Below are 57,155 nucleotides of genomic sequence, written 5' to 3' on the forward strand. Positions count from 1 at the left end.
TCAACAAGGGATGCGCGCTGCCGCGCTGCTCCAGCAGCATCGCCGCACCGGGGGTTTCGCTGACCCAATCGACCCGGCCGCGCCGCAGGTAGCTGGACATCTGGCGCGCATCCGGCGCCATCAGGATCTCGCCCCGGCGGATGCCGACCTCGCGCATGCGCGGCACCACGTAATCCAGCAGGGGCTTGAGCTGTTCGTAATCGGTGGCAGGATCATCGCTGATCCGTCCAAGCACCAGGACCGAGGAAGGCGCTGCCGAAACCGTCGCGGCCAAGCCTGCCCCGGCGATTAGCCAGCAGGCAATCAGACACCATCGTAGACCGCGCAAAACGGACACTCCCCTAGGGCCGCCGACAGCCTAGCCGAATCTTCGAAGATGTGACAGACGTCAGCTTCCTGCCTGCTTGGCAAGCATGGCCATGCGCTGCGCATCAGACAGGATGCCGCGGATCAGCCGCACCTCCTGTTCGGTCATCTCCGCGCGCAGCAGGAGCCGCCGCAACTTGCGCATCGCCGACTCCGGCGCACGCCCCTTGTGGAAGTCGATCTCGTCCAGCGTGTCGCCCAGCTGGCCGAACATACCTTCCAACTGCGCGTGGCTGGCCGGGCCATCGCGCAAGCCGCTGGCCGCTGCCGGTGCTGGTTCTGCCTCGCCTGCTGCCAACTGCGCCAGGCGCACTTCATACGCCAGCACTTGCACTGCAGCGGCGAGATTGAGCGAACTGAACTGCGGGTCCGACGGTATGTGTACCGCGGCGTGGCAAAGCTGCAGCTCGTCGTTGGTCAGCCCGGTGCGTTCGCGGCCGAACACGAAGGCCACCTCGGCCGGCTCGCCCGCCTTGGCCAGGGCGCGTTGCGCACCTTCGTCGGGGAGAAGTTCTTCCAGCACCACCCGGCGCGCGCGTGCGGTGCAGCCGATCACCAGCGTGCAGTCGGCCACCGCTTCGCCCAGCGTCGCAAAGATCGGCGCTTCGCCCAGCACGTCTTCGGCACCCGCCGAACGCCGGTAGGCGTCTTCATCGAGTGCACGCTCAGGTGCCACCAGCACTAGGCGCGAGACACCCATGGTCTTCATCGCACGCGCGGCGGCGCCGATGTTGCCTGGATGCTGGGTACCGACAAGAACAAAACGGATGCGCTGACTGACGGACATGAACGGAGATTGGAGAGCTGTTCGGCCGTAGATGGTAAACTGCGCGACCGGATTTCGCGCCGGACCGCTCTTTTAACTTCGCCATTGTCCGATTCTGCCTTCACGGGAGCTTTAACCATGCAGAAACCCGCCGTCACCGTCATGGTCAAAGCCGCCCGCCTCGCCGGCAATGTGCTGTTGCGCGGTATCAACAAGCTCGATGCGCTCAACGTGGTGCAGAAAGGCCGCATGGACTACGCCAGCGAAGTCGATGCCGATGCCGAGAAGGTCATCATCAAGGAACTCAAGCGCGGCTACCCCGAATACGCCGTGTTCGGCGAAGAAGGCGGCGTGCAGGGCGGCAAGAGCGGTCGCTACACCTGGGTGATCGATCCGCTCGACGGCACCAGCAACTATCTGCGCGGCTTTCCGCACTACTGCGTGTCCATCGCGCTGGTGGAAAACGGCGAACCCACCGATGCGGTGATCTTCGACCCACTGCGCAATGAGCTGTTCACCGCTAGCCGCGGTGCCGGCGCGGTGCTCAACGACCGCCGCATCCGCATTGCCGAGCGCAAGGATCTGGAAGGCGCGATGGTCCACACCGGCTTTCCGCCGCGCGAACGTGCGCGCGCCAGTGCGCAGCTCAAGTGCGTAGATGCGTTGTTGGTGCAGGCCGAAGACGTGCGCCGTACCGGCTCGGCGGCGCTGGATTTGGCCTATGTGGCCTGCGGCCGTGCCGATGCCTACTTCGAAGCCGGCGTCAAAGCCTGGGACATCGCCGCTGGCGTGTTGCTGGTGCGCGAAGCCGGTGGCCGGGTCTGCGACTACAAGGGCGCCACCCCGCCGCGCATGGACAACATGGGCCCGGAGACGCAGCAGATCGTGGCCGGCAACATCAAGATCAGCGACGCGCTGCAGAAGGTCATCGTCAACACCGGCTATGCGCGCGAGTTCGACGCCAAGTTCTGATCGGTGTCCGGCACTCGTAGGAGCGCGCTGGCGCGCGCTGGAGCTTTCCCATCGAATGCCTCATTGCAATCAAGGTCACTCCTACATGCTGGATCGCAGACGCAAGAAGGCCGGGATCTCTCCCGGCCTTCTTGCGTTACCGCATTAGCTCAGAACTCAGGCGATCGCGGCGTGGTAGCGGCGCTCGACTTCTTCCCAGTTGACGGCGTTGTAGAACGCGCCGATGTATTCCGGGCGACGGTTCTGATACTTCAGGTAGTACGCGTGTTCCCACACGTCCAGGCCCAGGATCGGGGTGTTGCCTTCGAACAGCGGGCTGTCCTGGTTGGCGGTGCTTTCCACTACCAGCTTCTTGTCCGGGGTCACGCTCAACCATGCCCAGCCCGAGCCGAAACGGCTCACGGCGGCCTTGGTGAAAGCTTCCTTGAACTTCTCGAAACCGCCGATGTCCTTGTCGATCGCCTTGGCGACCTCGCCCTTGGGCTCGCCGCCGCCGTTGGGCGACAGCACGGTCCAGAACAGCGAATGGTTGGCGTGGCCACCACCGTTGCTGCGCACAGGGCCCTGCAGGTTTTCCGGCAGGCTCTTCAGCTTGGAGACAAGCTCGTCGATCGGCAGATCGGCGTACTCAGTCCCTTCCAGCGCCGCGTTGACGTTGTTGATGTAGGTCTGATGATGCTTGGTGTGATGGATTTCCATCGTCTGCGCATCGATGTTCGGTTCCAGCGCGTCGTAGGCGTAGGGCAACTGCGGAAGGGTGTAAGCCATGCGTATCTCCTGGACTTGCCGCCCGGCGAAGACCGGGCGTTGCGGGGTAGATGGTAAGGACGGCGGCAGCGCTTACCAAGGGTGTTGGCAGGGAAAGTTCATCCCATCGCATGCCGCGCGTCGTTCGCTGCACACCTTGCACCATGCCCCGGTTACTTGGGCGTGAACCGCACCGGCGCTTGGCGGCGTTCAAAGTCGACACAGTCGCGCATCGGCATACTTGCTCTGCCGCACCCAGTTTTCGGACCGTCTTCATGCGTAAGCCCGCTTTGCTGATCGTTGCCATCGTGCTGCTCGTTGCCGGTTTGTGGGGCATGCGCGCGATGCAGACGCCCAAGCCGCAGTTCGCACCACAACTCAATGCACCGATCGCCGCGACCGCACCGACGCGCGAGGTGCCGCGCCTGCCCGCCTTTCTGCCGACCGAGGCGATGGCCACAATCGTGCTGATCCAGCGCGGCGGGCCGTTTCCGCATCCACAGGACGGCAGCGTGTTCGGCAACCGCGAGCATCGCCTGCCCGAGCGCCCGCGCGGTTATTACCGCGTATACACCGTGGATACGCCCGGCAGCCCGGACCGCGGCGCGCGGCGTATCGTCACCGGCGGCAACCCACCCGAAGCGTGGTACTACAGCGACGATCACTACCAGAGCTTCAAAGCCTTCGACGGCCCGACTTCGGACCAGGCACCATGAGCGCGGGCGACTTCGCACTGGATCTGTCCGATCCGCAGCAATCCGGCGTGTATCAGGCCGAAACCGACGATCTGGACACCATGGCGGCGCTGGCACGCGACGCCGGCTTGCGCATCCTGCGCGTGGATCTGGCCACCTGCAGCGACAAACGCATGTTACTGATGCGTCTGGCCACACAACTGGATTTCCCGGCGAGCTTCGGCCGCAATTGGGACGCGCTCAGCGATGCCTTGCGCGACCTGGCGTGGCTACCCTCGCAGCATGGCTATGCACTGCTCATCGACGGCGCCCAGGCGCTGGCCAGCACGGTACCAAACGACCGCGACACCTTGCTGGATATCCTCGACGAAGTCGCTAACGCCTGGGCAGCACGCGGGCTGACTTTTGCGGCGTTTATTGCTCCAGCCAGCGCCTGCGATTAAGAGCAGCTAATCAGGCCGCGCAGCCGCCGGGCAGGTGCTGCCAGCGCTCGGAATCGGGATATTCCACGCGTCCGCTGCGGTCTTCCGCGGCGTCTACACCCAAATGACGAAAAGCTCGCGACGTTCTGTTAGCTGTTCCGAGGCCGCTGACGACACAACTGCCCAGCAGTCTGCAAGACGTGCCCGGTAACGGGGCAACATGCCATGCCGACACGATGGGTTAGGCACGCCTTGCGCACCGACCTGATAAGCGCGGACAAGATTTCGTAGGCACTGTGCGCTTGCATTGCGATCGGCGATGGAATCGACGAAAACGGATCGTGCCGACGGATCGCTGCGCACGCGCGCCCCCGCATGCATCTATCTATCTGCCACGGTTCGCAACCGTCAACTTGATTACAGCGAACAACGCGAGACCAGCACGCATCACGCGTGCCGGCCAATGCTCAGCTATCCAGCTCGCTCCAGCGCGCGTACGCCGCATCCAATTGCTTCTGCGCATCACCTAGCGCTGCGGTATGGGCCGCCATCGCCGTACTGTCGCGCTGATAGAAGGCCGGCTCATTCATCGCTGCGGTGAGCGCGGCAACCTGCTGCTCCAGTGTCTCGATCAAGGCCGGCAGCTGTTCCAGCTCGCGCGCATCCTTATAGCTGAGCTTGCGCTTGGGCGCGGTGTCCGCTGGCGCTGCAGCGGCCACGGGTGCGGTCGCCACTGCAGTGGCCGAGGCCTTGGCGACTGCCATCGCATTGCCCACCGGCGTGCGGCGCTGACGCAACGAATCGCTGTAACCGCCGATGTAATCGCCGATCAGCCCGTCCCCTTCCATCACCAGCGTGGAGGTCACCACATTGTCGAGGAAGTCGCGGTCATGGCTGACCAGCAGCAAGGTGCCGGAGTATTCGCCCAGCAATTCTTCCAGCAGCTCCAGCGTTTCCACATCCAGTTCGTTGGTCGGTTCGTCCATCACCAGCAGGTTGGACGGCTGTGCAAACAGGCGTGCCAGCAACAGGCGATTGCGCTCGCCGCCGGACAGACGCGTGATCGGCGCGCGCGCGCGCTCGGGCGTAAACAGGAAATCCTGCAGATAGGCATGCACATGCTTGCGCTTGCCGTTGATCTCCAGGAAATCGCGGCCCTCGGCCACGTTTTCGATCGCACTCCAGTCTTCGCGCAGGGTGGAACGGTACTGGTCGAAATACGCAATCTGCAGATTGGTGCCGATACGGATTTCGCCCTGCTGCGCCTGTAGATCGCCCAGCAGCAACTTGAGCAAGGTGGTCTTGCCGCTGCCGTTGGGGCCGATCAAACCGATACGGTCACCACGCTGGATGATGGTGGAAAAATCCTTGACCATCGTGCGCGCACCGAAGGCGAAGCCGACTTCCTTGGCTTCGATCACTTTCTTGCCGGACGACTCGCCCTGCGAGACTTCCATGCGCACGTTGCCGGTGAGATCGCGGCGCTGCACGCGTTCGTTGCGCATCGATTCCAGACGCCGCACGCGGCCTTCGTCGCGGGTCCGCCGCGCCTTGATGCCCTGCCGGATCCAGATTTCTTCCTGCGCCAGCATCTTGTCGAAGCGCGCATTTTCCTGCGCCTGTGCATTGAGCCGCTCTTCGCGGCGACGCTCATAATTAGCCCAGTCGCCCGGCCAGCTGGTGACCTGGCCACGATCGATTTCAACAATGCGGGTGGCCAACGCGCGCAGGAAGCGCCGGTCGTGGGTCACGAACAGCACGCTGCCGCTCCAGCCTTTCAGGAAGGTTTCCAGCCAATCGATGGCTTCGATATCCAGATGGTTGGTCGGTTCGTCCAGCAGCAGTACATCCGGCGAGGACACCAGTGAACGCGCCAACAGCACGCGGCGTTTCATACCGCCAGACAGCCGCGCAAACTCCGCATCGCCGTCCAGTTCCAGCTTGGTCAGCGTCTCGGTGACGCGCTGATCCAGCGCCCAACCGTCGGCCGCATCGATCTTGGCCTGCACCTTGCCGAACGCATCGCCGTCGAACACCTCGGCATGGCTGAGCTGATGGAATTCGGCCAGCCAATGGCCCAACTCGCCCAGACCATCGGCCACCACGTCGAACACGCTGCCGCCGGTGCCCTGCGGCACCTCCTGCTCCAGCCGCGCGATGCGCACGCCCTGTTGCACGCGCACTTCGCCATCGTCGGGCTTGAGCTCGCCGGCGATCAGTTTCATCAAGGTCGATTTGCCGGCGCCGTTGCGGCCGATCAGGGCGATACGCTCGCCCGGCTCGATCGTGAGGTCGGTTTTTTCCAGCAACAAGGGGCCGCCGACGCTGTAGTCGACGCTTTGCAGAGTGATTAAAGGCATAGGCCAATTGTACGGGATTGGTGGTTGGGGATTCGGGATTGGCAACAGCGCGCGCTGTGCAGTGACGAATCTCGAATCCCCAATTCCCAATCCGGAGCTAAAATGCGCCATGAACGAATTTTCCGCGCTGCCGCTGTCGCCGGCCCTGGCCCCCGGCATCGACGCCCTTGGCTACACCGTCCTTACTCCCATCCAGGCGCAGAGCCTGCCGCCGATCCTGCAGGGGCTTGATGTCATCGCGCAGGCGCCGACCGGCAGCGGCAAGACCGCCGCATTCGGCCTGGGCCTGTTGCAGAAGCTCGACCCGGCGCTGACCCGCGCGCAGGCGCTGGTGCTCTGCCCCACCCGCGAGCTGGCCGATCAGGTCGGCAAGCAGTTGCGCAAACTTGCCACCGGCATCCCCAACATGAAATTGGTGGTGCTCACCGGCGGCATGCCGCTGGGCCCGCAGCTGGCTTCGCTGGAAGCGCACGACCCGCAAGTAGTGGTCGGCACGCCCGGACGCATCCAGGAACTGGCCCGTAAGCGCGCCCTGCACCTGGGCGGCGTACGCACGCTGGTGCTCGACGAAGCCGACCGCATGCTCGACATGGGCTTCGAAGAACCCATCCGCGAGATTGCCAGCCGCTGCGACAAACACCGCCAGAGCCTGCTGTTTTCGGCCACGTTTCCCGACATCATCCGCACGCTGGCACGCGAAATTTTGAAGGACCCGGTGGAAATCACCGTCGAAGGCGCCGATAACGCTCCGGAAATCGATCAGCAATTCTTCGAAGTCGACCCGACCTATCGGCAGAAGGCCGTCGCCGGGCTATTGCTGCGCTTCAATCCCGAATCCAGCGTGGTGTTTTGCAATACCCGCAAGGAAGTGGATGAAGTGGCCGGCTCGCTGCAGGAGTTCGGCTTCTCCGCACTCGCGCTGCATGGCGACATGGAACAGCGCGACCGCGACGAAGTGCTGGTGCGCTTCGTCAACCGCAGCTGCAACGTGCTGGTGGCCAGCGACGTGGCAGCACGCGGACTGGACGTGGAAGACCTCTCGGCCGTGGTCAATTACGAGCTGCCCACCGATACCGAAACCTACCGTCATCGCATCGGCCGGACCGCGCGTGCCGGCAAGCACGGACTGGCACTCAGCCTGGTCGCCCCACGCGAAACCGCACGCGTGCAAGCGCTGGAAGCCGCACAAGGCCAGCCGTTGAAATGGTCGCGTGCGCCGCTGGCAACCGCGCGTCCGGCGCAGTTGCCGCACGCGGCAATGACCACCTTGCGCATCGACGGCGGCAAGACCGACAAGCTGCGTGCCGGCGACATCCTCGGCGCCTTGACCGGCGAAGCCGGATTGTCGGGCGCGGCGATCGGCAAGATCGCCATCTACCCCACCCGCTCCTACGTCGCCATCGCGCGCGCGCAGGTCGCCAAGGCGCTGGCACATCTGCACGCAGGCAAGATCAAGGGACGCCGGTTCCGGGTCAGCAAACTCTGAATACGACGCTGCCGGCGTGATGCCGGCCGCGTGTTTTCTCAGTAGAAGCACTCGTGGATGTGCGCACTTCCACGCATCTAGGGGCGCCGCAGAATGCGCGAATCAGTAAGAAAGCGTCGCCAGCAGCGGCACGTCACGGCCCATTTCTGGCGCCCCTGCAGCGCCTGCAACTCGACCAGCACGGCCGCGCCGACGATCTCCAGTTCAAGCTGCGCCGCCAATCCCAGCGCGGCACGCAGGGTGCCGCCGGTGGCCAGCACGTCATCGACAATCAGCACACGCGCGCCGCGCGGCAACGCGTCTTCGTGCATTTCGATGCGATCGGTGCCGTATTCCAGCGCATATTCCTGGATCAGCGTACGCCCCGGCAGCTTGCCGGGCTTACGTACCGGCACGAAGCCAGTGCGCAGTTCGCGCGCCAGCGCCGCGCCCAGAATGAAACCACGCGCTTCGATGCCGAGCACGGCGTCCAGCGGCGTGGTCCGCCACGGTTGCGCCATTTCGTCCAGCGCCGAGGCGAAATCCGGGCCATCCGACAGCAACGGTGTAATGTCCTTGAAGACGATGCCCGGCTTGGGGAAATCGACGATGTCGCGGATCCGCTCCGACCAGTGGTTGGGTCCGGAAGCGTTGGTGCCGGCGCAGCGGCTGCAGTCAGTCATGGTGGTAGTGGCGTCGTGGCCGGTGGGGTCGGCCCTATTCTAGGCTGCGCACGCCGTTGACGCCGCCGTTACGGCATACCTGCATCTGAGCGCGTCAGGAACTGCAGGACAGCATCGAGCAGCCGGCGCGGTCGCGCGCCCATTCTGGCCGCCGCGCAGCGAATGCATCACGCCCGGGCTGATCGTCATACGGGCGACGCATGACCTCCAGCAACTCCTGCACCCCGGACGGGTCGCCCTGCTCGGCCTGATCGATCGCCTGCTGCGCCAGATAGTTGCGCAGTACGTAGCGCGGATTGGCCAAGCGCATCCGTGCGCGGCGCTCGTGCGGCGACAACGCGTCCTGCTGCAGGCGTGCGGCGTAGCGCTGCAACCATTCCTGCAACTGCGGCGCACCCGCCACGCGCTTGTCTTCGTCGTAGAAAGCATCGCGCAGTTGTGCGGGATCCGGATGCGCGGGCGACAGGTCGATCAGGCCGCGGAAGGTCAACGTCATGTCCATCTCGGCGTCGCGCATCAGTGCGCGCAGCGCATCGATCAGCTCAAGATCCTCGTCACGGCATTCGGCCAACCCCAGCTTGGCCGCAGTGTCGCGCCGGTCGCACGCCAGGTAGGTCGCGCGGAAGCGGTCAAGGCCCTGTTGCAGCGGCGTTTGGTCGGCAAACAACGGGGCGATCGCCTGGGCAAGTCGGCCCAGGTTCCAGTACGCTACTTGCGGCTGGGTGCCGAAGCGATAACGTCGACCCTGCGCGTCGGTGGTGTTGGGCGTCCAGTCCGGGTCGTAGTCGTCGACCCAGCCATACGGACCATAATCGATGGTCAACCCCAGGATCGACATGTTGTCGGTATTCATCACTCCGTGCACGAATCCGACCCGCATCCAGTGCGCCACCATCACCGCGGTGCGTTCGCACACCTGCGCAAACCAGTCGGCGTAACGTGCCTCGCCGGCGCCGGCCAGTTCGGGAAAATCGCGTGCAATGGTGAAATCCACCCATTGCCGAAGCAATGCGCTATCGCCGCGTGCGCTGGGCAACTCAAAGTTACCGAAGCGAATGAACGAAGGCGCCACCCGGCACACGATCGCGCCCGGCTCGCGTTGCGGGCGACCGTCGTAGAACATATCGCGCACCACCGCATCGCCGGTGCCAACCAGACTCAGCGCGCGCGTAGTTGGCACGCCCAGATGATGCATGGCCTCGCTGCACAAAAATTCGCGAATCGATGAGCGCAACACCGCACGCCCATCAGCGCCGCGCGAATAAGGCGTGGGGCCAGCGCCCTTGAGCTGCAATTCGTAGCGCCTGCCATCGATGCCGATCGCCTCGCCTAGCGAGATCGCCCGTCCGTCGCCCAGCTGACCGGCCCAATGCCCGAACTGATGTCCTCCGTAATTGACCGCCCAGGGCTGCATGCCTGGGTACAGCGCGTTGCCGCCGAATACCTGCACGAACTGCGCACTGGCTATTTCGGACGTATCCAGGCCCAGCACATGCGCCATCTCCGCCGAATGCGCAATCAGATACGGGGCGGCGACCGGTGTCGGCAGTACCGACGACCAGGCGGCACGCACCTCGCGCCGGCGTGAACCCTCTTCCGAATCGCCAGGCAGCTGCTGGCGCAAGCAGTTGTCGAAATGCAGTTGTGTCATGCGGGCAAGCCTAGGCCACCAGCGGTGAACCTGGCATGGGTCACGCCGCATCCGGTGCAGCCTGCGCACCGTATCTTCACCCGGCTCACGTGCGCCGAGCGGACTCGTCCTGCACATGCTTGCGACGTGCGATAGCCGCTAATAGCGGCCGGCTGCGGATCAGATACAGGCGATGTTGCCGGGCCGGCGCCGTCTCGGTCCGCGCTTACCTGGCCTGTTGCGTTCGTGCCTGCTACCAAACGCCTTTCCCGCTCACCTGTCGATATTGCCCATGCCCTCGCGCGCCTCCCGCTGGTTCCGTCCTGCCCTCCTGCTGCTCGGTTCGTTGACCATGACGGCGTGCAGCAGCGTCTTCTTTGGCGGTATCAATGCAGCCTCCAGCCGGACGGACATCGTCGAGCATCGCGACCAGGTGTTCGATCCCGCACAAGGCCTGGCACTGGATGTGTACCAGCCGCGCGGCGCAGTCGATGCGCCGGTGGTGGTGTTCTTCTACGGCGGCACCTGGAAGCACGGCTCGCGCGCCAACTATCGCTGGGTCGGCCGCGCGCTGGCGCGCCAGGGCGTGGTGGCAATGGTGGCCGACTACCGAAAGTATCCGCAGGTAGGACTTCACGGCTTTATGTCCGACGCCGCGGGCGCTACCGCGTGGAGCTACCGGCATGCACACGAGTACGGCGGCAACCCCAAACAGCTGGCAGTGATGGGCCACTCGGCCGGCGCGCACATGGCCGCCCTACTCGGCACCGACGCACGCTGGCTGCAGGCGCAGGGCCTCAAACCCCATCAGCTGTGCGGCGTAGTGGGCTTGGCCGGACCTTACGACTTCATGCCGATGACCGACCCGGAATTGGTCGAGATCTTTGGCGACGCCCCGGCCGCGCAACGGCAATCGCAACCGGTGCGCTACGTCGGCGGCGACGAACCACCCATGCCGTTGCTGCACGGCGATGCAGACCGCGTAGTCGATCTACAAAACAGCATCTCGCTGCAGCAGGCGCTGAAACGCGAGGGCGGCAGCGCCGAAATGAAGGTGTACCCCGGCATGGGCCATCTCGGCATCCTCCTGGCGCTGCGTAAACCGCCCGAGCGCTCGCAGGTGCTGAGTGACACGCTGCAATTCGTGCACCAGTGTCGGGCCCGTTGAATCGCACCCCACCCTGACGTAGCTCTCGGTATTGAAGTGACTGCAGCGAACGACTGGTGGGCAGCGATGCCGACGTTGGTGTCGCTGAGTAGCAATTCGGGATTCGGGACTAGCGAATGCATCGCCATTGGAGATGGTAGGTCGTCGCGGTGGGCGGCGGGTGGAAATACATTCCGCCCGTCTTGACCACACCCAAATCCCCTAAGCCGATCACGTTGCTGGCTTGCTTCCCATCAACTCGAACGGGCCACCTTTCTTCAGCGCAGCCTGATAGGCAGGACGTGCTTCGATGCGTTCCAAAAACCCGCGCAGACGCGGATATTTCTCCAGTCCGCCGCCACGCGCGGCCGCCGCCTGCACGGGGAAACTCATCTGAATGTCGGCGGCAGTAAAGCGTTCACCAGCGAACCAGTTGCCGGACTGCAACGACTGCTCCATCCAGTCCAGATGCAATGAAAGCTGCGGCCCAACGAAGCCAGACATCGCCTTGTCCACGATCGCACGCGCGATAGGCCTGGCGAAGAACGGCATCGGCGCACTGCGGATGCGACCGAGGATCAACGTCATCAGCAACGGCGGCATCGCCGAGCCTTCGGCGTAATGCATCCAATAGCGGAACTGCAGACGCTCGGGCGAATCCAGCGGCCGCGGCGACGGCGACAGCGCGCACTCGGTGTCGTAGCGCTCGGTTAAGTACTCCAGGATCGCACCGGATTCGGCCACCACCAGATCGCCATCGACCAGCAAAGGCGATTTACCCAGCGGATGGATCGCACGCAAAGCCGGGGGTGCCAGCATGGTCTTAGGGTCGCGCTCGTGGCGCACGATCTGATACGGCAGCGCCAGTTCTTCCAGCAGCCACAGCACGCGCTGGGAACGGGAGTTGTTGAGATGGTGAACAGTGATCATGTGAGGGCTGCGCGCGGAAAGCGCACATCCTACCGATCCACGCGTCATCGCTGTGCGTAAGTAGCGCCTGGCGGAGGCTTGACCGTCAACGCGCTCATTCTTTCAGGCAATAAAAAACGCCGATCGCTTGCGCGACCAGCGTTTTCGGCAACCTTACGGTTGCAGACGGATTAGACCGCCTGCACCTGGTCAGCCTGCATGCCCTTCTGGCCCTGCACGGCGACGAAGGTGACCTTCTGGCCTTCCTGCAGCGACTTGAAGCCGGTGCCCTGGATGGCACGGAAGTGCACGAACAGGTCCGGGCCGCTTTCCGGGGTGATGAAGCCGAAGCCCTTGGCATCGTTGAACCACTTCACGATACCGCTCTGACGATCTGACATTTTACTAACTCCTGAAACTATAGATGGATAAATCGCAGCATCCGAAAAGCCGGAGCTGAGACTGAGTTGCAGGCGTTGGTAAAGCGGAACGATGAAGCGAGATCTGTAACGATCCGGCTGCACCAGGCCACGATTCACGGTGACCCTTGCAAACACAGTGCGTGCACAGTACTCGTGTTTTCGACAAAAAACGACACCTCGCGTCAAATCTTTTGCAGTCAGGCCGAACCCGACTGTCTGTCAGGGACCTCCCCATCCACAATTGCCCGATGAAAACGCCTCACACCCCCAAAACTGCGCAGATCTGGGTCGATGCCGACGCCTGCCCGTACGTGATCCGCGACATCCTGTTCCGCGCCGCCGCGCGCACCTGCACCGCCGTGACCCTGGAAGAGTTGCGCGGCGCAGGCATCGCCACCGGCGGACCGCCGGCCCTGCATGCGCGCGATCGCCGGGTGTTCTCTGCACAGCTGGATCGCTGGCTCGCCGCGCAACCACGCCCACCGCTGTGAGACGGACGGCATGACGCACGACAAATGAACCGGGCGCGTATCATAGGTGCCCTTTGCAATCGGCATCCTGATGGCCCTTACCGCCACCGTCCGCAGGGCGGAACTTCAGATCAGCGACATGGACCGCGGCTATTACGCCAACCATTCGCTGACCCTGGCCCAGCATCCTTCCGAAACCGACGAGCGCCTGATGGTGCGGCTGCTGGCGTTTGCGCTGTTCGCCGACGACCGGCTGGAATTCGGCCGCGGCCTCAGCAACGAGGACGAGCCCGACCTCTGGCGCCGCGATTACACCGGCGACCCCGACCTGTGGATCGACCTCGGCCAGCCCGACGAAAGCCGCGTGCGCAAGGCCTGCAATCGGTCGCGCGAGGCGGTGGTGATCGGCTACGGCGGCCAGGCCACCGAAACCTGGTGGAAGAAGCATGCCAACGCCATGGGTCGGCACCGCAATCTGCGCGTGATCGAGCTCGACTCGCAAGCCACCGAAGCGCTCGGCGCACTGATCCAGCGCGGCATGCGCTTTGACGTGATCATTCAGGACGGCGAAGTGCAGATGCTGGCCGACCACGGCAGCGTTACCCTGACCCCGATGGTGCGGCAAGCCCCTGCCGAATGAGCATGCGTTGCGACGTGCTGGTGATCGGTGCCGGCGCCGCCGGACTGATGAGCGCCTTCACTGCCGGCCGGCGCGGCCGCCAGGTGCTGGTGATCGACCATGCCAACAAGGTCGGCAAGAAGATCCTGATGTCCGGCGGCGGGCGCTGCAATTTCACCAATACCGGCACCACTCCCGGCAATTTCATTTCGGCCAATCGGCACTTCTGCAAATCCGCGCTGGCACGCTACAGCCCGGCAGATTTCGTAGAGATGGTCGAACGGCATGCCATTGCCTATCACGAGAAAGAGCTGGGCCAGTTGTTCTGCGATATCTCGTCCAAGCAGATCGTACGCATGCTGCTGGACGAATGCGAAGCGGCCGGTGTGCAGATCCGCACCCAGTGCGAGGTGCTGTCGGTGCAGCGTAGCAGCGATGGATTTGACGTACAGACCAGCCAGGGCCGCGTGCAGGCGCAATCGTTGATTGTGGCAACCGGCGGGCTGTCGATCTCGAGCATGGGCGCCAGCGGTTTTGGCTACAGCCTCGCCAAGCAATTTGGCCATGCGCTGCTGCCCACCCGAGCCGGGCTGGTGCCGCTCACGCTGACCGGCAAGCACCAGGAACGTCTGCAGGAGCTCTCCGGGCTGGCCTTGCCGGCGAAGCGCAGTGCAACGGGGTCAGCTTCCGCAACTTCATGCTACTCACCCACCGCGGCGTCAGCGGCCCGGCGATCCTGCAGATCTCCTCGTATTGGCAGCCGGGCGACGACCTGCGGCTGGATTTACTCCCCGGTCACGATGCAGCGGCATGGCTGCGCGAGCAAAAGCAGCAACGCGGCGCTACCGAACTGCGCAATGTGCTGGCAGATGTGCTGCCGAAGCGATTTGCACAACGCTTGTGCGAGCTGTGGCTGCCCGACAAGCCGGTGCGTCAGCTGGATCCGCCGCAGTTGCAGGCGGCTGCCGAGTTGCTCGGCAACTTCCCGCTGGTCGCCAGCGGTACCGAGGGCTACCGGACGGCTGAAGTCACCCTGGGTGGGGTCGATACCAATCAGGTCTCCAGTGCGAGCATGGAATCACGCTTGATGGCAGGCCTGTACTTCGTCGGCGAGGTGCTGGACGTCACCGGCTGGCTGGGCGGTTACAACTTCCAATGGGCATGGGCGTCCGGCCACGCGGCGGGGAGCGTGGCGTAACGCCGATGGCTGGGCGTTGCTGATCGCTCACCGGTGAAGTTGCGGCAATATGCAGACGCGATAGCGGCCTGAACAGCAAGCATTCGAGCACGCTCGACCTTCTCAGCAAGGCATCTTCCACCCGTAAATCTTGCTCTACGTCTCACACTTGATGCGGCATGCTCCACACACGTGGACGCGCAAAACCCCTTCGTGTATTAAAGCCCCTCTCTAGGGAGCAGCGCATGCAAAAAGGCAAAGATCTCACCCTCCGCCTGATGATCGTCGACGACAGTGTGGAGAGTGCCGAGACCATCGTCACCGCGCTGCGTAACGGCGGCATTGCAGTGCGCCCTTGGCGGCCGCAAAACCAGGAGGAACTGGCCAGCATGCTGTCGGGCCAGATCGATCTAGCCATCCTGGGGCAGGCGCAGCAAATCCCTATGAGCGCCCTGCAGACGCAGATCGCCGGCAGCGGCAAGGACATTCCGATCATCTTGCTGGCCGAGCAGATCGAAGAGAACACACTGGTCGAGGCCGCTTCGCACGGCGTGCGTGCCATCGCCTTGCGCCACCGCCCCGCACACCTGCTTGCACTGGTGCGTTCGGAGTGGGACGACCTGCAGGCCCGTCGTGGGCTGCGCCGTATCGAAGCGCAGATGCGCGAGACCGAGCGCCGCTGCGACGCACTCATCGCGTCCTCGCGCGACCCGATTGCCTACGTGCATGAAGGCATGCATATCCGCGCCAATGACGCCTATCTGGAAATGTTCGGCTTCGAATCGTTCGACGATGTCGAAGGTATTTCATTGCTGGACATGATCGCGGCGCAATACGTCGACGAATTCAAGCAGCTGCTCAAGGCGATGTCCAAGGGCGAGCCGCCGCCGGCGCAGTACAAGCTCGACGCGCGCCGCGTGGAAGGCGACACCTTTCCGGCCACGATGGAATTTGCCACCGCCACCTACGAAGGCGAGCCGTGCATCCAGGTGGTGTTCCGGCGCCGCGAGGAGTTCGACCCGGAATTGGCACGCGAAGTCGAAGGCCTGCGTCAACGCGACCAGGTCACCGGACTGCTCAATCGCCCTACTTTCATGGTGGCGCTGGAACAGGCCGTGGCGCAGGCTGGCCGCAGCGAAGGCCAGTCCGGCTTCCTGTTGATCGAGCCGGATCACTACGCCCGCATCCTGCCGGAATTCGGCCTGGATTCGGCCGATGCGCTGATTGCCGCGCTCGCCGCGCACGTAGCCAGCGTGCTGGACGACAGCGTGGTGGCCGCGCGCTTCGGCGAGCATATTTTTGCCCTGTTGATGGACGGCAATTACGCGCGCACGCATGCATTGGCAGAAATCGTGCGCAACGCCTTCGCGCAGCATGTCTTCAGTGTCGGCTCGCGCTCGGCCACGGTGACGGTCAGCATCGGCGGGGTGCAGATCGGCGAAAAGATCGCCAGCATCGCTCAGGTACTCAATCGTGGCACCGAAGCGGTGCGCACTACCGCCGAGCTCGGTGGCAATGCGATCAGCATCTACGACCCGGCCGCGTCCGATCGTGCGGAAGAAGAACGGATCGAACGCTGGGTCGAGCAACTGCGCGAGGCGCTGGTCGGCGACGGCTTCCTGCTGCATTACCAGCCGGTGCTCAATCTTCAGGGCGAGCCGCTGGAGCTGTACCAGGCCTTCCTACGTCTGGAGCGCAATGGCGAAATGATGTCGCCCAACGCCTTCCTGGCGATTGCCGAAGAGCACGACCTGATCACCGAGATCGACCGCTGGGTGGTGGCGCGCGCAATCCGGCAACTGGGCGAGCGACAACGTGCCGGGCACAAAACGCACCTGCTGGTACGCGTCGGGCCGAACTCGTTTTCCGACCCGCAGATGATCGACACCATCCGCGAGCAACTGGCGGTCTACGGCGTGCCCGGTGAGCGGCTGTGGCTGCAGACGCCGGAGTCGAAGGTGTTTACGCATTTGCGTAATGCGCAGCAGTTCCTGGCCGCGGTGTCGGCGATGGGCTGCAAGGTTGGGCTGGAGCAATTTGGGTCGGGCCTGGATTCGTTCCAGCTGCTGGCGCATTTCCAGCCTGCCTTGCTCAAGCTGGATCGCGGCATCACCGGCGACATCGCCTCGGCCCGGGAAAGCCAGGAGAAGATCCGTGAGATCACCTCGCGCGCGCAGCCGGCCGGCATTTTGACAGTGGCTGAATTCGTCGCCGATGCGCAGTCGATGAGCAGCTTCTTCAGCGCCGGCGTGGACTACGTACAGGGCGACTTCGTGGCACCGACCGGGCCGTTGATGAATTACGAGTTCGGCTGAACGCCGGCACCGCTCCGCTAACTCCAACATCGCGCGACGCCAACTCGACAACTTACATCGCAGTGCCGTTGGAAGCACGCAGCGCAGCGATGCGCTCGGTCAGCGGCGGATGGCTCAGGAAAAGGCGGCGCAAGCCTTCACCAACCCCGCCGGCGATACCGAACGCCTGCACCTGCGCGGGCAAGGTGTTCTGACCATGGTTGAGCGACAGCCGCTCCAGCGCAGCGATCATCTTTCTGCGGCCTGCCAGGTGCGCGCCGCCAGCGTCGGCGCGGAATTCGCGGCGGCGCGAGAACCACATCGCAATCATGGTCGCGAACATGCCGAACACCATCTCCAGCGCGAACACGATGATGTAGTACGCAAAGCCGCGGCCGCTATCGCGATTGCCCGACAAAGCGCTGTCGATGATGCCGCCGACCACGCGTGCCAGCACGATGACGAAGGTATTGAGCACGCCCTGTAACAGCGCCATGGTCACCATATCGCCATTCGCAACGTGGGCAATTTCGTGGCCGAGCACCGCCTCGGCTTCATCCTGGTCCATGTTCTGCAACAGGCCGGTGGACACTGCCACCAGGGCATTGTTGCGGTTGGCGCCGGTGGCGAATGCATTGATCTCCGGGCCGTCGTACACCGCCACTTCCGGCATGCCGATGCCGGCAGCCTGGGCTTGACGGCGCACGGTCTCCAGCAACCAGCGCTCGGTCGGCGTACGCGGTTCGGTGATGACCTGCGCGCCGGTGCTGCGCTTGGCCATGAACTTGGATAGCAGCAGGGAAATAAATGAACCGCCGAAACCGAAGATGGCGGCCATCACCAACAGACCACTCATTTGCGCGGGATTGACGCCCAGCACCGACATGATGATGCCGACGAGCATCAGCACCGCGAAGTTAGTCAGCAGGAACAGGAAAATGCGGTTAAACATGGCGCGATGGCTCCACGGATGCGGGGTGAACTGTCGCGGATCTGCGGGTGTGGCAGCTTGAAATCAAGCAAGCACCTGACCGACGATTCAGCTGCCCATGCCATCGCCTTTCTATCTCGGTCGTTTCGCGCCCTCGCCTACCGGCCCCCTGCACTTCGGCTCCCTGCTCGCTGCGTTCGGCAGCTGGTTGCTGGCTCGGCATGCCGGTGGGCAGTGGTGCGTGCGCATCGAAGACATTGACCCGCCGCGCGCCGAACCCGGCGCCTCCGAACGACAGCTGCGCACGCTGGCTGCGTTCGGGCTGCACTCGGATCTTCCCGTGATCCGGCAGTCCGAGCGTGACGCCGCCTACACCGCCGCCATCCACCAACTACTGGAGAGCGGCCAGGCATTCGAGTGCAGCTGCAGCCGCGCGGACCTGGCCGGCATGGGCGGTATCCACCACGCCTGCGTCGCGCCGCTGGGCGAGCGCCGTGCGGTGCGCCTGCGGGTGCCGCCGCAATCGTTGGTCGGCTTCGACGACGCGCTACAAGGCCCGGTGCTGCAGGATGTCTATGCCGATGTGGGCGATGTGGTGCTGCGCCGCGCCGATGGCTACTGGGCTTACCAACTGGCGGTCGTAGTAGACGATGCGGCGCAGGGCATCAGCGATGTCGTGCGCGGCGCCGACCTGCTCGACTCCACTCCGCGCCAGATGGTGCTGCAGCGCGCACTGGGCTTGCCGCAGCCACGCTACCTGCACCTGCCGCTGATGCTGGATGGCGAAGGCCGCAAGCTGTCCAAGTCGCACGACGCACCCGCGCTGGACGATACTGACCCACTCCCGGCCCTGCATGCCGCCTGGGCCGCGCTGGGCCAGCGGCCGGACGCACTGCCGCGGCATGCGGCAGTCGAGACTATGCTGCAGCGGGCCGTGCAGCATTTTTCGCCACAACTGCTGCCGCGCCGACGCCAGCTGGACCGCGATATCTGCGCATCCGAGCGCCAGCGTGACTAGAATTGCGCCCCACCAGCACCGGCATCCAGGCGCGGCCGCGTCGGCACGCTCCTGGATCGCCCTCAGCCTTACTTGTTGATTGGAGTCGTCATGACATCTCGCGTCGCATTGGTCACCGGCGGCACCGGCGGTATCGGTACTGCCATCTGCAAGCGCCTGGCCGACCAGGGCCACCGGGTCGCCAGCAACTTCCGCAATGAAGAAAAGGCACGCGACTGGCAGCAGCGTATGCAGGCGCAGGGCTATGCGTTTGCGTTGTTTCGCGGCGATGTAGCCTCTTCCGAGCATGCGCGCGCCTTGGTGGAAGAAGTCGAAGCCTCGCTAGGGCCGATCGAGGTGCTGGTCAACAACGCCGGCATCACCCGTGACACCACCTTCCACCGCATGACGGCCGAACAGTGGCACGAGGTCATCAACACCAACCTCAATTCCGTCTTCAACGTGACCCGCCCGGTGATCGAGGGCATGCGCAAGCGTGGTTGGGGAAGGGTGATCCAGATCAGCTCGATTAACGGGCTCAAGGGTCAGTACGGCCAAGCCAACTACGCGGCAGCCAAGGCCGGCATGCACGGCTTCACCATTTCGCTGGCGCGCGAAAATGCGGCATTCGGGGTCACCGTCAACACGGTCTCGCCCGGTTATGTGGCCACCGACATGGTGATGGCGGTGCCGGAGGAAGTGCGCGCCAAGATCGTGGCCGACATCCCCACCGGGCGTCTGGGTCGCCCGGAAGAGATCGCCTACGCAGTGGCTTTCCTGGTTGCCGAAGAGGCTGCCTGGATCACCGGCTCCAATCTGGACATCAACGGCGGCCACCACATGGGCTGGTAACGTTTGCTGCAACTTTGCGGTGCAGCATGGATTTACAACAAAATCCATGCTGCGCAACATTTTTAATGTGTCCGCTTAAGCAAATAAGGCGTTTTGGCTGTTGCAAGCGCTGTTGCGGTGCGCCATCCTGCGCGCACTATCAGTGTGGGTGAACGTTCCATGGCCGGACTTCGCATCATCAAGAAGTATCCCAATCGTCGTCTCTACGACACGGAAATCTCCAGCTATATCACCATCGAAGATGTGCGCCAATTGATCATCGATGGCGAAGAATTCGAAGTACGCGACGCCAAGAGTGGCGAAGATCTGAGCCGTGCAGTGCTGCTGCAAATCATTGCCGATCGCGAGCAGGACGGCGAGCCGATGCTCTCCACCCAGCTACTGAGCCAGATCATCCGGTTCTATGGCGACTCGCTGCAGGGCTTCATGGGCAACTACCTGGAGCGCAGCATGCAGGTGTTCCTGGACCAGCAGCAGCAGTTCCGCCAGCAGATGGGCAACCTGCTTGGGCAGACCCCTTGGGCGATGATGAACCAGCTGACCGAGCGCAACCTGGAGTTGTGGCAAGAGTTCCAGCGCAACTTCGGCGCCGGTTTCGGTCGCCCGGGTGGCCCTGGCACGCCGCCGAACCCGCCCGGCGCAAACGGCCTGGGCAGCGGCCCGATGGGGACAGGCACGCACGGCACGCCCGGCAACAATCACGGCACCACCGGCAAGGCCCGCAGTCGCGGCTAGGCGCAACTCACAAAACGACTGCGCCCACCGCCAGGCGGGCGTGGCCGGTGCTCGAATCGGCATGTACCACTACGTACACTGCGGTTCCTCCGCGCTGTCCGTGCCCGCCTGACGACTGCTCGCTACGTTTTGTAGCTGCTCTAAGTCTGAAGCTGCGCCAGGAGCGTCACGCTCCCGGGCGCAGTCGATCAGCGGCCGGCCTGCTTTGCGCAGGCCGCGCAGATCCGCTCCACGTGGTAGCCGCGTGCACGCAGACGCTCCACTACGCCATCATTGCCCAGCAGATGCAGCGCACCGACAACCACCAGCGTGGTTCCGCTGCCTTTGCCGAGCCGCTGTTCCAGACGCGGCATCCAGCGCGCATTGCGCTCGACATTGATGTCCTGATACAGCGCCGGGTACTGGCGGCGCATGTCCTCGGCCATTTGCATGGATAGCGTATGCACGTCGCCATTACGCCAGGCTGCATGCAGCTGGCGCAGTTGGTCGCTGGCATCGGCCTCGTCCAGCGATTCTTCCAGCAACTGATGCTGCTCGGTCGGCGACATGCCATCGAGCAACGCGATCTGTTCGGCGGCGCGCTCCAGGCCATCGGCCGGTTTGCCGCGTGCCTGCGCCTGTTGCATCAGGTAATGGTCCAGCCCCGCGTTCGGGTCCATGCCTTGCCGGGTCATCTCGGCCAGGCTGATCGTCAGCGCCACGAACCAGGGCTTAAGCCGCTGCAAGCTCTCGAGCGGCATCCCATACTTACGCGCGTAGGCACTCAGCGACTGCCAGGTCTTCGCATCCAGTGTGTCCTGCAGCGTGCGCCCATCGGTGCGCCGCGCGGCCTGCAACATGCGACTGGCCAGTTCGGGCGATTGCGCAGCGTCAGGGGGCAACTCGAATAGCAGCCGGTCGGCCTTGCCGAAAGCCTGCATCACATCCGGCGACAGCGGGTAGTCGCTGGGCTTGAGCACGTGGAACGAGCCCAGCAGATACACGGTGCCGCCCTTGCCATCAACCTTCCACAGCAGCGGCACCGGCGGGCCGACTGGTGTGTCGCTTGCGCCGCGCGCCCACCCCGGCACGAGCGCCCCGCTCCACAAGGTCAGACCGAGCAGCGCGCCGCTGCACCAGGCGGCAACACGTTGGCGCGTCGACGTTGTCGGTTGCGCTGTCATCGTGCTCCTCCGCACATATCAACGTCGCGCATGTCAGTGCGGCACCTTGTAGGCCTTCTCGCCTGCAGACACCGCCAGATCGATGCGGTTTTCCGGCGGCGGCAACGGGCAGGTGGCGAACGGGGTAAATGCGCATGGCGGGCTGTAGGCGCGATTGAAGTCGACCACAACCTTGCCGGAGGCATCGGACACGTCCAGATCCAGAAAACGTCCGGCCGGATAGCTGCCGTGCCCGCTGGTGCGATCGGCGAAAACCACAAACATTGGCCGCCCCGGCTCGCCAATGGTTTCCAATCGATACGTCTTGCCGTCGCGCTCGAACTCGATCGCACCCGCATTTGGCTGCTCACTGCTGATGCCGACGATATCTACGATCGGGATGGTCTTGCCGACAGCATTGGGCACGTAGCGCGCGCTGATGCGCCAGGACGAATCCAGCGGCCAGTAGTCCAGACCAGCGAAGTGCATGCGCGACGCTGCGTCGGCATGCTTGACCCGCAGCGCATAGCGGTCGCCACGATGGATCAGGCTCAACAGACCTTTGCCATCATCGAAATGGATGAGTGTGGGCTGCGGATCACGGTCGGACTGGAAGCGGATCCGGCCGGTCAGTGGCTTGCCGTCGACGGTTAGTGCGGCGCCTCGCTCGGGCACGAACCAGACCGCGTTGTTCTCGGTGGACACCATGCCCATCTTCGGCGGGCCCACCGCCAGTTTGATGCCGCTGTCGGTGCTGCTGCCGATGTAATGCGCCTTCAGCGACAGCCAGTGCAGGCCGACCAGGCTGGTCCAGCCATCGGGCGCGCGTAGTTCCTTGAGGCGCTCTTCGCGCCAGACGGCGGTGTCGGCCAGAAATATCTTGTCGAGTGCGACTGGCGCGGCCGGCGGTGGCGCATCGCGCCCGCACCCTACCAACACTGCCGTCACCAGCATGCCGAGCAGCCAGCCTTTCCCCCTGTGCACTGCCATCAACGCCCCCTGAGAAACCAACGATCAATATCGCTCAGCGTAAACCGCGCCCAGGTCGGTCGGCCATGGTTGCATTGGCCCGAGCGTTCGGTGGCTTCCATATCGCGCAGCAGCGCGTTCATTTCCGGCACGGTGAGGCGGCGGTTGGCGCGCACTGCGCCGTGGCAGGCCATGGTGGAGAGCAGTTCGTCGCGTGCGCTGGCGATGCGCCGGCTTTGACCATGCTCGCGCAGATCGCCCAACACATCGCGCAGCAGCGCCTCCGGTTCCGCACTCGCCAGTAACGCGGGAATGCTGCGCACGTGCAGCGACTGCGGGCCGGCGCGGGTGATCTCAAACCCGAGCGTGGCAAGCGTGTCGGCTTCGCGCTCGGCGGTGTCGGCTTCGCGCTCGCCCACCGCCAGCGTCATCGGCACCAGCAACGGCTGCGCGTGCAGACCAATGCTGTCGTGGGCATTTTTAAGCCGCTCATAGCCGATGCGCTCGTGCGCCGCATGCATGTCGACCACGATCAGGCCCTCGGCGTTTTCGGCCAGGATGTAGATGCCATGCAACTGCGCGATGGCATATCCGAGCGGCGGCACTCCGCTGTCTTCTGCGGTTGCCGGCAAGCCGGTGCCGGCCATGCTCTGCATGCCTGCCGATTGCTGGGCGCTGCTCGGCGGCGGCGGCGCGTACAACGCGCTGTAGGCGGCGCGCGCCTCGTCCACACGCAAGCCCAGCGGCGTCTGCGAAGGCGTCCAGTTCGTGTATTTGTAGCCGCTACCGCTGCTACAGGGTGCGGTCCCATGGCTTGGAAGACCGCCGCTCGCGATATTGCCCGTTCCGCCGGCAGTAGCACCCGTGTAGCCGGCACCATCGCTGCCGATGCTGTTCGGCGTCGCGCCGGCGCGGGTGTGCGCCAGCGCATCCTGCAAAGTGCGATAGACGAAATCGTGGATCAGCCGCGCTTCGCGAAACCGCACTTCGTGCTTGGCCGGATGCACGTTGACGTCCACGCGCGCCGGGTCCAGTTCCAGAAACAGCACATAGGCCGGCTGACGTCCGTGGAACAGCACGTCGCCGTAAGCCATCTTCACCGCATGCGCCACGCTGCGGTCGCGCACCGAACGGCCGTTGACGTAGAGGTATTGCTGGTCGGTACTGGCGCGCGAGTAATGTGGTTGCGCGACCCAACCATGCAGGCGCAGACCGCTGCCACTGTGGTCCACACGCAAGGCCTGGCGCGCAAAATCTTCGCCCAGCGTTTCGCCCAGCCGCGCATCCGAATACAGATCGCCCGGCTTGTAACGACGCGACGGCTTGCCATTGTGCGAGACGCGCAATTCCACATTCGGTCGCGCCAGCGCCAACGAGCGCAGCCACTCTTCAATGTGCCCGAGTTCGGTGCGTTCGGCACGCAGGAACTTGCGCCGTGCCGGCACGTTGAAGAACAACTCGCGGACTTCGACCGTGGTGCCCGGCGCATGTGCACGTGGCACCACTTCGCCCAGGCGGCCGCCGTCGATTTCCAGCGCGAATCCGTGTTCGGCATCGTGCCGGCGCGAGGTCAAAGTGAAGCGGCTGACCGAGGCGATCGACGGCAAGGCTTCGCCGCGGAAGCCGAGCGTGGCAACGGTTTCCAGATCGTCCAGCGAGGCGATCTTGCTGGTGGCATGCCGCGACACCGCTAGCGGCAGTTCGTCCGGGGTGATGCCGCCGCCGTTGTCGCGGATACGGATCAGCCGCACGCCGCCTTCTTCGAGCTCGATATCCACGCGCGTGGCGCCGGCGTCGAGTGCATTTTCGACCAGTTCCTTGACCACCGAGGCGGGCCGCTCGACGACTTCGCCGGCGGCAATCTGGTTGACCAGAATCTCGGGCAACTGACGAATCGCCATCAACGCGCGCCCCCCTGCTGGAAGCGCAAAACGCAGTGCATCGCGGGTGTAACAGAAAAGGCAGACGTCGGCACGGCAATCCTGCGGCGCGCGGGCGCCGTCATCAGGGAATCAGTGCGTAATGATAGCCGAGCGGGTCAGCGGCTGCCGCCGGCCACGGTGCCGACGGCATCGGCTTCGGCCTGCGCACGCGCGGCGAACAAGGTCCCCGGCGGTGGCTGGCGGGTGAAGAAGGTGTCGATGCCATCCAGCACGGCTGCGGCGATCTTGCGCTGGTAAGCTGGGTCGATCAGGCGACGCTCTTCATCCGGATTGGAGATGAAGGCGGTTTCCACCAGCATCGCCGGCATGTCGGAGGTGCGCAGCACCGCAAAATTGGCGCGTTCCAACTGCGGCTTGTGATTGTTGCCGATGCGCTTGAGCCCACCCAGCACATGGCCGGCGGCGTCTTCGGAGGCTTTCATGTGACCGCTCTGAGCCAGGTCGAGCAGTACGTTGGCCAGCGTGCTTTCGGTCTGCTGCAAGCGCACGCCACCGACCAGATCGGCGGCGTTTTCCTTATCCGCCAGCCAGCGCGCGCGTTGCGACGAGGCACCCTTGGTCGACAATACATACACCGAGGAGCCGGTGGCGCTACGGTTTTCAGCAGCGTCGGCATGGATGGAGATAAAGATGTCGGCCTTGGCGGCGCGGGCTTTCTGCGCGCGCATCGGCAACGGGATGAAGACATCGGTATCGCGGGTCAGGTATGCCTTCATGCCGGGCGTGGCGTTGATCTGGCGCGCCAGTTCACGACCCACCGCCAGAGTGACGTCTTTTTCGCGCTTGCCGGTGGGACCCATGGCACCCGGATCCTGGCCGCCGTGGCCGGGATCGATCGCGACGATCAGCGGACGCATGCCCGGTGCCATCTTGATCCGCGAGGCTTCGCTGGGCAGCACTGGACGTGGCGGAAGGTCGTTGTCGTCATTCGCAGCGGCCACGGCGCTTGTTGACCCGCCGCTGGGGGTGCCTGCTGCGCTGCCGCCACCTGACATCGCACCCATCGGTGCGCTGCCGCCGTTCAAGATGGCAGCTGCGGATGCGCTACTGCCGGCCGCCACTGCGCCAGCCGGTGCATTGGCAGTGGTCACGGTGGCACGGTTAGGCGTGCTGCCGGCGACCCGAGTCGGCGCTGCGTTATTGGTAGTGGTGCCGGGCCGCGGCGTCGGCACACCAGAGGCAACGGTGGTCGGCACCGGCGCCTGGGTGACGGTCGGCATCGCCGATGCCGGCACGTACGGTGCAGGCGGCGGAGGTTGTGGTTGGGGCGGCGGCACTGAGGAAGCGCGCTGCGCAGAAGCAGCCAGCGCAGCGGTTGCGCGCGCGGCCTCGGTTTGTGCATTGAGCGAACGCGGCCCCGGGGCGGTAGTTGGCGGTGCCGCAGCAGCGACCACGGAAGCTGCAGGCGGAGTTGGATCGCCCGGCCACTCGATCACCAATGTCGAGCCGCCACCCATGGTCTGCATCTGCGGCTTCAGCGGTGTCACCGGCGTTGCCAGCTCGAAGACCACCCGGAATGTCCCCGGTACCGGCTGGCCAGTACGTACCGAGGTCACCAGCCCGGCGGCAGCCGGCAGCTTGAGGCCACGCGCGCCGGAGGAATCGGGAAAATCGACCACCAAGCGATTCGGGTTCGCCAGCGACAAGGTCTTGAAGCCACCGCTGCCGGCGAGCTGAATTTCGGCGCGGGTTCCGGTGGCGCCGGTACTCACGCCCACACCTTTAATTTCGCCGGCCCACGCAGCAAAAACCGCCAGGCTCAGGCTGGCGGTCAGGGCGGAAACACAGAACTGGCGGATCCCCGGTGTCATGGCGCTGGATTCAATCATCCAACTGTGCGAATTGCAAGGTGATTTCCCTTAATAATCCACAACCTGGCGTTCATTCTTCTCGTGCGGCGGCAAATAGGGCCTGCAACTGGGGTTGCTGCGACAGACGCTCCAGCCAGCCGTGCCCGACCGGGCTGCGACCCAGCAACCGAGCGCTGCGGCCTTCGCCGTCAACGGCCAGTTCCACGTCCAGATCGACCGGCGGCAGCACGCCAGTGCCGCGCTCCGGCCATTCGACCAGCCACAGGCTCGCACTGCCCTCGTCGAGCCCGAGAAAATCCAGTTCTCCTGCATGGCCGATGCGATACAGATCCAGATGCCAGGCTTCATCGCCGGCACTTAGCGGGTAGCGTTCGACCAGGGTGTACGTTGGGCTGCGAATCGGCCCAGTGACGCCGAGTGCGCGCAGCAGCGCGCGTGCGAGGGTGGATTTGCCGGCGCCCAGGTCACCATGCAACTGCACCATGGCGCTGGCGGGCCGCACCGCGGCCAGAGCCTGGCCCAGGGTTTCGGTGGCCTGCGCGTCGTGCAGGTGTCCGTTGAGGTCGATCATGCGATGGCTCCAGCGTTGGCGAGGCGGCGCAGCTCGGGAAGCAGGTCGGTGGGCAATAAGCCGCGCTCGCCGGCGCGTGCCGCTGCATCGCCGGCGCAGGCATGCAGCAAGGCGCCAAGGCTGGCGGCGTCGAATGGCGACCAGCCCTGCCCCAACAATGCCGCGATCACGCCGGTCAACAGATCACCCATGCCTCCGACCGCCATGCCCGGATTGCCTGCGTCGATGATGCGCGGCACTGCGTCTGGGGCGGCGACCACCGTGCCGGCGCCTTTGAGCACCACCACCGCGTGATAGCGCTTTGCCAATGCAGCCGCAGCGGCCGGACGATCGCGCTGAATCTGCGCGGTCGAGAGACCCAGCAAACGACCGGCTTCGCCCGGGTGCGGGGTCAGGATGCGCGGGCCGCGCGCCGGCACCGCGTTGCTAGCCAGTAGATTCAAGCCATCGGCGTCGATCACCACAGCCGTGTCGGCACCCAGCCCAGCATGCCACAACGCCTGCGCCCAGGCGTCCTGCCCTAGCCCGGGTCCGAGTGCGACCGCATCGGCGGCCTGAGCGAGCGCGGCGATGTCGTCATCGGCCTGCACTGCGCGCACCATCGCTTCGGGACAGCGCGCCAGCAGCGGGGTCACATGCTCGGCGCGCGTTGCGACCTGCACCAAGCCGGCGCCGCTGCGCAGCGTCGCCTCGGCGGTCAGCATGATGGCGCCACCGCTGCCGAGATTGCCGCCCACGCACAGCACCCGCCCGGATTCGCCCTTGTGCGTGTTGCGACGACGCGGGCGCAACTGCGCGGCCAGTGCATCGCTATTCCAACTGTGCGCGGCTGGCGTCAGTCCATCGAATGCAGACGGCGGCACCTCTAGCGACGCGACTGCGCGCTCGCCAGCGTGTTCCAGCGCGTCACCGGTGTAGAGCCCGAGATGCGGCACGATGAACTGCAAGGTCAGCGCGGCATTTACTGCGGCGCCGAAAGCCACCCCATGATCGGCATCGATGCCGCTGGGCACATCCAGCGCGAATACCGGCATGCCGGCCGCGTTGATGGCGTCGATCAACGCAGTGGTCGCGTCGTCCGGTGCGCGATTCAGGCCGATACCAAACAGCGCATCGACAATCACATCGGCCTGCGCCAGCGGATACGGAAACAATTCGATCGCGCCACCGACCGCCAGGTAGTCAGTGCAGGCACGCTGCGCCAGCTCCGAGCCGGGGCCGTGCTCGGGCAGATGCACCACACGCACCTGACGCCCTGCGCGGTGCGCTAGGCGCGCCAGCACATAGCCATCGCCACCGTTGTTGCCGGTGCCGCACACCACTACGATGCGGCGCGCCTGCGGCCAGCGTTCAAACAACCACTGCCAGGCCGCCTGCCCGGCGCGCTGCATCAAGATGTAGCCGTCGCCACCGAGCAGCGTGGTGGCCTGCGCATCGAGAATGCGCGCGGCGGCGGTGTCGTAAAGATCGAGGGGTGCGTACATGCCGGGAATTCTATACTTGTCGTCATGTCTGCCGTCCTCGCCCGCCCCGACCCTGCCGATGCCGCTGCGCGCATTCGCGTGCTTGCGCGCGAAGCCGGCTTTCAACGTTGCGGCATTACCGGCATTGAGCTGGGCGAAGATGAAGTGCATCTGCGTAGTTGGCTGGAAGAAGGCCTGTACGGGACCATGCATTGGATGGCCCAGCACGGCGACAAGCGCTCGCGCCCGCAGGAGCTGGTACCCGGCACTTTGCGCGTGTTGTCGGTGGGCATGGATTACGGCCGCAAGGACGACACCGAGGCCTGGAACACCTTGCACGACGGCAACCGCGCCTATGTGGCGCGCTATGCGCTGGGGCGCGATTACCACAAGCTGATGCGCAACCGGCTGCAGAAACTGGCCGAGCGCATCCAGGGCGAGATCGGCGCATTCGGCTTCCGCGTGTTCGTCGATTCCGCGCCGGTGCTGGAGCGCGCACTGGCACGCAATGCCGGTTTGGGCTGGATCGGCAAACACACCTGCCTGATCGATCGCAACGGTGGCTCGTGGTTTTTTCTAGGTGAGATCTACCTCGACCTGCCGCTGCCGATCGACACTCCCGCAACCGCGCATTGCGGCACCTGCACGCGTTGCATCGACATCTGCCCCACCCAAGCCATCATCGCGCCGTACCGGCTGGATGCGCGCCGCTGCATTGCGTACCTCACCATCGAACACGATGGCGCAATTCCTGAAGACATGCGTAAGCCCATCGGCAACCGCATCTTCGGCTGCGACGATTGCCAGCTGATCTGCCCCTGGAACAAGTTCGCCAAGCGCACCGACGAGGCCGACTTTCGCGCCCGCAATGACCTGGACGTTGCCACGCTGCCACAGTTATTCGCCTGGGACGCAGACAAATTCCTGCGACGCACCGAAGGCAGCCCGATCCGCCGCAGCGGACACGAACGCTGGCTGCGCAATATCGCCGTCGGCCTGGGCAATGCGCCCGGCACGCCGGAGGTACTGGCCGCACTGGAAGCGCGCCGGCACGACGACTCGGCGTTGGTGAGCGAACATGTTGGCTGGGCGTTGGCGCAACACGGTCTGTGAGCTAATGGGCATTCGCTAGCATGTCTCGCTCCTAAGGCACCTGCGGCCCCTACATGCACGCGCTGGTCATCGATACAGTCACCGATTGCATTGGCTTGCGTCAGCCAATCTCCCACGATCTCCGCCACTACGGGATAATGTGGCGATGGCCGACCGCAACGAACAGATCCTCACTCCCAGCCAGCTCAACTCGCTGGCGCGCGACCTGCTGGAAGGCAGCTTCCCGCTGGTCTGGGTAGAAGCCGAACTGAGCAGCGTCACCCGGCCCTCGTCGGGGCATCTGTATTTCACGCTCAAGGACGCGCGGGCACAGATCCGTTGTGCGATGTTCAAGCCCAAGAGCACCTGGCTGAAATTCCAGCCGCGCGAAGGCCTACGCGTGGTCGCGCGCGGGCGCCTCACCCTGTACGAAGCACGCGGCGACTACCAACTGGTGCTCGACCATATGGAAGAAGCCGGCGAAGGCGCCTTGCGGCGCGCCTTCGACGAACTGCGTGCACGCCTTGCGGCCGAAGGCTTGCTCGATGCCGAGCGCAAGCAGGCACTACCGGCGCATGTGCAGCGTCTTGCGGTGATCACCTCGCCCAGCGGCGCCGCGGTGCGCGATGTGCTCAGCGTGCTGGCGCGGCGCTTTCCGCTGCTGGAAGTGGACCTACTGCCCTCGCTGGTGCAAGGCGACAGCGCCGCCGCACAGATCACCTCGCTGCTGCAACGCGCCGATGCGTCCGGGCGCTATGACGTGATCCTGATCACCCGGGGCGGCGGCTCGCTGGAAGATTTGTGGGCCTTCAATGACGAACGCCTGGCACGCGCGATTGCCGCTGCGCAGACGCCGGTGGTGTCTGCAGTCGGCCACGAGACCGACTTTAGCCTCAGCGATTTCGTGGCAGATGTGCGTGCCCCCACACCTTCGGTAGCGGCCGAATTGCTGGTGCCCGATCAACGCGAGCTGGTCGCGCGTGTGCGACGTGCGCAGGCGCGCATAGCCCAACTGCAGCAGCACGCTCTGGGTAGTGCCATGCAACGCGCCGACCGGCTTGCGCTGCGCTTGCGTGCGCATAGCCCGCAGGCGCGCCTGCAACTGCTTCATCGCCGCCAGGAAGAAGCTGGTCGCCAGCTGCGTGCGCGCATGACGCAAGTGCTTGAGCGCTTGCAGGCGCGTGTGCAGCGCGGGCAAGCGCAGCTGCAATCACACAACCCGCAACGTCATCTGGCCGGCTTGCAGCAACGCCTGCGGGCGTTGCATCCCCAGGCGGCCATGCAACGGCGCCTGCAGCACGATCAAGTGCAGCTGCGCAGCATTACGCGCTCGCTGGAAGCGGTCAGCCCGCTGGCAACGGTTGCGCGCGGCTACGCCATCATGACCCGCCCTGCCGATGGCAGCGTGGTGCGCAGCGCCGCCGAGGTGGTGGCAGGCGAGCGCCTGCGTGCGCAGCTGGCCGATGGAAGTATTGAAGTGCGGGTGGAGCGTGGCGAGCGCTGACAGCAAGCCACGCGCGACATCATGGCTACTCTGCAGCAATGCCGGCGCTCAGCGCTGCCATGAACTTTTCGAAGGCGCCTTTCCAGTGAGTGCCGCGCGGGTCGGCGCGGTGCCAGAGAGCACGTTGGAACACGCTACGGGTCGGGTGAATCCGGGATTTCGCTGACGTAAGACCGCTAGCCGTGCCTAAAGTCGAGCACCTTTGCATGGTGGAAGGTGCTCGGCGCCTATTGTCGTTTGTCGATCAACCGCTCCAGAAAACGTGATGCAACGCTTTGCTGGTTCCACGCGGCGTTAGGAGCGACTTGCTGTTTCCGCGCTCGGCGTCTGCGCTGCATGCTGCCAGCCCTCCATCAGCAGATTGGCCAGCACCACCGGATCGTGGTCGAAGTGATGCCCACCCGGGCGTGCCAGCACCTGCACGCCGCGTGCGCGCAGTTCCGGGCACAGCGTGTCTTTTTCTTCGTCGCCGTAGATGCATTGCAGGCGGTGCGCGTCCAGCGACTGAATGGCCGGCTCCACATCGCGCTCGGCATCGTTATGCCAGCCCAGCCAGCCACCAACGCGCACCTTGAAGTCAGCTTCGTGGCCGAGGCCAAGCAGGCTGACGAATTGCACCGAGGCGCGTTGCTGCGGCGAAAGTTCCGGATACGCGAACGGCAACACATCGGCGCCGAACGAATAGCCAACCAAGGCGACGTGCTGGATGTGCCAACGCTCGCGATAGCTGGCGATCACCCGGTCCAGATCCGCGCCGACTTGCTGCGGCGTGCGGCTGCCCCAGAAGTAGCGCAGGCTGTTCCAGCCCACCACCGACACGCCCTGCTGCTGCAGCTGCGCGGCAATGCCTTTATCCAGTTCGCGCCAGCCGCCATCGCCGGAGAGCATCACCACCAGACGGTCGCTGCCGGGCGCGTGCAGTTCTACGAGCGGCAAATCGCCCAGGCCTTGCGACTGCGCAGCCAGGAAGTGGCCGCGTGTGGCCGCGGCGATCTGCATCGGGCTGGAGTCGTCGGCCAGATCGTCCAGGAAACCCTCACTGGCATTGGGCATATCACGCGAGCACGCCAGGCCTGGATCCTTGGTACCAGCATCAGCGACCACCGCGCCGCCCAGCACGTCGGGCGCAGCCGAGGCCACTGCCTGGCGCGCCAGAACTGCGCCGTCGCCTTGCCCCACCAACACTGGCGGCATGAACGCATCGACATGCTCGGCGCGCAACAATTTCTTGCCCAGTCGCTCCGCATCGTCGGCCAGCGAACTACAGGCGACTTGGTGCGAGCGCGCGCGTTCGCGGTACTTGGCGGTATCGACCACCGCGACCAGCGCACCATCGTTGCTCAGCGTGTCGGCCAGCCGCTGACTTTCCTCGGGATGGCCGCTGTCGGGCAGCAAGATCACCATTGCCTTGGGCGTGCCTTCCGGGCGAATAACTTCGACCGAACCGTAATGCCCGGCGGTATTACTGTCCTGCAAATGCCGCGCCACGGCGTAGCCGCTGCCGCCAATCAGCAAAATCGCTATGACCCAACGAAACATCTTGATCCCCATGCCCATCACGGCGTCCCCTCATGCGGTGGCAATTTGACCACAGCAGACACGGCCGGTTTCGTCGTGATGCGCCCGCTGTTCGTCCCCGTTAAGACAGCTGAACAAAGTATATCGGGCGTAACGGCGTTGCTAGCGATCCATAGTCTGCAAGTGTGCTCTACAACGCGCATGAAACGGCAGGACTACCGCATCACAAACTCCTCGGTCTTGGTCGGTCATTCAGCACCGTCGTCGATTGGCTGTACAGAGAATCCAACCGCCGTCCGCAAGCGCCCCCAAAACTCCTTGTAAAAACGCAGCGTGCTTCCAGCAGTGTTCGCTCGTGATGCGGCACAGAGGCCTGGCTCGCGTAGCCTGCGCCTACCCGTCCCTCTGTCGGAGCGAAGACGCTCTCGTATTGCTTTACCTGGATCGCGCTGTCGATCCGAGAAGCGCACTTAGCGGCTAAACAGCAAGCCGAGTGCAGCGGTCACACAGGGCACGATCGCCGCGCCGCACGCCATGTCAGATTCAGTCAAATTCCACGCGCCACCCTGAAGCCAATACGCGCACTGGTGGTGTCCGAATCCTGCGACTGCCGCCAGGCCGCACGTGTCTGTTGCGGCGAATTGGCCCAGCTGCCGCCGCGGATCATGCGCTGGCGGCAGCCCGGGTTGAACCAGGCAGCGCCATCGGCCGGCGCACGGCGATAGCTGGCGTGCCAGCAATCGGCCACCCATTCGCTCAGGTTGCCGCCCATGTCGTGCAGACCCCAGGCGTTGGCGCGAAAGCTGCCCACCGGCGCCGGGCCCCAGAAGCCGTCGCCGTAGCCGACAAACCCATTGTTCCAGCGCCGGCCGCTGCGCGAGACGTCGTTGCCGCCGGTGAAATTGCCGGCATCGGCCGGGGGCGAGCCCGCATTGCCCCACGGATAGCGTCCGGTAGTACCGGCGCGCACGGCATATTCGAACTCGGCCTCGCTGGGTACGTGGTAATGGCGGCCGGTCTGTTCCGAAAGCCAGGATGCATACGCTTCGGCATCGCGAATGCTCACGTGCATCACCGGGCTATTGGGTGCGGCCTGCGCGCCGTTGTAATCGGATTGCCAATCCACGCCGCTGCGGCGGATGAAGTTACCGCTGCGCTCGTCGTACACCACCGAATGCCCGCGCCGGGTGGCACGTGGGCGCGCACCGGTGGCCTCGACGAACTGACGGAACTCGGCGACCGTGACCTCGGTGATCGACAACGCAAAGCCGCGCGCGAAGCGCACGTAATGGGCAGGGCGCTCGTTGTCGGATGCGCCCGGTTCAGCATCGCCGGCGCCCATCTGAAACGCGCCATGCGGCACCACAATCATCTGGGGGCCACGCCCACCGACCTTGAGCCCGTCCGTGAACACCTGTCCGGGACGGAAGCTGCCGTAGTGCGTGGCCAGCTCCAGGCGGCGGCGCAGATCGCCGGCCACCGGATCGCCGGGGTCGGCGATGCGCAGCACTTCGGCAAGTTTTTCGCCGGCCGCCTTGAGCCCGCGCGGCGAATTCAGATCGTGCAGACCGGCATCGTGCAATGCGGCGATCTGCGCGCGGCGCAGACGCTCCACCCGCGCGCGCGCATCGGCAATAGTGGGCGCACGCTCGCGCACCTGCCCTCCCATCTGCAGCCAGTAACGTGCACCAATGAAGTCGCTTGCCTGTGCCGCCTGTTCGGCGCGCTCCAGCAGGCCGCTTTCCACGGCGGCCAGGCCTTGGCGGGTGCGCGGGTTGTCGGGGGCCAGTTGCGCGGCATCACGGAAATTCACCAGTGCGCCGTTGCCGTCTTCCCCGAGCCGTCCACCGCGCAGGTCTTCTTCGCCGGCGCGGTTGAACGCCAGCACGCGCTGCGCGGTTTCCACCTCGCGTTGCAGGGCACGCACCTTTGGGTCTTGCGGTGCGAGGGCGAGCGCGACAAAGGCCACCTCCCGCGCTTGCTCCAGCGCATCGTCCTGTTGCTCGGTCTGTTCGATCAACGCCGCGCCGCGTTCGAGCAACCGGCGGCGTGCCTGCTCCAGGCCGCGGCGGCTGGCCGCGTCCTTGCCGCCGGCACGCTGCTGAATCGCCAGGTACAACGGGATCGCATCGTCAGCGTCGCGATACAGGCGGTCTTCCTGCAATGCCTGGTCGGCGCGCTTGCGCACTTGCGCCAACGGCTCATCGCCCAACTCCACCGCAGGCGGCTGCCATTGCGCCACGGTCTCGGCGGACTCTTCGCCCCCGATGGAAACGTTCGGCTTGCTCGGCGCGGCGACCGCAGGTGCCGGTTGTGGCGCAACCGCGGGCACTGGTGTCGGTGTGCGCGAACAAGCGCACGTGCTGAGAGCGGCTAACAACACGTAGCAAGCAGTCGGCAGGCGGGCGCTGCTGCCGCCCAGGACCCGGAGTGTCCGAGTGGTAGCTGCCAATTCCGGGCACCGGCCGCGCCCGCCTGGTAGCTGCGCAGTCGTTTTGCCAGCCGCTCTCAGCACGACCATTGCCCACGCTGCAATCCGGTCACCGCACTCACCCACCACCTGCTCCTTCCAGTGCTCTGCCGCACGACAGGCGATCGCGACGTTAGGCTATTCTGCGCGTTCTGCGCAAACCCTTGCTGTCGACGGAAATCACGTGCCCCATTGGATTACCCACCCCTCCGAGCTGACCGACCGCCTGCAGGCAGCGCGCCCTTCGCGCATCGGCCTGGATACCGAATTCATTCGCGAACGCACCTACTGGCCGCAACTGGCGCTGGTGCAGATGGCCATCGGCGAGGAGATCCTGCTGATCGACCCGCTGATTCCCGGCATGAACGAGGCGCTCAAGGAGTGGCTGACCGCCACCGACATCGTCAAGGTGATGCATAGCGCCAGCGAAGACCTGGTCACCTTCAAATGTGCGTGTGGTGTGTTGCCGCGACCGTTGTTCGACACCCAGATCGCCGCGGCGCTGGCCGGTGTCGGCGGCGGCATGGGCTACCAGAAACTGGTGCAGGAAGTGACAGGCACCTTGCTGACCAAGGGCGAGACGCGCTCAGACTGGATGCGCCGCCCGCTGTCGCCGTCGCAGCTGGAATACGCCGCCGACGACGTGCGCTATCTGTTCGCGATCCACGACGAACTCACCCGCCGCCTCACCGAGCAGGACCGCCTGGGCTGGCTGGCCGAAGATGCCGAACGCCTGCTGGCCACGGTGGAGCACGACGATGGCGAACGTTGGCCGCATGTGAGCCTGCGCACTGCGCAATTCCTGGAGCCGGCGGCGCAACGGCGGCTGTTACGCCTGCTGCGTTGGCGCGACCTGCAGGCGCGTCAGAGTGATCGCCCGCGCAGCTGGATTCTGGACAACGAACTGGCCAGCCAACTGGCGCGGTTTCCACCCACCGATCCGGATGCCTTGCTGCGCCAGTTCGATAAATTTCCCAAGGCACCGCGCAAGCTCGCCAATGCGGTGTGGGACGCGCTCAACACGCCACTGCCCGACGAAGAGCATGCGCCACTTGCCCAAGCCGCCACCGATGGCAACAAGGCCGTGCTCAAGCGTTTGCAGGACACCGTGGCGCAGCGCAGCCGCGAACTCGGCCTGCCAGATGGTCTATTGGCCTCACGCAGGCACCTGGAAACCTTGATCGAACAGCGCAGCTGGCCCGCGGCGCTAGGCCAGTGGCGGCGTGCGGTGCTGGAAGCGCAGGTGATGCCGCTGCTGGAAGAATCCGCGGCGTAGGCTTGCTAGCGGTTTGACACGTAAGTCCGCAGCCAAGCGGGCTTTTTGTTGGCTTGCGCGGCAGCGGCGTCAGGCTTCAATCCTCATCCTGCTCCGCCCAACGCGCCAGGTTCTGCTGGATGCGGTCCATGTCTGCCCACGGGTCCTTGCGACGGCGGCGCAGCTTCTCCGGCACATCGCGCAAGGTAAACGCGTCGGCGCGTTGTAGCTTGGACAAGTCCGACCACGGCAGCGGCAGCGCGACTGGCGCACCCGGGCGGCCACGCAACGAGTAGGACGCCACTGCGGTGGCACCACGGCCGTTGCGCAGATAGTCGACGAAGATGCGCTTATTGCGCAGGCTTTTGGTAGCAGTGGCGATGAATCGCTGCGGCTCCGCCTGCGCCAAGGCATCAGCAAACCCTTTGGCGAATCGCTTGGTCACTTCCCAATCACAACCGGGGTTCAAGGGCACCACCACGTGCAGGCCCTTGCCGCCGGAGACGCGCAAGAACGATTCCAGCTCAAGCTGCGCCAGCAGCTTGCGAATATCGTTTGATGCACGTTTGACCTCGGAAAACGGCACATCCGGGCCGGGATCGAGATCGAACACCACACGGTCGGCAACATCCGGTCGGTCGGCGTGCGAGCCCCAGGGATGGAATTCCAGCGCATTGAATTGCACCAGTTCCAGCAAGCCGGGCGCATCTTCGACAACAAGGTAGTACGCGTTGGTGCCGGTCTCTTCGGTCAGCTTGACCGAGCTCACGCGCTCGAGGCCGGCCGTGTGGTGTTTCTGGAAAAAACACGGTTTTTCCGCGCCGCTCGGGCAGCGGATGATCGACAGCGGCCGGCCTACGATCTGCGGCAACAGGTGATCCATCACCGCCTGGTAGTAGTCCCACACGTCGCGCTTTGTCGCGCGGATATCGGGATAGATCAGCTTGGTCGGGCTGGACAGCGTCGGCATCGCGTCCGCAGCGGGTGCGGCAACTGCCGATTTGCGCGTGGCAGCCGCTGCGGCGCGCGTTGCTGCACGCTTTGGTGCCTGAGTGGTCACAGTCTTGGCATTTTTCGCAACACGCTTTGGCGAACGCTTGGCAGAAGGCGTTGCAGCCGCGCCATCAGCCGCATCGCTGTCGGAAAGATCGGCAATGCGCTTATCCGGGCGCAGCGCCTTGAACGATGCCTGCCGCAGCAACTTTTGCCCACCGATGCCGCGGTAGAACACTTCTACCACGAAGCGTGGCGCAAACCAGGTGGCCCCGCGCAAGTCGGTGTCGTCGGTGGGAACGTGCGCAGTGGGTTTACGATCACCACCAACCTCCAACTGCTGGGTGACTTCGCGCATCAAGGCATCGGAAAAGCCGGACCCAACGCGGCCCACGTACAACCAGCCATGTACCGGGTCCGGCGTGGCCAATAACAGCGAGCCAAAGCCACTGCGGCTGCCCTTGGGCGCGGTATAGCCGACCACCGCATACTCCTGGCTGGCCAGTTGCTTGGTCTTGCGCCAATCATCGCTACGCCCATCGCGATACGGGCGATCTGCGCGCTTGGAAATGATGCCTTCGAAGTGCTGTTGCCCGGCCACCCGGAACGCCTCGGTGCCATCGCCTTCGACGTGCGAGCTATAGGCCAGATGCGTGTGAGGTGCAGCCTCCAGCACCTGCTGCAACAGCCGCTTGCGTTCGCGCAGCGGCGCCTCGCTGATGTCCACCCCGTCCACATGCAACAGGTCGAATACCGCCAGCGCCAGCGGCACCTGGCGTTCGCCGGACAAGGTGGCCTGCAGCAGGTTGAAGTCGTCCTTGGTGCCGCGTCCGGCAATCAGTTCGCCATCGAGCTGCGCGCTGCGCAGGCCCAGCGACCGGATGGCATCGGCAATTTCCGGCGTCTTGTCGGTCCACTCCAATGCGTTGCGCGACCACAGCCTCACCTTGCCGTCGGTCACGGTGGCCAGGATGCGATAACCGTCCCATTTGATTTCATGCAGCCACTGCGCCCCTTCTGGCGGGGACTGCCCCAGCTTGGCCAGCTGCGGTGCAAACGGGGCATCTTCCATCTCGGCGCGACGTGCGTCGCTCAGCGCCAGCGCCTGTTTCGCCCAGGTACCACGCCTCTTCGCCGCCGGCGGCGGCACGGTCGTCAGCGCCTTGCGCTGGGTCTTGCCGGCGCCTGCGCGGCGTACATCTTCGGCAGGCGCGGCAGCGACGTCGGCCAGCAGGTCATCGGCCTCCAACGTGCCGGCGTAGGCATCGTCGTCCTTGAACAGCAGCCACTGCGGCTGCCGCGCCGGCTTGCCCGAGCGCACCAGATGCCAACCGCCCTTGAGCTTGTTGCCGAACAACTCAAAGCGCAGATGTCCCTTGGCCAACTGCGCTTCGGGGTCGCCCGCGGTGGCCCACACGCCATGATCGAACTGCGCCACATGCCCGCCGCCGTATTCGCCTTTGGGAATCTCGCCCTCGAAACTGGCGTAATCGACCGGGTGGTCTTCCACCTCCACTGCCATGCGCTTGACCTTGGGGTCGTAACTGGGCCCCTTCGGCACCGCCCAGCTCTTGAGCGCATCGCCCACCTGCAGGCGAAAGTCGTAATGGCGGCGGCTGGCGTGGTGCAGTTGCACCACGAAGATCGCACGCTGCCCCGGCGGCAGAGCCTTGCCCGGCTCCGGCTCGCGGGTTTTGTCGAAGCTGCGCTTGCGGCGATATTCGCTCAGGCTCATGACAGACCTTCCGCTTATTTGCCCAGGTGCTGGCGTACGCTGGCGGCCATTGGCCCCACCTTCTGCACGGCCGCGCGCAACTCCTCGGCGCTGACGCCCAGGGTCTTGGTCCAGTACTGCAGCTCATAGGCTTCATTGACGTTGATGCGGTCGCGGTCCGGCGAACCGACGTTGCGTTTGTCGTCACTCATGACATGCTCCTGTATCGTCGTGGTCGGGTCTGCTAACGTGAGCCTTCGGCCCAGCAGCGCCCGTAGCGACAATGCGAAAGCGTTCGAACAGGCGTCGTGAAAGGCCTGTTCACGCCATGTGCAAGCCCCTGTTCCAAAACGGCCGCTCCCGGGCCACATGCCATAATGCCGCGCGCCCTTCGGGCGGCGTGTCCACTCTTATTCCGAGGCCATACCTCTGTGAGCAATACCTCTTCGAAACTGGATTCCATCGCGCAAGCCAAAGCCAAGCTGCTGGACGAATTGCAGAAGCTGGAAGAACAGGAGAAAACCGAGCGCGCGAGCGAGGCATCCTCTGCGCATGCCACCATCGTTTCGCTGCTCGAGCAGTTCGCCGGTCACTTCAACACCAAGCAGCGCAACGACATTGCCGCTTACCTGGGCACTACTGCCGCGCGCAAGGAAGTGGTCAAGAGCGGCCGCAGCGAAGTGAAGCCCAAGTACGAGCTACCGCACACCGGCGAAACCTGGTCCGGTCGTGGCCGCACGCCGAAGGCTTTCGCTGCCTGGGAAGGGTCGGTGTCGTACAAGGAATGGAAGGCCAAGAACCCGGACCTCAAGTTTCCGCTGGTTCGCGAGTAAGGCGACAGCCCGCACGACAGTGCCGCCTCGCACCGTCGGCCGCGCCCTTCGCTTGGCGAACCGCGCGGCTTGTGGGTAGAATCGAAGCACGTGGGGCGGTAGCTCAGCTGGGAGAGCGTCGCGTTCGCATCGCGAAGGTCGAGGGTTCGATCCCCTTCCGCTCCACCATCGAGTCAAACGCACAAGCCCTGGAGACGTCATGTTTCCGGGGCTTGCGCGTTTTGAGGGTGTTGCGGTGCAGGGCCGGCCGGTCGCCGTGGCGTGGGGATCACATCGCGCGCGCTAACGTCCGGCTTCACTCCACAGCGGACCACACCATGAGCAAGAAAGACCAGCAGCCCGATGAGGTCGCCGACGATGCGCACGGCGTGACCGAGAGCCAGCAAGACCGCAAGCACGACGATGCCGCCAAGCAACGCCCGGGCCAGGAAGACCTGAAGGTGCACGACGAGCAAAGCCGTCGCCCCACCGGCAAGGCTGGCCAGGGAGAGTGAGTTGGCCAAGCATGCTGCCTGGCATCGGGCAGCGCCGCGGCACGCCGATGCGGTGAACTTCCCTGCTGCATCGCCAGCGGCGCGTTGCACCCTGTCGTGCAGCTGAGACCGCTGCGTCCGTGGGACTGAAAACCCGGCACCGGCCAGCCACGCGTTCCTGTGGCAAGATCCGGACAGGCGCTCGCCGATATGCCGCTGCCCTGGGAAGCAGTGCCTTGCCAAGGGCGCAATCGCATCGGCCAATGCCTCGTCGCGTCAACCCCTCATCGCCTTGATGGCGCCTTGTTCCCGGTGGTGCTTTGCATGCAGATACCCGATGCACCCGCGTTGAACCTGATCCAGGCAACGTTACTGCCAGGCGGCGTCAACGCCACTCCCGGGGCGCGCCTGCCGGCCAACGAAGATGAGCGCGTGGAGGCACTTCATGCCTACCGCCTGCTGGACACCGCACCGGAGCCGAGCTACGACGCGTTCACCTCGATCGCAGCCGCGCTCTGCCGGATGCCGATGGCGCTGATCTCGCTGGTCGATACCCATCGGCAATGGTTCAAATCCAGGCTCGGCATGCAGCAGAGCGAGACGCCGCGTGAATTGTCGTTTTGCGCGCATGCCATCCTCGAACCCGATCAGGTGATGGAAGTCGGCGATACCCACCTGGACAAGCGGTTTGCGCGCAACGCGCTGGTGACAGGCGAGCCGCAGATCCGCTTCTATGCAGGCGCGCCGTTATTGACCCCGGACGGCATCGCACTGGGAACCCTGTGCGTGCTGGATCGCGTTCCGCGGCGCCTGTCGGTGACCGAGCGCGACGCGCTGCAAGCCTTGGCCAGGCAAGTCGTCAGCACCATCGAACTGCAACAGGCCGCGCGGCTGGTGGAGCTGGATGCACTGCGCGATGCGCTCACCGGGCGATGGAATCGTGCCGGGCTGGAGAACGCCTTGCACGCGCTTGCCGACGCGCCCAGCTCTGCCGCCGATGCGCCCCTGGGTTTCATGCTGCTCGAACTGGACGGCTTCAAGCGGCAAAAATTGCAGGCCGGCGCGGCAGCGGCCGATGCCACCTTGCTGCAGGTCGCTGCATTGCTGGAAGCGCAGCTTCCGGCTGATGCACTCGTGGCGCGTCTGGCCTGCGATCAATTCTGCGTGGCGCTGCCGGAGACCGCTGCATCTGCAGCCCTTGCCACTGCCGAAGACTTGCGCAAGGCAGTGGAAGACGCGCACTGGCCCACCGGCCCGTTGACGCTCAGCGCAGGTGTGGTGGACGTTGCCACGCCAACCGCGCTCGACAGCAATACCCTGCTGGCCCGTGCGCGGCACGCGTTGCAGCAGGCGCGTGGCGATGGCCGCAACCGCGTGCACGGCTTCGACGGTTGGCAGCTGCGGGCCTGATCGACGCAGACTGCGCCGATCGCCCTGCTGCACGGCTGTCGCTCAGGCCGCCAGTGCGTCGGTGTTTCCGGCGATCTCGTCCACCTGCAGCACCTGCTCCATCTGCAGCAGTACCACGAAGCGCTCGCCGACCTTGCCCATGCCGCGCAGCAGATCGCGGCGGATATGCGTGCCGAACGACGGCGCCGCTTCGATGTCCTGATCGGCCAGTTCGATCACTGCATTGACCGCATCCACCAGCACGCCAATCACCTGCGTGCCCTGCGCCTGTTCGGTGGCCACAATCACGATGCAGCTGCGTTTGCCGATCGTGCTGTCTGCGCGCCCCAGCCGCGATTGCAGGTCCACCACCGGCACCACCGCGCCGCGTAGATTGATCACCCCGCGCACGCAATCCGGCATCGACGGCACCGGGGTGGGAGCGCGGTATTGAATGATCTCGCGGATGCCGAGAATGCTGGTGGCGAAGGTTTCGCCATCCAGTTGAAAGGTCAGATATTGCGCGGCGACATCGGCGTCGCCGGGCATCACATCAAGCGTCGGTGCGGTCATTGGTCGCTCTCTCAGAAACGCGCGAACTGGCCTTCGTCCGGGCCCTCGGACATCGCATACGCCGGCGCTGCGTTGCTGCGCCAGCCACGCGTGCCCGCCGCACGCGCCGGCCGCGCAGCGACCTGCTTGCCGCGCTTGGGCGGCGCAGTCGGCGCGCCCTGCCCGCCCAGCCGGAAGAACGCCATGCTCTGCTGCAGCTGTTCGGCCTGCGCGCTCATTTCCTCGGCAGTGGCGGCCAGCTCTTCGGATGCGCTGGCGTTCTGCTGGGTGGTCTGGCTCAACTGCACGACCGCCGAATTGATCTGGCTGACGCCGGAAGATTGCTCCTCGGAGGCGGCGGAAATTTCCTGCACCAGGTCGGAGGTGCGCTTGATGTTGGGCACGATCGAATCCAGCAAACGGCCGGCACGATCAGCCAATTCCACACTAGAACTGGCCACCTCACCGATCTCCTGCGCGGCCACCTGGCTGCGTTCGGCCAGCTTGCGCACTTCGGCAGCCACCACGGCAAAGCCCTTGCCATGTTCGCCGGCACGCGCCGCTTCGATCGCGGCATTGAGCGCGAGCAGATTGGTCTGGTACGCGATGTCGTCGATGATGCCGATCTTCTGCGCAATCTGCTTCATCGCCTGGGTGGTGGCAACCACCGCTTCGCCACCTTCCACGGTTTCTTTCGCGGCCTGGGTGGCCATGCCGTCGGTGACGCGTGCGTTTTCGGTGTTCTGGCTGATCGAGGCGGTCATCTGCTCCAGCGAGGCGCTGGTTTCTTCCACGCCGGCCGCCTGTTCGCTTGCCGCCTGCGACAACGACTGCGCGGTGGCGCTGACTTCTTCTGACGCACTGGCGAGCGTTTCGGCGCTGGTGTTGACCTCGCCGACCACCTGCGCCAGCTTCTGCACCATGGTGCGCATCGCTTCGAGCAATTGCGCGGTCTCATCGCGGCCATGCACATCGATACGCATGGTGAGATCGCCTTCGGACAAGCCGTTGGCCACGCCTACTGCACGGCGGATCGGCCCGGTGACGCTGCGGCTGATCACCACGCCGAGAATGGCACCGAGCAACACGCCGCCGCAAATGATGGCGACCAGTAGCCGGGAACTGCGCGTGTGGATTGCATCGGCTTCTGCGTTAGCCGCGGCGGCGCTGCGCTCGCGCAGGCCGCTCAGGTCGGTCATCAGGTTATCCACTTCGTCCGAACTGGCGCGCACCGCACGCGAGAGCACGGCCAGTTCCGGATTAGCCTCGCGCAGCGCTTCGCGGTTGGCGGCTTCGATAAAGCGGCCGCGCTCGTCCAGATACTTCTGCCAGGCACGATCGAATTGCGCCAACTTGTTCTTGCCTTCTTCGCTTTGGAAGCTGGCGCGCGCACGGGTCATGTAATCGACCACCTTGGCGGTGTATTTGTCGATGTTCTGCACATGCGACTGACGCTCTTCCGCGCTGCTGGCCAACAACAGATTGGCGCGCGCACGGCCGGCATAGATGAGATTGATGTTGGCTTCCTTGACGTTGGACATACCGAGCAATTCGCGCTCGTACAACGAACTCGACAACGCATTGATGCGGCCTGAGTTGGAATAGCCCACCCACCCGATGCATGCGCCGATCGCCGAGACGATCAGGAATGCCACGATCAGTCTGGTTCCGATTCTGAAGTTGCCTAACATTTAGGGAGTTCTCTCAAAAAGATGCGTGGGCGACATGCGCTGCATGACGGCGATGGCGCTGTGCGGACCGCGGGCTGCGATGCGGCTCGTCAAACCAATCGTTATTGGCTATCGGCGACGACAAAACACGCTTGAGATGCGGGCATCGCCATACTGCGTATTCATGCAAACGGATCTGCGCTTTTGTGACAGGTCATGCGCTCGCAACACCGTGTATTCGGAAAAACCCTACCCGGCCCGAGGGCTGTCCAGAGCAATCCGCAGCGACATCACGGGCGCGCAGCTAGGCTTCGTCCATGACGTCTATGCCCCTGCCCCGCGCGTTTTACGCGCAAGATGCACGCCACGTTGCGCCGCAATTGCTCAACAAGGTAGTGGTCAGTGCCGACGGACGCCGTGGGCGGATCACCGAGGTGGAAGCCTATTGCGGCAGCGAAGATCCGGCCGCGCACTCGTTCCGCGGCATGACCCCGCGCACGCAGGTGATGTTCGGTGCGACGGGGCACCTGTATGTGTATTTCATCTATGGCATGCACTGGGCGATCAATGCCGTGTGCGGCGGTGCGCCTGGGCATGCGGTACTGATCCGCGCACTGGAACCGCTAGCCGGTCTCGACAGCATGCAGGCCGCACGCGGCGCCGCGCCCCTCAAAGTATTGACCACCGGCCCAGGCCGCCTGGCACAAGCGTTCGATGTGAATGCTGCCGACAATGGGCTGGACCTCACAACTGGCGCTGCGCGGCTGTGGATCGAAGACGACGGTGTGCCGCCACCCGCCAACCCACTGGCGACGCCACGCATCGGCATTCGCAAGGCGGTGGACGCGCCATGGCGTTGGGTGGTTGCCGACAGCCGCTATGTGTCGCGTCCGCTTCCGCGCGTGGCTGGTGCAGGCACTGCGCTTTCGCGCGACTGAGCCAACCAGCGTTCCATCGGCGATTGCTCGGCCGTGCCAGGCCCGCGCTGCAACACGCGCAGCGCCTGCTCGGCCTGCTCGGGGGTGAGTTCCTGCACCGCTTGGAAGCGATCTGCCGCCCACACCGCCATCGGCAGCCCATCCAGAAATGCAACACGATTGCCCGGCACACGCGCGACACGCTCGCCTGGCAACAGGCTGCCGAGCAGATTGCTGGGGTCGCTTGCACTCACGCAGATCCACTGTTGCGGCAATGCCTGTGCACGCACACGGCGCAAGGCCGCAATCGCATCCGGCAACGCGAACTGCTCGCCGGACAGCCCGGCAATAAAACGCCCGCCGCGGATTTCGCCACGCGGTTCCAGCCGTTGGTACATGCGCAGCAATTCGCGCCACGGCGGCAGCCACGCCGCCTCGCGTTCGAGCAGCCGCCAGCACACCACGCCATAGCGACGCAGCAAGGTGCGCGCCACGTGTTCGAGGGCTTCCTGATGCCGCTCGCCGGCTTCGGCCAACGGCAACTCTGGCAATGCACGCACCGGTGCCCAGCGCCCGGCATCGCGAATGCCCAGCGCACTTGCACGGCGACGGTGACGCGACAGCGCCGACGGCCGCTTGGACGCCGGCACCAGCAGCGCGCGCAGGCCGGCGTAGCTGTCGCAATGCGCACGGCCGCGCATCACCAGCTCGCTCAATGCATCTTCCAGCTCGGTGTTCATCAGATGCGCGGCATCGGCAATTTCGTCAAAGAACAACGCGCCTTGCTGCTGCAATACGTCCATGACGCGCTGTGCGCGGGACCCTAGTGGTGCGTCGTCGGCATCGCGCGCCAGCGCACTCCAGCGCTGCGCTTCGCGCCGTGGCAGCAGCACGATCGGCGTGCTGCGCAGCGCAGTGCCGCTGCGGCCGCCGCCGGGCCGCAAGCGTGCCCACAGCGTGCGCCCGGCGGTGCACAACTCGTCCAACCAGGCCGGTTGATAGTCGCGCACGCGCGCTGGCAACAGCTCACTCTCCCACAGCACCGCAGGCGCCTCGAAGCCTTCGAGCTGCCCGACCACACCGGCCAATGCATCCGGCCCTGCCACGCGGCTACTGCTGTCCACGTGCTGCCACTCGAACAGAAACCGTGCGTAATCGCGCTGCGACACCGGTTCGATCTCGCGGCGCAATCGCCCCAGCGTGTAGCGATGGATGCGTGCCAGCAGATGACGCTCGCACCACTCTTCTGCCTGCGCGTGCGCACTGAACTGCCCGGACATGACGTAGCCCTCGCGCTGCAAGGCCGCCAACGACAGCGCAATCTCTGCGTCCGGCACCTGCAACGCGTGGGACAAGGCTGGCACCTGTACCGGCCCCACGGCAGACAGGCGCCCGCGCAGCAGTTCGCGCACTGCCCAATCGCGCTCCCAGTCGGCAACGCGGCAATCGGCTGGCGCCTGCAATGGCGGCTGCGCAGTGGCTTGTGGATACAACGGCAGAAACCAGTCGATACGCTCGGCACTGATCCACAGCGCCGGACTTCCATGCAAGGCAATGCAGGCGGCGCGGCCGGCCGCAGCCAGCGCGGACAACCAAACCTGCCACTGGGCGTCGGTGGCCTCTTCGACCGGCAACACGCCGAGTCCCACCAGTGCCTCGTGCATTTCTTCGGCATCGCGCGGCTGTGGCCAGGCTTCTTCGCGCACGGCCTCGATAGCCTGCGGATCAAGCCGCCCTAAGTCGTCGCTGCTTTGCGGTGTGTAGCGGCGACTTTGCACGGCCTGGGTGCGGCGTTCTTCCAGTGGTGCATCGTCGAGAAATGCATAGGGACGCGCATTCAAGGCTTCGGCTGCCAGCGGCGAGGGTGCGGCCAGATCGCGCGCAATCAGCGTGATCGCGCCGGATTCCAGCCCGCGCAACACCTGCAGCCAGCCTTCGCTGTCCATGGATTGATGTAGGCAATCTTCCAGCGTCTGCGCTACCAACGGGTGGTCCGGCACCTCGCGTTCGCCGACCAGATTTTCTGCGCAGGCCACTTGATCCGGGAATACGGTGGCCAGCAAATCCTCCGACTTCATCCGCTGCAACTGCGGCGCCACCTTGTTGCCGCCGCTGAAGCGCGGCAGCGCCATCGCATTGGTCGCGTTCCAACGCCAGCGTACGCCGAACAGCGGCGCATCCAGCAATGCCTGGATTAGCACATGCTCGGCCGATGACGAATGCAGGTAGCGGCCAACCTCTTCCAGCGCAAAACTGTGACTGGTGGACAGCGACAGCACAATGGCATCTTCGGTGGCTGCCGCCTGCAATTCGAAATTGAAGGTGCGGCAAAAGCGCTTGCGCAATGCCAGCCCCCACGCACGATTGATGCGGCTACCGTAGGGCGAATGGATCACCAGCTGGGTGCCGCCGCTGGCATCGAAGAAACGCTCCATCACTAGGCACTGCTGGGTGGGCATTGCACCCAGTGCGGTGCATGCGTTGGCCAGATAGTCCACCAGTTGACGCGCCGCTTCGGCAGACATCGCCAGTTGTTTCTGCAGCCCCTTGCAGGCCGCCTGATGCGGTGCGGTGTCCAGCCGCGCAGCAAGTTCACCACGCAGGCGCGACACCGCCGCCGACAGCTCGTCGCTGCGACCGGGCGCTTCGCCCAGCCAGAACGGAATGTTCGGAGGCGCGCCCTTGGCATCTTCCACGCGCACGCGCCCCGCCTCCACACGCAGGATGCGGTAGCTGGCGTTGCCGAGCTGGAACACATCGCCGGCGAGGCTTTCGACGGCGAAATCTTCATTTACCGTGCCGATCTTTTCGGCCTGCGGTTCCAGCACCACGCTGTAGTCGCCGGTTTCGGGAATGGTGCCGCCGGAGGTCAGCGCGGTCATGCGCGCGCCGCGCCGTGCATGCAGGCGCCGATGCACCGCGTCGCGGTGCAGATACCCGGCGCGCGGACCAAGCCGCGTACTGAAGCCATCGCACAGCATGCGCACCACGCTGTCGAAGGTGGCGCGGCTCAACCCGGCGAATGGCCACGCGCGCCGCACCAGTGCAAACAGCGCATCTTCGTCCCAGTCCTCGCACGCAACTTCGGCCACGATTTGCTGCGCCAATACGTCGACCGGCGCCAACGGAATGCGCAAGGCATCCAGTTCACCACGACGGATGCTGTCCAGCAGCGCGGCGCATTCGACCAACTCGTCGCGGGTCTGCGGAAATAAGCGCGCCTTCGGCGTACCGCCGACCTTGTGCCCGGAACGCCCGGCGCGTTGCAGGAAGGTGGCGATCGATCGCGGCGAACCGAGCTGACAAACCAGATCGACATCGCCGATATCCAGCCCCAACTCCAGCGATGCGGTCGCAACCAAAACGGTCAGGTCGCCAGCCTTGAGCCGTTGTTCGGCCAACATGCGCGTCTCGCGCGACAGACTGCCGTGATGTGCTGCCACGCGCTGCTTGCCGAGCAGATCGCCCAGATGCCGCGCCGCGCGCTCAGCCAGGCGCCGCGTATTGACGAACACCAGCGTGGTGCGATGTTGCTGCGCAAGCGCCGCCACATCGGCGTACACCTGCAGCCATTGGTCGTTGGACATCACCACGCTCAACGGCGTGGGCGGCAACGCCAGCGCTAGATCGCGCGTGCGGGTGTAGCCGATATCGACAATCTCGCACTGCCGCAGCAGGCCGTCTGCGCTGACGCCGACCAGAAACTGCGCCACTGTCTCGATCGGCTTTTGCGTTGCCGACAGCCCTACCCGCGTGATCGGCTGCGCGGCCAGCCGCTGCAAGCGCTCCAGCGTCAGGCTCAGATGGCTGCCGCGTTTGTCCGCAGCCACCGCATGGATTTCATCGACGATCACGGTGCGCACGTGCCGTAGCGCCGTGCGCCCGGATGCCGACCCCAACAGCACATACAACGACTCCGGCGTGGTCACCAGAATATGCGGCGGCGTGCGGCGCGCCTGCGCGCGCTCGCGTTGTGGCGTGTCGCCGGTGCGCACCGCCGTGCGGACCGGCACATCCGGCAAACCATTCGCGACCAGCGCTGCGCGGATGCCTTGCAACGGCGCGTCCAGGTTGAGGTGGATGTCGTTGGACAAGGCCTTCAACGGCGACACGTAAACCACGCGGGTTTCGTCGGGCAATACGCCACCGTTGGCCAGCCCGTCGCGAATCAATACATCGATAGCAGCGAAGAATGCGGTCAGCGTCTTGCCCGAACCGGTTGGCGCGGCCACCAGGGTGTGGCGCCCTGCCTGGATCGCCGGCCACGCCGCAATCTGCGCCGGAGTCGGCGCAGCGAAGGTCTGTGCGAACCAACCTGCGACCACGGGATGAAATTGCTGCAGAACAGAGTGCATGGGCGATACCAGTTGCGAATGACCCGCTCCGGGCAGCGAGCCGCATGAGGTCAAGACGGAAACGTAGCTTTAATGCTGGAATGTTCTCGTGAGGTGGCGCCATTGCCGCGCGGATGCAAGTCGGCATCTACAGCGGGCGGTGAATGGATTCACCGGCATTCACAGGCGTCTCCCGAGCGCCTCACTACGCTCCCTCGCTCCCCAGGCAACCTCGAGAGGGCAGCATCATGAAGGCAAGCGGCAATACCATCCTGGTGACGGGCGGCGGTTCGGGGATCGGGCGGGCACTCGCCCAGCGCTGGCATGCGGCGGGCAATCGCGTGATCGTCGCAGGGCGTCGCCGCACCGCGCTGGAGGGGACCGCAGCGGGTCACGCCGGCATGCAGGTGCGCACGCTGGACATCGACGATGCCGACGCCGTCCAGGCGTTTGCGCGCGAGCTAATAGAGGCCTTTCCCAACCTCAATGTGCTAGTCAACAACGCAGGCACCTACGCCAGCGAAGATCCCCGGCGACAGCGCAGCCTGGCCGACGCCAAACGCATGCTCCTGACCAACGTGCTCGGCCCCATCCGCTTGATCGACGCACTGATCGAGCATCTGCGCGCGCAGCCGGATGCGGCCCTGCTCAATGTCTCCTCGGGCACGGCCTTCGTGCCCTATCCGGCCGCGCCCACCTACAGTGCTAGCAAGGCCGCGCTGCACAGTTACACCGCCGCGCTGCGGCCATTGCTGCAGGGACGGGTGGAAGTGATCGAGATCGTACCGCCGCAGGTACAGACGGAGCTGACGCCCGGCCAGTCGCAAGATCCGAACTCGATGCCGCTCGACGCCTTCGCCGATGAGGTCATGGCGCTACTGCATCCCGACCCCGCGAGCGCCCGCTCGCCTGCCGAAGTCTGCGTCAGCCGGGTTCGCCCGTTCCGTGATGCCGAGCGCAACGGTCAGTTCAACGCGACCCTGGCAACGATGGTTGCGCACCTGCCAGCGGACTGAGCCAACGTTGCCAGGCCTGCGCACAGCGCGCTTGCTGTAACAGCAACCGAACAGCATCCCAGCACCGGGCATCGACCTAAAACGGCAACACAAGAGGCAAGTAGCTGCTGCACGCCACGGCACATCGGGCGCTTGCGGTATCAGCCAGCGCGCCGGACGGCGGCTCCTCGCGCCAGCCGCCAATTCGAGGAACGCTGCACCTCCAGCACGCCCACGCAGCTCCAGGCAGCGCTGCTCGCGCACCATCTGCCCTCAACGCCGCAGCGGCGGAATGCAGATGCGGATCGAAGCCATCGACCGCGTTGCGCTTGTCGGCGAGCAAGGCCGTGGCATTGGCGTCATATGCCTTGGTGCCGGTCTCTGCCGCCCACAAGGCGACGCGTTCGCAACGCTGCGGCGCCAAGACAGCGATTGTCCACCGGGCGCATGCCATGGCACATTGACGACATGCCTAGCCTGATTCTTTTCATGATCGCCGGCGCCGCGCTGTTCGCGTTCTGGAACTCCTCGCGCGCTGCCGCCGAACGTGCCGACATCCTCGGTCGCAATGCCTGCCGCGCGGCCGATGTGCAGTGGCTGGACCAGAGCGTGCATTCCACCAACATCCGCATCTGCAGGATGCCCAACGGCTGGCTCGGCTTCGAACGCACCTTCCGTTTTGAGTATTCCTACGACGGCGCGGATCGGCATAGCGGCAAGCTGGTATTGCGGGGCGATCAACTGATTGCCTTTACCGGCCCGCAGGTCGCCACCGTACGGGCGTTGCACCCGGAGCAAGAGCGGCTGGAGTGACGGGCGATTCGTTGCGTGGGTGATCGCAGCGAACTTAACGTGCTGGTGCTCACACCTGACATCGCCGTAGTCGCAGCGTCACTTAGGCGCACGTCAGGGTGATTGATCGGCCGATCCACTCTGGATCTCTCGATTGGCGACCTGTCTCTACACGCTATTACCGTTGACCGGAGCAGCTAGAGATTCCCGCATCTGGCGCGAGTTTCAGCCCTCGTTACTTCATTCTCCAGACATGGAACTCGGGGGCACGGGTTCGTAACCATTCCCTCTGCCACTCAGCCAGCACAGCTGCTGCTTGCCCTCCTGACGCAGCTGCGCCTGCGCAAACACGCACAACGGATCCAGCAAGTCGGCATCCTTCAACAGACGCGACTTGCCACCGACCTCGATGCTGAGAAAGTGCGCCTCATTCGGCGTATCGGTGTAGCTGCGTGCGAACAGACAGCGCGCGCCATCCACGAAGCGATAGATGTCGTACTCGTAGTCATCGTCGACCGCGCCGGATGCATCCGGCGCGCTGCAATCGATATGGCGAGCGCGCTCTACGTGCACTGAAACCCTCCAATCGCGTGAACTACAGACCGCCGATGCTTGCTGCTCTTATGGCGACCACACGGTAGCAAGCAGCCGCTAAATGGATGCGGACGTGACGCAAGCTCCGCAGCGCACGAGTCGCACATTCCGATTTCAGCTACCGGCCGCAACCGCCTGGCGATTGCGCAGGCGGTTTGTTGTTGCTTCTACTTGACCACGCGCAGATGCGGGCGCTTACCGCCACTCGGTGGTTCGTCCGGCGTTGGCGCACCCGGCGGCGGCGCGCCCGGATCAGGCGGCTCGCTGCTGGTACCGGGAATGTCGTCCGGCAACGCCATGCCCTGCCCGGTTTCGCGCGCATACACCGCCAGCACGGCCGCCATCGGCACCATTACCGGGTGGCTCACGCCACCGAAGCGCGCGGTAAAACTCACGCTCTCGTTGTCGACCTGCAGGCCAACCACCGCGCGTTCGGCGATATTCAACACGACGCGACCGTCCTTGACGGCACTGGCAGGCACCTGCACACCGGGCAGGCCTGCATCTACCAAAACGTGCGGCGTCATGCCGTTGTCGTTGATCCATTCAACCAAGGCCCGCAACAGGTACGGGCGATGGCTGGTCATACGGGGGAAATCTTCGCTCATAGCCTCATTTTACCCGCACACGACCCGCAGCGGCGGCCACGCGATCGGACGTCGGTCTGTTGGCATACAGCCGTCGCATCAGCCCGGCAGATCACGCAGCTTCTTTTCCTGATCGGTCAGGCTGCGGATGAAACCCGGGTTGCGAAAAATGCGGTTGCCGTAATCCTCGATCGCCTTGCCGTCCTTGGGCAGGCTGATCTCCAGCGCGTCCAGTCGCCAGATGATCGGCGCCATCGCGCAATCGGCCAGACTCATTTCCGGGTTGAGGAAGAATTTGCTGGCCTTGAACAACGGCACCGATGCCGTGAGCAGTTCTTTCAGACGCTTGCGGCCGGCCTCAGCCTGGGTCTTGTTGCCGAGCTGGACCGCTTGTACTTGCGGCACCCAATCGTGCTCGATGCGCAGCATCGCCAGGCGCAGACGCGCGCGCGATAGCGGGTCGACCGGCATCAACGGCGGATGCGGGTAGCGCTCGTCCAGGTATTCGCTGACCACCGACGCGGCGTACAGCACCAGGTCGCGTTCGACCAGCGTCGGCACCGAATGATAGGGATTGAGATCGATGAGATCTTCGGGAGGATTTTGTGGGTCGACCGGCACCAGGTCGTAGGTCACCCCTTTCGCCGCCAGGACCAGACGAACCCGGTGGCACAACACGTCGTCGTTGGACGAAAACAAAGTCAAGGTATTCCGCATACGCACACTCGTCGCCATTCAAGGCTCTCCGACGACCGGAATCCGCCGGCCGCATCGGTGCAGCCGGCCCAACGCCGACCGTCACCACGGTCTATCGAGTGTGCAATCACGTCACGCAAAAGCCAAGAGTGATAGGGCTTATTAACGTTCCGATAAGGCGGTTATTGCGCTGTTACACGGAAACTGGGTGACGTGCGGGTGCCACAACGATATTGCAGGCCTCGAAGCTGATGGCTTCAACAGAGGCGCTGCTAGCTTACCGACCCTCACCCCACAACCCCTGTCCCGACGGGAGAGGGGCTACAGGCTCTCCTGGACAGAGAGAGAGCTACGCTCTCCCACAGAAGGAAAAGCTAAGAGGCTCGGCTATGCAACGCTTGGCTATCCCAGCCCCGCAGCGCGTATTCGTCATTGCAACCAATGACGCCATGTGCAGCGTTCAATGCACGTCCTTCCAATATTCCTTCTTCAACAGGTACGCGAGGAAGGTGAGCAGCGCCAGGAACAGCACCACCCACACGCCCATGCTCTGGCGCTTCAATGCGGCCGGTTCGCCAGCGTACTCCAGGAAGTTGGTGATATCGCGCACGGTCTGATCGAACTCCACCGGCGTTTGGCGGCCCGGCTGTCCCAGCTTCAACCCTTCCACAGGTTTATCGCCAGTGGCCTTGTCGGGCGGGCCGAATTGGGCCTGCTGCAAGCCTTGCAAATCCCACAGCGGGTTAGGCATGGATGCGTTTGGGAACAGCTTGTTGTTCCAGCCCAGCGGGCGTGTCTGATCCAGATAGAACGACTTGAGGTAGGTATAGACCCAGTCGGTGCCGCGCACGCGCGCGATCAAAGTCAGATCCGGCGGCGCCTTGCCAAACCACTTGGTCGCCGCATCGTGCGGCATGGTGCCTTCGATGTGTTCGCCAACTTTGGCACCGGTGAAGTTGAGGTTGGTCATGACCTCTTCTTCGCTCAAGCCCAAGTCGCTGGCCATGCGCGAATAACGCAGGTATTTCAGCGAGTGGCAGCCGGAGCAGTAATTCATGAACAGCTGCGCGCCGCGTTGCAGCGAAGCGCGGTCGCTCAGGTCATTGCCTGCATGCTGCACCGCCCGACCTTCGGCCGCCATTGCGCCACCGGCAATCAACAGGCCGCACAGCAAGGCGACCACGCGCGACTTCCATGACGTCACGTTGGAGTTAGTCATGGGTGGTCACCCGTTCCGGAACCGGCTTGGTTTTGTCCAGCCGCGTCCACACCGGCATGGTGATGAAGAAGGCGAAGTAAAGGAAGGTCAGCACGCGCCCGACATAGGTTTCATGCGCGTCGGTACCGGGGCCGGAACCAATCACACCCAGCCACACGAAGCACACCACCAGCACGCCCAATGCCACCTTGGAAATCCAGCCGCGGTAGCGCACCGAGCGCACCTTGGCGCGATCCAGCCAGGGCACCAGGAACAGGATCGCGATGGCCGAGAACATCACCAGTACGCCACCGAGTTTGTTCGGCACCACCCGCAACATCGCGTAGTACGGCGTGTAGTACCACACTGGCTTGATGTGCTCCGGCGTCACCAGCCGGTTGGCCTCGGTGAAGTTGTCGTGCTCCAGGAACAGACCGCCAAATGCCGGCGCAAAAAAGATGATGAAGGCCGCGATCAGCAGCAGGAACCCGACACCGACCAGATCCTTGACCGTGTAATACGGATGGAACGGAATGCCATCGGCCGGCTTGTGCGCATCCCAACGATTGCCTTTGGGACCCTTCTTGATGTCCACGCCGTCTGGATTATTGGAACCCACTTCGTGCAGCGCGCCGATATGCAGCACGATCAACAGCAGCAGCACCAACGGTAGCGCGATCACGTGCAACGCGAAGAAGCGATTGAGCGTGGCATCGCCGGGCAGGTAGTCGCCCATGATCCATTCGGTCAGCCCATTACCGATCACCGGAATGGCGCCGAACAACGAGATGATCACCTTGGCGCCCCAGAACGACATCTGGCCCCACGGCAGCACATAGCCCATGAAGGCTTCGGCCATCAGCACCAGGTAGATCAGCATGCCGAGAATCCACACCAGCTCGCGCGGCTTTTGGTAACTGCCGTACATCAAGCCGCGGAACATGTGCAGGTACACCACGATGAAGAACAGCGAGGCGCCGGTGCTGTGCATGTAGCGGATCAGCCAGCCCCACTCCACGTCGCGCATGATGTATTCGATCGAAGCGAACGCATCGGCGGCGCTGGTCTTGTAGTGCATCGTCAGGAAGATGCCGGTGACGATCTGATTCACCAGCACCACGATGGCCAGCGAGCCAAAGTAGTACCAGAGGTTGAAGTTCTTCGGCGCGTAGTACTCGGTGATGTGCTTGCGGTACATGGGCATCAGCCCGGGCGCGCGCTCGTTGACCCACTCGAAGACGCCGTTGGCGGTACGGACCAGAACATTGCTCATCAGGCAGCCCCCGTGCTTTTGGCCAACGTACCGGCACCATCAGGATCGACGCCGATCACCAAGGTGTTGTCGTCCACGTAATGGTGTGGGGGCACCAGTAGATTGATCGGTGCCGGCACGCCATCGAAGACGCGGCCGGACATGTCGAACCGCGACTTGTGGCAGGGGCAGAAATAACCGCCCTTCCACTGCGGGTCGTAAGGCTCGGGGCGGATCTCGGCGACCATCTCCGGCGAGCAACCCAGATGTGTACACAGCCCGACCAGCACCGAGATGTCGGACTTGATCGAGCGGTATTCCGGGTTTTTCAGCACGTACTCCGGCTGCTGATCCTTGTTCTCGGACTTGGGGTCCTTGAGCCGGTCGTCCAGCGACGGGAGTGCGTCGAGCATGACTTTGGAGCGCTTGACGATCCAGATTGGCTGACCGCGCCATTCAAGGACCATGCGCTGGCCTTCCTGCAAGGCGCTGATGTCGGCGGTCACCGGTGCGCCGGCCAACTTGGCACGTGCACTGGGGTTCCACGACTTCACGAACGGAACTGCGACGAATCCTGCTCCGACCGCACCGACCACGGCCGTTGTCGCGGTTAAAAACCGACGACGCCCGATATCAGCAGGTGCGTTAACCCCATCGTTGGCCATCCGGCTCTCCGATCTTGATTAGGTAGCGTGAGGCTGCCAACGGCTGGCGGGGGGTCCAGCCGCGATGAATCGACCGCAGTGTAGCGGAACGCTTAATGCACAGACAATGCAATGTACGCAGTCAGCCACATACGATGCAACGGCCGATGCAGAGGAGCGCCGATCATGTGGATCGCAGAGCACGTGGAAGGTGTGTTCGGCTGTGACGTAGTGCCGTACGTCACCCGCGATAGCAATGCGTGCGTGCTGTGGCCCGTAGACATGGTGCAAGCGCAGCAAATACGATCGCCCACAATTCGCCGCGAGTATTGCAACGGACATCGCCAATACGAAAGCAATCTGCCCGCCGCACTTTGCCCAGCGCTCTGACGAACATCACCATATAGTGTGGCTGCGAACGTAACCAGCAATCGTCGGGCAGCCCTGGATTCCGCAGGGGCGAGGTGCATGCGACGTGCAAGACCCGAGCACCAGCCGCGCTCGCCTGCTAGCCGGCCGCACCGTCGTTCGTTGCCGCGTCAGTTAGCCGCAGTCGCCTGGCCACGATAGCGGCCGGCCAATACACCCACACGTTGCACGTAACGCTGGGTCTCGCTATATGGTGGCACGCCGCCATAACGGTCCACCGCGCCCTCGCCCGCGTTGTAGCCGGCAGCAGCCAGGGTAAGGTCGCCATTGAAGCGTTTCAGCAGCCAGGACAGATACTGCACGCCGCCGCGAATATTTTGCGTTGCATCATAGGCGTCGCTGACACCGAAGCGGCGTGCGGTACCCGGCATCAACTGCATCAGGCCTTGTGCGCCAGCGCGACTGAGCGCAAGCGGGTTGTAGGCCGATTCGGCGTGGATGATGGCGCGCACAATCGATTCCTCTACCCCAAACTCGTGCGCCGCCGCTGCGATTTCCTGCTGATAGGCGTTGGTGTTGAGGCGGATCGCACCGAAGTTGACGCCAGGCTTGGCACCGCAGGCGTAGCAGGTTTCGATAAAACTGTAATGGATGGTGCGCAGGCCTTCGATGCTAGCGACCTGGCGCGGACGGGTGCTGGTGTAGTGGCGCACACCGTCCTTCATATAGGAGTACACCTGCCCGCTGACCACCCTG

General features: G+C 64.5%; 48 protein-coding genes, 1 tRNA gene, 2 other RNA genes and 2 pseudogenes (2 of these 53 only partly in view). 23 read left to right on the forward strand and 30 right to left on the reverse strand.

What is annotated here, in order from left to right; all coding sequences use genetic code 11:
• Positions 1-337, reverse strand: partial view of a phosphate/phosphite/phosphonate ABC transporter substrate-binding protein gene (locus tag KWO_RS12120; RefSeq protein ID WP_017112362.1) — the beginning only. Its footprint begins 593 nt before the window's first position; only the first 337 of its 930 coding nucleotides appear in the window; its start codon is at positions 335-337; its stop codon lies beyond the left edge, outside the window.
• Between the two features lie 51 nt (positions 338-388).
• Complete coding sequence (locus tag KWO_RS12125) at positions 389-1,153, reverse strand: RNA methyltransferase (protein WP_010382319.1); 765 nt, start codon at positions 1,151-1,153, stop codon at positions 389-391.
• A 117-nt stretch (positions 1,154-1,270) separates the two neighbouring features.
• Between KWO_RS12125 and KWO_RS12130 the strand changes: the two genes are divergently transcribed.
• Complete coding sequence (locus KWO_RS12130; RefSeq protein WP_005913068.1) at positions 1,271-2,104, forward strand: inositol monophosphatase family protein; 834 nt, start codon at positions 1,271-1,273, stop codon at positions 2,102-2,104.
• Positions 2,105-2,260: 156 nt separating this feature from the next.
• Here the strand turns inward: KWO_RS12130 and KWO_RS12135 are convergent, their stop codons facing one another.
• Positions 2,261-2,872: a superoxide dismutase gene (locus KWO_RS12135; protein WP_010372746.1), complete on the reverse strand. Its 612-nt coding sequence runs from the start codon at positions 2,870-2,872 to the stop codon at positions 2,261-2,263.
• Positions 2,873-3,126: 254 nt separating this feature from the next.
• On the opposite strand from KWO_RS12135, the gene KWO_RS12140 reads away from it, so the two are divergent.
• Positions 3,127-3,567, forward strand: a complete 441-nt coding sequence (locus tag KWO_RS12140) for a guanyl-specific ribonuclease (protein WP_010372742.1) — start codon at positions 3,127-3,129, stop codon at positions 3,565-3,567.
• Positions 3,564-3,989 carry a barstar family protein gene (locus KWO_RS12145; protein WP_010382328.1) on the forward strand — a complete coding sequence of 142 codons (426 nt, stop codon included), beginning with the start codon at positions 3,564-3,566 and terminating at the stop codon, positions 3,987-3,989. The genes KWO_RS12140 and KWO_RS12145 overlap by 4 nt, the downstream gene beginning before the upstream one ends.
• Positions 3,990-4,435: 446 nt before the next feature.
• On the opposite strand, the gene KWO_RS12155 is transcribed toward KWO_RS12145, so the two are convergent.
• Positions 4,436-6,328, reverse strand: coding sequence for an ATP-binding cassette domain-containing protein (locus KWO_RS12155; RefSeq protein WP_010382330.1), 1,893 nt, complete (start codon positions 6,326-6,328; stop codon positions 4,436-4,438).
• Positions 6,329-6,437: 109 nt separating this feature from the next.
• On the opposite strand from KWO_RS12155, the gene dbpA reads away from it, so the two are divergent.
• Positions 6,438-7,814, forward strand: a complete 1,377-nt coding sequence (gene dbpA / locus KWO_RS12160; protein WP_010382332.1) for an ATP-dependent RNA helicase DbpA — start codon at positions 6,438-6,440, stop codon at positions 7,812-7,814.
• A 102-nt stretch (positions 7,815-7,916) separates the two neighbouring features.
• Here dbpA and KWO_RS12165 read toward each other — a convergent pair.
• Positions 7,917-8,476: pseudogene (locus KWO_RS12165) on the reverse strand (adenine phosphoribosyltransferase).
• Between the two features lie 94 nt (positions 8,477-8,570).
• Positions 8,571-10,127 carry a protein adenylyltransferase SelO gene (locus tag KWO_RS12170; protein WP_010382335.1) on the reverse strand — a complete coding sequence of 519 codons (1,557 nt, stop codon included), beginning with the start codon at positions 10,125-10,127 and terminating at the stop codon, positions 8,571-8,573.
• Positions 10,128-10,398: 271 nt separating this feature from the next.
• Between KWO_RS12170 and KWO_RS12175 the strand changes: the two genes are divergently transcribed.
• Positions 10,399-11,274, forward strand: coding sequence for an alpha/beta hydrolase (locus KWO_RS12175; protein WP_010382336.1), 876 nt, complete (start codon positions 10,399-10,401; stop codon positions 11,272-11,274).
• A gap of 210 nt (positions 11,275-11,484) precedes the next feature.
• On the opposite strand, the gene KWO_RS12180 is transcribed toward KWO_RS12175, so the two are convergent.
• Both KWO_RS12180 and KWO_RS12185 read right to left on the reverse strand, forming a co-directional pair.
• Entirely contained in the window at positions 11,485-12,183 is a 699-nt protein-coding gene (locus tag KWO_RS12180) for a glutathione S-transferase (protein ID WP_010382340.1), read from the reverse strand.
• Between the two features lie 170 nt (positions 12,184-12,353).
• Positions 12,354-12,563 (reverse strand): cold-shock protein, encoded by a 210-nt coding sequence (locus KWO_RS12185; RefSeq protein ID WP_009597534.1) that lies wholly within the window; start codon positions 12,561-12,563, stop codon positions 12,354-12,356.
• Positions 12,564-12,832: 269 nt separating this feature from the next.
• Between KWO_RS12185 and KWO_RS12190 the strand changes: the two genes are divergently transcribed.
• From KWO_RS12190 to KWO_RS12205, 4 genes and pseudogenes are all read left to right on the forward strand, one after another.
• Positions 12,833-13,075, forward strand: a complete 243-nt coding sequence (locus tag KWO_RS12190) for a hypothetical protein (protein WP_010372708.1) — start codon at positions 12,833-12,835, stop codon at positions 13,073-13,075.
• A gap of 70 nt (positions 13,076-13,145) precedes the next feature.
• Positions 13,146-13,694: a YaeQ family protein gene (locus tag KWO_RS12195; protein WP_017114650.1), complete on the forward strand. Its 549-nt coding sequence runs from the start codon at positions 13,146-13,148 to the stop codon at positions 13,692-13,694.
• Positions 13,691-14,871 (forward strand): annotated as a pseudogene (locus tag KWO_RS12200) (BaiN/RdsA family NAD(P)/FAD-dependent oxidoreductase). Before KWO_RS12195 ends, KWO_RS12200 begins: the two are co-directional and overlap by 4 nt.
• 224 nt (positions 14,872-15,095) lie before the next feature.
• The gene (locus tag KWO_RS12205; RefSeq protein WP_010382344.1) at positions 15,096-17,165 is read left to right on the forward strand and encodes an EAL domain-containing response regulator; all 2,070 of its coding nucleotides are present in this window, start codon (positions 15,096-15,098) and stop codon (positions 17,163-17,165) included.
• A 52-nt stretch (positions 17,166-17,217) separates the two neighbouring features.
• On the opposite strand, the gene htpX is transcribed toward KWO_RS12205, so the two are convergent.
• Entirely contained in the window at positions 17,218-18,096 is an 879-nt protein-coding gene (gene htpX / locus KWO_RS12210; RefSeq protein WP_010372697.1) for a protease HtpX, read from the reverse strand.
• Between the two features lie 97 nt (positions 18,097-18,193).
• Between htpX and gluQRS the strand changes: the two genes are divergently transcribed.
• The 4 genes from gluQRS (at position 18,194) to KWO_RS12230 (ending at position 20,796) form a co-directional block, all read left to right on the forward strand.
• Positions 18,194-19,093: a tRNA glutamyl-Q(34) synthetase GluQRS gene (gluQRS, locus tag KWO_RS12215; protein WP_017112357.1), complete on the forward strand. Its 900-nt coding sequence runs from the start codon at positions 18,194-18,196 to the stop codon at positions 19,091-19,093.
• A 90-nt stretch (positions 19,094-19,183) separates the two neighbouring features.
• On the forward strand, positions 19,184-19,924 hold the full coding sequence (gene phbB / locus KWO_RS12220) for a beta-ketoacyl-ACP reductase (protein ID WP_010382354.1): 741 nt from the start codon (positions 19,184-19,186) through the stop codon (positions 19,922-19,924).
• Positions 19,925-20,083: 159 nt separating this feature from the next.
• On the forward strand, positions 20,084-20,659 hold the full coding sequence (gene phaR / locus KWO_RS12225) for a polyhydroxyalkanoate synthesis repressor PhaR (RefSeq protein ID WP_017112356.1): 576 nt from the start codon (positions 20,084-20,086) through the stop codon (positions 20,657-20,659).
• A gap of 61 nt (positions 20,660-20,720) precedes the next feature.
• Positions 20,721-20,796: non-coding RNA, sX9 sRNA (locus KWO_RS12230), on the forward strand.
• Between the two features lie 51 nt (positions 20,797-20,847).
• Here KWO_RS12230 and KWO_RS12235 read toward each other — a convergent pair.
• The 6 genes from KWO_RS12235 to KWO_RS12260 form a co-directional block, all read right to left on the reverse strand.
• On the reverse strand, positions 20,848-21,822 hold the full coding sequence (locus tag KWO_RS12235) for a TraB/GumN family protein (RefSeq protein WP_010382356.1): 975 nt from the start codon (positions 21,820-21,822) through the stop codon (positions 20,848-20,850).
• Between the two features lie 33 nt (positions 21,823-21,855).
• Complete coding sequence (locus tag KWO_RS12240; protein ID WP_017113702.1) at positions 21,856-22,791, reverse strand: DUF1684 domain-containing protein; 936 nt, start codon at positions 22,789-22,791, stop codon at positions 21,856-21,858.
• Positions 22,791-24,671 (reverse strand): DNA mismatch repair endonuclease MutL, encoded by a 1,881-nt coding sequence (gene mutL / locus KWO_RS12245; RefSeq protein ID WP_017112355.1) that lies wholly within the window; start codon positions 24,669-24,671, stop codon positions 22,791-22,793. The genes KWO_RS12240 and mutL overlap by 1 nt, the downstream gene beginning before the upstream one ends.
• A gap of 137 nt (positions 24,672-24,808) precedes the next feature.
• Positions 24,809-26,524: an N-acetylmuramoyl-L-alanine amidase gene (locus KWO_RS12250; RefSeq protein WP_026113316.1), complete on the reverse strand. Its 1,716-nt coding sequence runs from the start codon at positions 26,522-26,524 to the stop codon at positions 24,809-24,811.
• A 70-nt stretch (positions 26,525-26,594) separates the two neighbouring features.
• Positions 26,595-27,095: a tRNA (adenosine(37)-N6)-threonylcarbamoyltransferase complex ATPase subunit type 1 TsaE gene (gene tsaE / locus KWO_RS12255; RefSeq protein ID WP_017112353.1), complete on the reverse strand. Its 501-nt coding sequence runs from the start codon at positions 27,093-27,095 to the stop codon at positions 26,595-26,597.
• A complete protein-coding gene (locus KWO_RS12260) occupies positions 27,092-28,579 on the reverse strand; it encodes a bifunctional ADP-dependent NAD(P)H-hydrate dehydratase/NAD(P)H-hydrate epimerase (protein ID WP_010372666.1) in 1,488 nt (495 codons plus the stop codon). Before KWO_RS12260 ends, tsaE begins: the two co-directional genes overlap by 4 nt.
• A 24-nt stretch (positions 28,580-28,603) precedes the next feature.
• Between KWO_RS12260 and queG the strand changes: the two genes are divergently transcribed.
• Both queG and xseA read left to right on the forward strand, forming a co-directional pair.
• A complete protein-coding gene (gene queG, locus KWO_RS12265) occupies positions 28,604-29,671 on the forward strand; it encodes a tRNA epoxyqueuosine(34) reductase QueG (RefSeq protein WP_010382377.1) in 1,068 nt (355 codons plus the stop codon).
• Between the two features lie 145 nt (positions 29,672-29,816).
• Positions 29,817-31,154: an exodeoxyribonuclease VII large subunit gene (gene xseA, locus KWO_RS12270; RefSeq protein ID WP_010372660.1), complete on the forward strand. Its 1,338-nt coding sequence runs from the start codon at positions 29,817-29,819 to the stop codon at positions 31,152-31,154.
• A 294-nt stretch (positions 31,155-31,448) separates the two neighbouring features.
• On the opposite strand, the gene KWO_RS12275 is transcribed toward xseA, so the two are convergent.
• From KWO_RS12275 to KWO_RS12285, 3 genes are all read right to left on the reverse strand, one after another.
• Positions 31,449-32,711, reverse strand: a complete 1,263-nt coding sequence (locus KWO_RS12275; RefSeq protein WP_010382379.1) for a virulence factor — start codon at positions 32,709-32,711, stop codon at positions 31,449-31,451.
• 508 nt (positions 32,712-33,219) lie between these two features.
• The gene (locus tag KWO_RS12280; RefSeq protein ID WP_017113705.1) at positions 33,220-35,055 is read right to left on the reverse strand and encodes a formylglycine-generating enzyme family protein; all 1,836 of its coding nucleotides are present in this window, start codon (positions 35,053-35,055) and stop codon (positions 33,220-33,222) included.
• A non-coding RNA gene (locus tag KWO_RS12285) (sX9 sRNA) lies at positions 35,044-35,119 on the reverse strand. Before KWO_RS12285 ends, KWO_RS12280 begins: the two co-directional genes overlap by 12 nt.
• Before the next feature lie 207 nt (positions 35,120-35,326).
• On the opposite strand from KWO_RS12285, the gene rnd reads away from it, so the two are divergent.
• Entirely contained in the window at positions 35,327-36,418 is a 1,092-nt protein-coding gene (rnd, locus tag KWO_RS12295; protein ID WP_017112351.1) for a ribonuclease D, read from the forward strand.
• 76 nt (positions 36,419-36,494) lie between these two features.
• Here the strand turns inward: rnd and ligD are convergent, their stop codons facing one another.
• Together ligD and KWO_RS12305 are read right to left on the reverse strand one after the other, a co-directional pair.
• Positions 36,495-39,125: a DNA ligase D gene (gene ligD, locus KWO_RS12300; RefSeq protein WP_010382389.1), complete on the reverse strand. Its 2,631-nt coding sequence runs from the start codon at positions 39,123-39,125 to the stop codon at positions 36,495-36,497.
• 14 nt (positions 39,126-39,139) lie between these two features.
• Positions 39,140-39,316 (reverse strand): DUF3606 domain-containing protein, encoded by a 177-nt coding sequence (locus tag KWO_RS12305; protein ID WP_008576119.1) that lies wholly within the window; start codon positions 39,314-39,316, stop codon positions 39,140-39,142.
• A gap of 219 nt (positions 39,317-39,535) precedes the next feature.
• Between KWO_RS12305 and KWO_RS12310 the strand changes: the two genes are divergently transcribed.
• From KWO_RS12310 to KWO_RS12325, 4 genes are all read left to right on the forward strand, one after another.
• Positions 39,536-39,937: an H-NS histone family protein gene (locus KWO_RS12310; RefSeq protein WP_003485983.1), complete on the forward strand. Its 402-nt coding sequence runs from the start codon at positions 39,536-39,538 to the stop codon at positions 39,935-39,937.
• Positions 39,938-40,029: 92 nt separating this feature from the next.
• Positions 40,030-40,105: transfer RNA gene (locus KWO_RS12315), tRNA-Ala, on the forward strand.
• 149 nt (positions 40,106-40,254) lie between these two features.
• On the forward strand, positions 40,255-40,431 hold the full coding sequence (locus KWO_RS22570; RefSeq protein WP_010382394.1) for a hypothetical protein: 177 nt from the start codon (positions 40,255-40,257) through the stop codon (positions 40,429-40,431).
• 282 nt (positions 40,432-40,713) lie between these two features.
• Positions 40,714-41,820, forward strand: coding sequence for a sensor domain-containing diguanylate cyclase (locus tag KWO_RS12325; RefSeq protein WP_026113194.1), 1,107 nt, complete (start codon positions 40,714-40,716; stop codon positions 41,818-41,820).
• A 42-nt stretch (positions 41,821-41,862) separates the two neighbouring features.
• Here KWO_RS12325 and KWO_RS12330 read toward each other — a convergent pair whose 3' ends face one another.
• The gene (locus tag KWO_RS12330; RefSeq protein ID WP_010382399.1) at positions 41,863-42,372 is read right to left on the reverse strand and encodes a chemotaxis protein CheW; all 510 of its coding nucleotides are present in this window, start codon (positions 42,370-42,372) and stop codon (positions 41,863-41,865) included.
• Positions 42,373-42,383: 11 nt separating this feature from the next.
• A complete protein-coding gene (locus tag KWO_RS12335; RefSeq protein WP_017112349.1) occupies positions 42,384-44,042 on the reverse strand; it encodes a methyl-accepting chemotaxis protein in 1,659 nt (552 codons plus the stop codon).
• Positions 44,043-44,347: 305 nt separating this feature from the next.
• On the opposite strand from KWO_RS12335, the gene KWO_RS12340 reads away from it, so the two are divergent.
• Positions 44,348-44,959, forward strand: coding sequence for a DNA-3-methyladenine glycosylase (locus tag KWO_RS12340; protein WP_010382407.1), 612 nt, complete (start codon positions 44,348-44,350; stop codon positions 44,957-44,959).
• Here KWO_RS12340 and KWO_RS12345 read toward each other — a convergent pair.
• Positions 44,899-49,293, reverse strand: a complete 4,395-nt coding sequence (locus KWO_RS12345) for a DEAD/DEAH box helicase (RefSeq protein ID WP_017112348.1) — start codon at positions 49,291-49,293, stop codon at positions 44,899-44,901. The two genes, KWO_RS12340 and KWO_RS12345, sit on opposite strands and share 61 nt — an antisense overlap.
• Before the next feature lie 227 nt (positions 49,294-49,520).
• Between KWO_RS12345 and KWO_RS12350 the strand changes: the two genes are divergently transcribed.
• Positions 49,521-50,288 carry an SDR family oxidoreductase gene (locus KWO_RS12350; RefSeq protein WP_010382414.1) on the forward strand — a complete coding sequence of 256 codons (768 nt, stop codon included), beginning with the start codon at positions 49,521-49,523 and terminating at the stop codon, positions 50,286-50,288.
• Positions 50,289-50,699: 411 nt separating this feature from the next.
• Complete coding sequence (locus KWO_RS12360) at positions 50,700-51,080, forward strand: DUF3301 domain-containing protein (RefSeq protein ID WP_026113196.1); 381 nt, start codon at positions 50,700-50,702, stop codon at positions 51,078-51,080.
• A 219-nt stretch (positions 51,081-51,299) separates the two neighbouring features.
• Here KWO_RS12360 and KWO_RS12365 read toward each other — a convergent pair whose 3' ends face one another.
• The 7 genes from KWO_RS12365 to KWO_RS12395 all read right to left on the reverse strand — a co-directional run.
• Positions 51,300-51,632, reverse strand: a complete 333-nt coding sequence (locus KWO_RS12365; RefSeq protein WP_010382420.1) for a hypothetical protein — start codon at positions 51,630-51,632, stop codon at positions 51,300-51,302.
• A 188-nt stretch (positions 51,633-51,820) separates the two neighbouring features.
• Complete coding sequence (locus KWO_RS12370) at positions 51,821-52,261, reverse strand: ClpXP protease specificity-enhancing factor (RefSeq protein WP_010382423.1); 441 nt, start codon at positions 52,259-52,261, stop codon at positions 51,821-51,823.
• Positions 52,262-52,339: 78 nt separating this feature from the next.
• Positions 52,340-52,975: a glutathione S-transferase N-terminal domain-containing protein gene (locus tag KWO_RS12375; RefSeq protein ID WP_010372598.1), complete on the reverse strand. Its 636-nt coding sequence runs from the start codon at positions 52,973-52,975 to the stop codon at positions 52,340-52,342.
• 421 nt (positions 52,976-53,396) lie between these two features.
• Positions 53,397-54,155, reverse strand: a complete 759-nt coding sequence (locus KWO_RS12380) for a cytochrome c1 (protein WP_017113706.1) — start codon at positions 54,153-54,155, stop codon at positions 53,397-53,399.
• Positions 54,148-55,407, reverse strand: coding sequence for a cytochrome b (locus KWO_RS12385; protein ID WP_010382426.1), 1,260 nt, complete (start codon positions 55,405-55,407; stop codon positions 54,148-54,150). Before KWO_RS12385 ends, KWO_RS12380 begins: the two co-directional genes overlap by 8 nt.
• On the reverse strand, positions 55,407-56,051 hold the full coding sequence (gene petA, locus KWO_RS12390) for a ubiquinol-cytochrome c reductase iron-sulfur subunit (protein ID WP_010382428.1): 645 nt from the start codon (positions 56,049-56,051) through the stop codon (positions 55,407-55,409). Before petA ends, KWO_RS12385 begins: the two co-directional genes overlap by 1 nt.
• Before the next feature lie 518 nt (positions 56,052-56,569).
• Positions 56,570-57,155, reverse strand: the 3' portion of a protein-coding gene (locus KWO_RS12395; RefSeq protein ID WP_026112450.1) for a lytic transglycosylase domain-containing protein. It continues 401 nt past the right edge of the window; only the last 586 of its 987 coding nucleotides appear in the window; its start codon lies beyond the right edge, outside the window; its stop codon occupies positions 56,570-56,572.

It is taken from the genome of Xanthomonas vasicola pv. musacearum NCPPB 4379, assembly GCF_000277895.2.
Taxonomy (GTDB): domain Bacteria; phylum Pseudomonadota; class Gammaproteobacteria; order Xanthomonadales; family Xanthomonadaceae; genus Xanthomonas; species Xanthomonas vasicola.

Bases quoted from the DNA above. Each gene is read 5' to 3' on its own strand.
- KWO_RS12130 (WP_005913068.1), top strand. From the start codon at position 1,271: ATGCAGAAACCCGCCGTCACCGTCATGGTCAAAGCCGCCCGCCTCGCC.
- KWO_RS12345 (WP_017112348.1), bottom strand. From the start codon at position 49,293: ATGCACTCTGTTCTGCAGCAATTTCATCCCGTGGTCGCAGGTTGGTTC.
- KWO_RS12350 (WP_010382414.1), top strand. From the start codon at position 49,521: ATGAAGGCAAGCGGCAATACCATCCTGGTGACGGGCGGCGGTTCGGGG.
- dbpA (WP_010382332.1), top strand. From the start codon at position 6,438: ATGAACGAATTTTCCGCGCTGCCGCTGTCGCCGGCCCTGGCCCCCGGC.
- KWO_RS12235 (WP_010382356.1), bottom strand. From the start codon at position 21,822: ATGACAGCGCAACCGACAACGTCGACGCGCCAACGTGTTGCCGCCTGG.
- KWO_RS12275 (WP_010382379.1), bottom strand. From the start codon at position 32,711: ATGGGCATGGGGATCAAGATGTTTCGTTGGGTCATAGCGATTTTGCTG.
- KWO_RS12195 (WP_017114650.1), top strand. From the start codon at position 13,146: ATGGCCCTTACCGCCACCGTCCGCAGGGCGGAACTTCAGATCAGCGAC.
- KWO_RS12240 (WP_017113702.1), bottom strand. From the start codon at position 22,791: ATGGCAGTGCACAGGGGGAAAGGCTGGCTGCTCGGCATGCTGGTGACG.
- htpX (WP_010372697.1), bottom strand. From the start codon at position 18,096: ATGTTTAACCGCATTTTCCTGTTCCTGCTGACTAACTTCGCGGTGCTG.
- KWO_RS12145 (WP_010382328.1), top strand. From the start codon at position 3,564: ATGAGCGCGGGCGACTTCGCACTGGATCTGTCCGATCCGCAGCAATCC.
- petA (WP_010382428.1), bottom strand. From the start codon at position 56,051: ATGGCCAACGATGGGGTTAACGCACCTGCTGATATCGGGCGTCGTCGG.
- KWO_RS12335 (WP_017112349.1), bottom strand. From the start codon at position 44,042: ATGTTAGGCAACTTCAGAATCGGAACCAGACTGATCGTGGCATTCCTG.
- KWO_RS12175 (WP_010382336.1), top strand. From the start codon at position 10,399: ATGCCCTCGCGCGCCTCCCGCTGGTTCCGTCCTGCCCTCCTGCTGCTC.
- tsaE (WP_017112353.1), bottom strand. From the start codon at position 27,095: ATGATCGACCTCAACGGACACCTGCACGACGCGCAGGCCACCGAAACC.
- KWO_RS12305 (WP_008576119.1), bottom strand. From the start codon at position 39,316: ATGAGTGACGACAAACGCAACGTCGGTTCGCCGGACCGCGACCGCATC.
- mutL (WP_017112355.1), bottom strand. From the start codon at position 24,671: ATGGCGATTCGTCAGTTGCCCGAGATTCTGGTCAACCAGATTGCCGCC.
- KWO_RS12140 (WP_010372742.1), top strand. From the start codon at position 3,127: ATGCGTAAGCCCGCTTTGCTGATCGTTGCCATCGTGCTGCTCGTTGCC.
- KWO_RS12190 (WP_010372708.1), top strand. From the start codon at position 12,833: ATGAAAACGCCTCACACCCCCAAAACTGCGCAGATCTGGGTCGATGCC.
- KWO_RS12330 (WP_010382399.1), bottom strand. From the start codon at position 42,372: ATGACCGCACCGACGCTTGATGTGATGCCCGGCGACGCCGATGTCGCC.
- KWO_RS12155 (WP_010382330.1), bottom strand. From the start codon at position 6,328: ATGCCTTTAATCACTCTGCAAAGCGTCGACTACAGCGTCGGCGGCCCC.
- KWO_RS12250 (WP_026113316.1), bottom strand. From the start codon at position 26,524: ATGACACCGGGGATCCGCCAGTTCTGTGTTTCCGCCCTGACCGCCAGC.
- phaR (WP_017112356.1), top strand. From the start codon at position 20,084: ATGGCCGGACTTCGCATCATCAAGAAGTATCCCAATCGTCGTCTCTAC.
- KWO_RS12205 (WP_010382344.1), top strand. From the start codon at position 15,096: ATGCAAAAAGGCAAAGATCTCACCCTCCGCCTGATGATCGTCGACGAC.
- gluQRS (WP_017112357.1), top strand. From the start codon at position 18,194: ATGCCATCGCCTTTCTATCTCGGTCGTTTCGCGCCCTCGCCTACCGGC.
- KWO_RS12340 (WP_010382407.1), top strand. From the start codon at position 44,348: ATGCCCCTGCCCCGCGCGTTTTACGCGCAAGATGCACGCCACGTTGCG.
- xseA (WP_010372660.1), top strand. From the start codon at position 29,817: ATGGCCGACCGCAACGAACAGATCCTCACTCCCAGCCAGCTCAACTCG.
- KWO_RS12125 (WP_010382319.1), bottom strand. From the start codon at position 1,153: ATGTCCGTCAGTCAGCGCATCCGTTTTGTTCTTGTCGGTACCCAGCAT.
- KWO_RS12260 (WP_010372666.1), bottom strand. From the start codon at position 28,579: ATGTACGCACCCCTCGATCTTTACGACACCGCCGCCGCGCGCATTCTC.
- KWO_RS12380 (WP_017113706.1), bottom strand. From the start codon at position 54,155: ATGACTAACTCCAACGTGACGTCATGGAAGTCGCGCGTGGTCGCCTTG.
- KWO_RS12185 (WP_009597534.1), bottom strand. From the start codon at position 12,563: ATGTCAGATCGTCAGAGCGGTATCGTGAAGTGGTTCAACGATGCCAAG.
- KWO_RS12170 (WP_010382335.1), bottom strand. From the start codon at position 10,127: ATGACACAACTGCATTTCGACAACTGCTTGCGCCAGCAGCTGCCTGGC.
- KWO_RS12375 (WP_010372598.1), bottom strand. From the start codon at position 52,975: ATGGCGACGAGTGTGCGTATGCGGAATACCTTGACTTTGTTTTCGTCC.
- KWO_RS12135 (WP_010372746.1), bottom strand. From the start codon at position 2,872: ATGGCTTACACCCTTCCGCAGTTGCCCTACGCCTACGACGCGCTGGAA.
- KWO_RS22570 (WP_010382394.1), top strand. From the start codon at position 40,255: ATGAGCAAGAAAGACCAGCAGCCCGATGAGGTCGCCGACGATGCGCAC.
- ligD (WP_010382389.1), bottom strand. From the start codon at position 39,125: ATGAGCCTGAGCGAATATCGCCGCAAGCGCAGCTTCGACAAAACCCGC.
- KWO_RS12180 (WP_010382340.1), bottom strand. From the start codon at position 12,183: ATGATCACTGTTCACCATCTCAACAACTCCCGTTCCCAGCGCGTGCTG.
- KWO_RS12385 (WP_010382426.1), bottom strand. From the start codon at position 55,407: ATGAGCAATGTTCTGGTCCGTACCGCCAACGGCGTCTTCGAGTGGGTC.
- phbB (WP_010382354.1), top strand. From the start codon at position 19,184: ATGACATCTCGCGTCGCATTGGTCACCGGCGGCACCGGCGGTATCGGT.
- KWO_RS12370 (WP_010382423.1), bottom strand. From the start codon at position 52,261: ATGAGCGAAGATTTCCCCCGTATGACCAGCCATCGCCCGTACCTGTTG.
- queG (WP_010382377.1), top strand. From the start codon at position 28,604: ATGTCTGCCGTCCTCGCCCGCCCCGACCCTGCCGATGCCGCTGCGCGC.